The organism is Halalkalibacterium halodurans, from assembly GCF_004376175.1.
In the GTDB taxonomy this organism is placed as follows: Bacteria; Bacillota; Bacilli; order Bacillales; family Bacillaceae_D; genus Halalkalibacterium; species Halalkalibacterium halodurans.
In genome coordinates, this window is the sequence record NZ_SNUY01000012.1 from 1 (window position 1) to 57671 (window position 57671).

The following is a 57671-nucleotide window of genomic DNA, read 5'->3' on the forward strand; positions in this document are numbered from 1 at the left end:
AATCACCAAGCCATGTAGTTACCGAAGAGAGATCAGTTATCCAAAGCTTTTTAATTACTGGCCAATCCTTATTAACAAGGGTAAGAATGCCGCCAGAATAATGGGCATTTAACTGATTTAGAACGAAGTTTTGATAAGTTTCGTGTGCAATAAACGTTGGTTTCATTTTGGCACCTCAATCACAAGTAGTAAGGGAAAATAATCCCTTCACCGGCGATTATTGTGGTGTTTTTGAAAAGTCAAGTGTTTCTTGTCGAATTCGAGAAAATATTTTGATAATTAATTTCCAGTTTTAAAAAATGAACATTAAAAAATCCCACCTAAAATAGGAGGGATGAAATAAATTGGTTTGAGGAAAATCCTTGAACCACAAAGCTCGGCGAATGCCGAGAGTCTATTAATGATATAGGAGGGTTTGCAACGATCGCCTTGTGATCTCCTTTGCCTCACTATTGAGCACAACAAAATGATCAGGGTGAAAGTCGATCCGCATCTGGTGCTCAGAGGCAAATTCTCCTACGGCTTGAAGCTCTTCCGCAATGGCTAACTCGTACTTCCATCCTTCTGTTAAAGGGTGATTCACGAGTGGTACAAGCTTTGAAGAAAGGCGGAAAAATGAAATCTGGTAGGCAAGGTTGTGTTTGAGCAACCTAAGGCAATTGTGCAAGTTCGTTTTGGCAATCCGTTCGAGTTTTCGCAAACCTGCCTCGTGATCTTCGATTTTTTCAAACTGAGCAGCTGTCATCGTTTTTGATGGTGAGGCATTGGCAAGTTCCATACTCATGGCGACATAGCCGAATTGAATGCGCATTCGACCTTCTCCTTCCAATTGACATTTTAAAGTAGGACATCTATAATTTTTTCCGACTTAACTGAATATAGCTTGTCTATCAAGAAAGGGGATAGCTCCTTGAAGTTTGTCACATTTAATCCATTTCGCACGATCGGAATGGCCAACATTCAATATGTAAAGCCTGAACACATGTTTCAGGAAAGGGAAAAAATCATCGCAGCCGACGTTTGTTTGTTCCCTGAAAATTGGCAAGTGAACGCACTCGTATACGGGATGAAGAAGCCTATTTTCCCAAGCATTCAATCTATACAAATGGGCCATAACAAAATAGAAGTTACTCGAGCACTGTGGAGTGTCTGTCCTGAACATGTCCCTTTTACGCTCATCTTAGGGCGAAACCCAGAAAACATTGAAAAGGTGCTAAGTACCTTCACGTTTCCTTTTGTGGCAAAAGAATATCGAAGCTCAATGGGTCGAGGCGTTTTTCTCATTCAATCGGCCGAGGAGTTTTATGAATATGCGGAGCAAAACCCTTACTTTTACGTTCAAGAATACTTACCGATCGAACGCGACCTCCGTATTTGTGTCATCGGTGATGATGTGGTAGCCGCTTACTGGCGCCAAAGTGATCATCAATTTAAAAACAATGTGGCTCAAGGTGGGGAGATTTTTTTTAATGACGTGCCAGAGGAAGCGATCACCCTCGTCAAAAAGGTAGCGGCAGACCTAGGAATTGATCATGCAGGATTTGACATTGCCCTAGTCAACGATCACTTTTATTTTCTCGAGTTTAATACATTATTTGGAAATCAAGGCTTGCACATGCTCGATGTCCCAATCGTGAAACGAATCGAAGCGTACGTTAAGAAGCGTTATCATCAGGAATCGTAAACGTGATCGTTTCCTCAAGTCCGTAGGGCGCTTGGTCATTTTGTAAGACTTCAACCGTTAATTCATGCTTCCCGGGGTTCAGTCCCCGGACAACGAATCCTTTATGAAAAAGAGCACCGACAAATTCTCCATCCACATAGACTCGTAAATGCCCTTCGCCCTCGTGGTGAGGGGTGCCTACGTGTTCCTGCGATAGTTTAAACCCATCCAACATGCATTCCACATACACCTCGTCCCCCTTCACTTCATAGCGTACTTCCAATTCATATTCCTCTTGTCCTGATGTGACAGAGATAACGCCAAGACTCTGCATCGGTTCAATTGATATGGTGCTTGTCCCATCAGCTATTCCAGAAAAGGATAAGTATCCAACAAGAAAGAAAAGTAAAACACGCATCCAAATCACTCCCGAAAAATTCCTTTGATTGCCTATAGTATTAGTCTGATTGCGAGAATTATGTATAACGGGCGACGGAAAGGCCTTGAGCTACCCCCTTGTCGCCCGAAGCATTTCGATTAACATCATGATCATACCTAGGTTTTTCTGAACGCGATCAACACGTTGGCCAAAGGTTCGACCAAAAAAGTAGTTAGCTTCTTTTTGTAATTCGGCTAGCTGTTGGGGATCTCTGCTTAATCGCCGATACCAAATCGGATGCTGGCGGCAAAAACGTTTTAACTCAGGGTTTGTTTCCATAACGTGTATTACTTCACGTCTCATACGACACTCTCCTTCATACCGTTAATCCCGGCGAAACGAAAAAGGATGGTCCTGATCTGACGCCCTACCTTGCCCTCCTGGCTGCTGGAACGATTGGATCAGTTTTTGTACATTACCAATGACTTCGCTAAATTGCGCAAGATGCCCTTGCAATTCATTCATATTGATGTTTTTCACAAGTTGAAGCAGCTGTCCGGTGGATTCTTGTTTTTCACCCGTCTTTTCAGCTGGCTGCTCTTCAACCTCTGAATCGGTAGCAACCTCCTCTTGCTTCTTATACGCCTTCCACTTCTCATGATCTTCTCCGAGAATCATCCACTCCTCATACACTTCTTGTAGCGGCCTGTTTGATTGTTTTATTTCTCGGATAAGCAATGGATGCTCCTGAACAAACTTTTTGAACTCCGCGACACTTGGATGGAGACGAGATTCTTTACTCATAAGACATCTACCTTTCCTTTCCAACCCTCTTATTTATAGAATAGGGAAATGCCTAGTCCAATGTGCGCCCAATTCTCGTTGGCCTGTCCATCAATCCTTGGTAAAATAAAGAGGAAAAATGATCAATAAGGGAAAAATGAGGCGATTTTATGGACAAACGACTGCAGCAAGATCGAATCGTGGACAAAATGGAGCGTTTTTTGTCCACCGCGAATGAAGAGGAAAAGGACGTTTTATCGTCTATCGTTGATGGGCTTCTCGCCAAGCAAGAAAGGCGGTACGCGACATACCTTGCAAGCCTTACACAGATAGAAAGTCAAGAGCGAGAAGATGGTCGATTTGAAGTGAGGTTACCTATCGGACCGCTCGTAAACAACCCGCTAAATATGGTTCATGGGGGAATCACAGCGACATTATTAGATACGGCGATGGGACAAATGGTCAACAGGCAACTTCCAGACGGCCAATCGGCTGTTACGAGTGAGTTAAACATTCATTACGTGAAACCAGGGATGGGCACCTATTTACAAGCTGTTGCATCGATCGTTCACCAAGGAAAACAGCGAATCGTCGTAGAGGGAAAAGTATACACCGACCAGGGGGAAACCGTCGCCATGGGTACAGGATCTTTTTTTGTTCTGCGGAGCCGTGGATGAGTTATAACGCAAAAAAAAGCGGGATTTCCCGCTTTTTTTACGCTTGACTCGCCTCAATCGCCTGTTTGAGATCGGTGATAATATCATGAATCGATTCGGTTCCTACCGAAAGTCTGATCATCCCAGGTGTCACTCCTGCGTCTCGCTGTTCTGCTTCCGAGAGCTGTTGGTGGGTCGTGCTTGCAGGATGGATGATCAACGATTTTGAATCACCTACGTTGGCAAGGTGGGAGAATAGCTGGACCGAATGAATGAGTTTCTTTCCTGCTTCAACGCCGCCCTTTACCTCGAACGTTAAGATAGCCCCTTGGCCTTTAGGCAAGTATTTTTTCGCTAATGGGTAGGATGGATGGGATGGCAGTCCAGAGTAGCTCACCGATTCGACCGCTTGATGTTGCTCAAGGAACTCTGCTACTTTGTAGGCATTTTCACTATGTCTCTCCATCCGTAAATGCAACGTTTCCAACCCTTGCAACAGTAAAAACGAGTTAAATGGCGATATGGCTGCCCCCATGTCACGCAATAGCTGAACACGCGCTTTAATAATATAAGCAATTGGACCGACCGCATCTGTATATACAACACCGTGGTAACTCGGATCAGGTGTTGTTAGCCCTGGATATCGATCCGTTTTCGCCCAATCAAACGTCCCTCCATCGACAATGATCCCTCCTATCGACGTCCCATGACCACCGATAAATTTTGTTGCTGAATGCACAACAATGTCTGCGCCGTGCTTTATCGGTTGAAGCAAATATGGGCTTGGAAACGTGTTATCGACAATGAGGGGAAGGTGATGATCGTGTGCAACTTTCGCCACCGCTTCAATATCTAACACGTCTCCCTTAGGGTTTCCAATCGACTCAGCGAAAATGGCTTTCGTCTTTTCAGTAATCGCTGCTTTGAAGTTTTCTGGGTCCGATGGATCAACGAAACGGACGTTTACCCCTAGCTTTGGCAACGTAATCGAAAATAAATTATACGTTCCGCCGTAAAGGCTACTAGCGGACACGATTTCATCTCCAGCCTCCGCAATATTTAAAATCGAATACGTAATGGCCGCCTGCCCTGAGGCCGTCGCTAAAGCTGCCGCTCCTCCTTCTAACGCAGCCACACGTTTTTCAAACACATCTGTCGTTGGGTTCATCAATCGGGTATAGATATTGCCAAATTCACTTAGTGAAAATAAATTCGCCGCATGGTCTGTATCTTTAAATCCGTAGGACGTCGTTTGGTACAATGGGACGGCTCGCGACAACGTTGTCGGATCGATCTCCTGTCCTGAATGAACGGCCTTTGTTTCTAACTGCCATTGGTTTTCATGATTCATCAAATTTTCCCCCAAACTGTTAAGATATGCCTCCATCGTAGTCATACAATTCTGACTTGTCAAGAAATCTAACGAACATTATTGACTAAAATCGTCAAAAAGGAAACTCGCCGATCGGCAAGTTTCCTTTTCATGTACTTCTTTTTTTAATGGCGCAAATGTTCATCCCATGGGACTAAAAAATTTTGTGTATAATATTTTTCAAACACACCGACACCTAGATGGGTAAATTCATCACTTAATAAAGGAACACGGTGTCCTTCACTATTGAGCCATCCCTCTACTGCAGCTGCTCCGTCTACATAATGAGCAGCAATGTTTTCTCCTAACATCCGAAAGAGAATACTTTCGTCCTCAAACCGGTCTCTTAACTCTCCAGTTGTCGGTGAAGTATGGGAAAAGTACTCATTTTCCGCCATATCACGGCTATGCATGTACGCAACATTCGCAGCAGCCTCATCCCATTCATAGGCTGGTAAATCATGACGATGGCGAATGACATTTGTAATATCAAAGATTTGCTGGGCGTTCCCTTGTTCGATTCTTTCTTGAATCTCTGGTGAGGGCACTTCATACTCTGGGAGCTCGCCGCGATAAATAATTGAATATGGCCGTTCAAGCAAGAGCGTTTCACCATCTAAAAATCGAATACTCGATAATGTATCTTCAAACGTATCGAAATAGAGCACCGCATATCCATTACTATATTCGACCAATGGTCTCATCTTGACATCAGAATCGGATAACTCAAACTGATAAGATTGGCCATTCGCTTCAAAGTTCACGCGGTTTTCAAATGTGAACTGATGGCCTAAATCATCATATGATGCTCCTAACTCCAATTTCTCCAACCCTAAATCAGAGCCCGTTAAAAGCAAGGTGACGACAGCTTCATCCTCCACACCCACTTGCATATATTGACCTTCTTGCATAGGATAAATCCACCAATCATACCCGTATGCCGAAGGGTCTCTTCGCGTTGGCTCTCCAACGAGGTCAACTAACTCTTCACTGGTCATCCCGAGATAAATTCCATCAATCGTTCCTTCAGGCACAAGCATCGGTTCTTCTTCCTCTGCTTCATCTGCCTCTCCATCCCATGCAATCGTCTCTTGCGCTTCTGTTTCTTCTTTTGTCTTTTCTTCCAATACTTCGTCTTGTTCCGTGTAAATCATCGCTTCTATATAATAAATAGTCCCTGCTAGTACGATAAATAAAAGAAAGACTAGTTTTTTCATTTTCGTTCCCCCTCTCCCTTTACATTTTCTTGATGTGACTCTCTTTTCCTTTGTAATAGCTTGCCACATTTTTACCCATTCTGTCGATGAAGAACACTTGCCAATCGGCGAGTCCCACCGTTTGATCCCATATAAGATAAAAAAAGCACCTGAACAGTTCAGATGCTTTTATAACAACGTTTTCTTAATGATAGACGTTTGACGGCTCCGAAATTTCAGAAAGGGCAATTCCTGCCTGATGATCAGAAGAATCGCGAACAGCCAAATCACCGAGAGAACAAATGCCGACAAGACGATTGTTTTCAACGACTGGAAGACGGCGAATTTGCTTTGTCGCCATTAGTTTGGCCGCTTCTTGAACAGTCATATCTGGAGTCGCTGTCACGAGGTGCTCACTCATTACCTCTTTGACCGGTGTGGAATTTGGTTTTTTCTTCGCAACACTTCGGATCACAATGTCACGATCCGTAACCATTCCTAAAAGTTGCTCTTCTTCACAAATGGGAACCGCCCCTACGTTATCTCGCTCCATTTTTACCGCAACTTCGAAAATATTGTCATCAGGTGAACAGTAATCAACATCTGTCGTCATGACATCGCGAATATGTTCCATACGATTTCCTCCTTTTGATTGGTTCAATGTTACTGTTTGCACAACGATTGTTTTTCATACATACTTTTTCCTTTGTCCATAAAACATTCATGAATCATCCGTTGCATCTTAAGCGTATTCATACTATCATTAGATGAGGAAATCTGGTCATGTTGTTAAAAAGGAGGACTTTACGTGAAATTTGAACAGTTTCAGTTTGAAGGACGCGAAGTACGATTTGAAAGCTTGCGTCATGCTGCTGAATCAGCGGGCTTTATACATGCTGGTCAATGGGATTATGAACGAGTGACATTTGATTTAAAAATTGTCCATCAAGAGGACATTTATTATCTTCGTGTCCCAGCCTATGCGATCAAAGGAGACATCCCTCATGATGATTGCGTTGTACGAATGCTCACCCCGATTCTCGGCAAACATTATTACCCTCACGGTGTAGAATACGATGGCGAGGACTTTCCTGAACCAATCGTCAATCGCTGTACAAAAAAGCTCGAACAAATCAAAGCGAATCTTGACAGTGAATAGGAACGATACATAGTCCTGTCTAAACGTAAAGAGACGTGTCATCCTCAGGGATGCTCGTCTTTTTTCAATCATCTTCATTTTCGTTGGGATCTCTTTCATCTCCTAGTTCTTTTACCCATGTTATAGTGCATAGGTTCTAGAAATAACGATCTTTAATGGGGGCCATTTCGGACTTTAAATACGGTAACAGGCAATCTACGTTCCACCGCTCACCCCTCACATGAATCGTCTGACAATCCCTTAAGATTCAATGAAAAACGAATCGTCCTACTGTTCAATCAACGTGTCCCATACTATAATAAAAGGTAGTTGTTTTTTTCAGAGAGGAGCTTGAAATTGTCTGCCATCTTTACGAAACGTAATGTGCTTATCGCGTTAACCATTCTCATCCTAGTGATTGCTGCCTACTTCATTTTACCTGTTTCTCTTCCACTTGTTGCAGCATTAATCACAGCTATGATTCTCTCACCTGCAGTTCATTATCTTCATGTGAAGACGAAGCTCAAACGAAATTTCTCTGTCATGGTCGTGTTCACGCTCTTCGTCTGCCTCATTGGTTTATGTGGCTATTATGTTGTCACAACAGTTATTACGCAAGGGGTTACGATTGTTGAAAATATTCCCCAATATATTAATGACCTGAATCCGTGATAAAAAGCAGTGGTTCCATCGATTTTGATAAATCCTAATTTTCTTTCATTTCATTGCTTTTTAAGTTAAATACGTTCGTTTTTGAGTACACCAAATAAAACCTGCTCAGACATTTTTTTACAGGTCTTATTATCTATTCAGTTTCCTAGACTTATGTCGAAAATGAAAGATACAGACGCTTAAAAGTGGAAAACCAAGGACTATAGTTCCCGAATTTTAAGTAAACTTTCCGAGAGTGCTTAACAACTTTTGATGCCAGTGTAATTAAGTTCTGGATTACTGTTTTTACACGGCGACGAAAAACCTTTCTTTTAAGTGGTGCATCTCCTGATTTTAGGCTTTCTTGGCCAATAACCCGAAGGAGATTGTAGGTTAAACACCCAAGATGTAAGATCAATTCATTGGTGGCAAATTTACCCGAAGGAAAACGTTCTAGGTCTAAATCTGTTTTTAATTCACTGTGGAATTGTTCACAAGTGCCATGTTCGTGATATAGGCCAATTATTTCCTCTGTTTCATTAGGTAGGCTAGTCCAATAGCTCTCAAACTCAACATCTGGGACTAAGAGGATTTGTCCGTTTTTATCGATTGTCCTTTCCGTTACCTTATAAACTTGGCGAATGGCTTTTTTCATTCCCTTTGGAGTTGTTTCTAAAGCACCATAGAATACACGTTTTCCTTCTCGCTCCTGAACGCATTTGCCGAATTGTTCGGCTACCATGAGCCAGTTTTCGGGCTTTTCACGGCGAGGGTTTCGTTTAATTATAAAATCGGCCTTTTCATTGACACAAACTTTTAGATTTTCGACACTATCGTTTCCTGCGTCCATACGGACTAGTAACGATAGGTCCGTAATCATCCGAGAATAGTTAATACTGTTCTCAAGAAATTTCTCAGTATCCTTTTGAACGTGTGTGCTTCCTTCCCGAAGTTCCATATTTACAACGTAGCCTTCTAGACCTAAATAGGAAAAGTTAGGGGAATATCCATCACATCCTTTGTATGTGCGACTAACCCCTTCTTTCTTGGTATTTGAGTTATCAAATGGCGATACATCAATATCTAAAGGCACGTATGTTTTTTTATCACTAGTTACTGTTGGAGTGACAGGAGAATCAAATTGCCGTATTAGTTTAGCCGATTCTTCTAGAACAATGGATTTCCATCCAGTCACCTTGGCAATTTGATCGAGACGTTGCCGTAGTGTGGGACTTGATGGAACCAATTTAATATCCAATGCACGATAAAAGAAGGGATCGTCTCGAAATTGTTCGATATGGTCGAAATCATTCTTACCTTGACACAATAGACCCACATAAGAAGTGGTAACATCACCATTAAGAATCTTCGGAGATGACTTAATTTCTGGAACCTTCAAGGATGAAAAACGTTTGTGAAACTTTGTCTTTGATAAAAGCAAACCTATTAAACCAAGACCTGAATGGGTCGTCAATGTATCATCGGAATTTTCTAATATAAACTTAACCAATTTCTACACCTGCCTGGTGAAATAAAATTATCAACATAAATCAGCTGATAACATTATTATAACAGGCTTTGGAGGCAATGTTGGAAATGATTTCATCACGGATTCAGGAATGATATTAACAGAGCTTGGCTCCTGTTTCAGCGAGATTTGGAACACCGGTATGAAGATTTACCACCAGAATTTGTTTATGAAATTAACCTACAAGTGACCGATACGTTAAACAAACTGCGGCAAGACTTAGCAGACCGTGATTGGATCGGTGATATCACATCGCTCGTTACAAGTGTCCCAGGCTATCTAGTCACCATTATCGTCTATTTAATCGCGTTATTTTTGTTTATGTTGGAACTGCCACGACTAAAAGAAAAAGTCTATTCCTACCTTTCTGAAAAAACACAGGATAAAGTGTCGTTTATGTCCTCACGTCTATCCTATGTGGTTTCAGGGTTTATCAAGGCGCAGTTTCTCGTGAGTATTATCATTTTTGTCGTTTCGTTAGTCGGCCTGCTTCTTATCGTTCCTGAATATGCACTACTCATGGCATTCGTCATCTGGATCATCGATTTTATTCCGATTATCGGTTCGATTGCGATTTTAGGTCCGTGGGCCTTGTTTCAGCTAATCGCCGGAAATGTCGCAGTCGGAACACAACTTCTTATCTTAGCAGCGATTCTTTTAATCATCCGCCGTACAGTCGAGCCTAAAGTGATGGGGCAGCATATTGGTTTGTCCCCCCTTGCGACGCTTATTGCCATGTACATCGGTCTCATGCTGTTTGGCGTTGTCGGTTTTATTGTCGGTCCATTAATTGTCATTGCCTTTCAATCAGCCAAAGAAGCTGGCATCATTAAGTTGAATTTTAAATTATAAGGAGCATTCCTGTAATGAAGAAATTTGAGGATTGAACAAAAAAGAGCCCTCTTGGTATGATACGAGGTGTCCAAAGCTTCGAAGCAAAAATGGACCCTTAAATTAGTAACCAAGGAGGACTCGTAATGAATTATACTCAAAATCACAAAATCTCGCAAATCACACCATCAACACTCATTATTGGCATTGATATTGCCAAAGACAAACATGTCGCACGTGCTCAAGATGATCGTGGATTAGACTTTGGAAAGCGTTTGATCTTTGAAAATCGAATCTTTGGCTTTGAAGCCCTCGTTGAGTGGGTAAAGCAACACCAAGAAAAACACAAGAAGAATCACGTCATTTTTGGCGTAGAACCAACAGGACATTATTGGAAGAGTCTTGCTTACTATCTAACGGCAAAAGGTTACGACTTTGTCGTCGTGAACCCAATGCACGTTAAGAAAAGTAAAGAACTTGATGACAATTCTCCAACGAAAAACGATACGAAAGACGCAAAAGTGATCGCCCAGTTAATCAAAGATGGGCGATACTCTGTACCAAACCTCTTAGATGGCATATATGCGGAACTAAGAGAATGCGTAAAAATTCGAGATCAGCTTACTGAACAATTAATGATCACAGAAGGTCGCATTCAAAATGTGATTCAACGCTACTTTCCAGAGTTTTTCGATGTGTTTGGAGATTGGGAAGGCAAAGCCGCTCTCTGTACCCTAAAGCTGTTTCCGTTCCCCTCTGATATTCATAAAAAGACACCAGAGAGGGTTCTTCAAGAATGGAAACCGTATGTCCAACGAGGAGTTGGCATTAAGCGCGCAACGAAGCTTGTAGAAACAGCCAAAAAGAGCATTGGAATTGAAGTAGGCTTGAAATTTGCCAAGTGTGAACTGAAGAATCTTATTGAGCAGTATGAGCTTTTTAAGCGGCAATTAGAAGAGTTGGATCAGGAATTAGAAGCCATCGTTGAAACATTACCTGGTGCCCAACAAATGATGAAAATTCCAGGCTTAGGGGCGGTGACTGTTGGATTATTCTTTGCGGAAGTTGGGGACATTTCAAAGTACTCTCATCCTCAACAATTAGTGAACTTAGCAGGGCTATCATTACGTGAGCACAGTTCAGGTAAATTTAAAGGGCAAACAAGGATTACAAAGCGAGGAAGGAAACGATTACGCCGAGCCTTATATTTAGCGATTCGTCCCCTTGTCGCCCATAATTCAACATTTAAAGCCCTGCATCACTATTACACCAAACGCCCTGAACGCCCTTTGAAAAAGCAACAATCTTTGATTGCCTTGTGTTGTAAGTTACTACGTGTGTTGTTTGTCATTGGTCAAAAACAGTGTGAATTTGATGGTTCAAGATTAATAAAAGATATTCCTCAAATGGATGGATTACAGGCAGTGTAACCTTAGAAAGCAGATCACCCAAAGTGGCTTGACACGGAGCCTCTGCGGGCATGGCTCCTTGGCGAAGCGGCGAGTCATCCAATGATTCGCCCATGGCTAAGGAAGCCTACCATGCCCGCCACTCCATGTAAAGCCGTGCATCATCTGTATACTTACAAATAACAAACACCAATAGTGCAGAGTCGGAGTTTATTTTCACCATACGGGCTTATGACCCAGCAAAGGAGCTTATCCGACCTCCACCTCATGGATACGCAGGACGAAGGAAGGTATGGATACCAATCCGGAGAGACATGGGAGGGTTAGCGACCGTGAGTAGCGTGGAGATTTATAGGCACGGTCATACTACTCAATTACCAAACTATACCAGTTTGGACGTTAGGATGGATTATCCCCTGTAAGAAATTTTAATTCGTTCTACTTCTATCCAGTAGTACTGGTGAGATTACTATTTGGTGTTAGTGAAATTTGGAGAATACACGAGTATTAGCGAGAAAATTAAACTTTATTGAGGGAGGAAGAATTGGGGATGATTCGCCCTGCCACATTAGAGGATACAGAAAGCCTCATACCCTTAATGAAAGACTTAGGCTATCCGACAAAAAGAGAGCATCTGTATAAGCGACTAGAGAAGCTCCTTTCCCATCGTGATTATCATTTATGGCTCTATGTGAGAAAAGATTCATCTCCTATCGGGTTTTTCGGCTTCATCCATCAGCTCGCCTTCGAAAAAATGAATCATACGTTCGAATCGCAGCCTTGGCGGTCAATGCCAGTGAGCGAGGAAAAGGGACTGGTTCTAAACTTCTTCAAGCGGTAGAAGATAGGGCGATCAAGCATGACATTAGCACCATCGTCCTGAATAGCGGAAATCGCCAGGAACGTCAAATAGCCAATCGGTTTTATGAAGCTGCGGGCTTCGTCCCGAAAGCAACGGGCTTTTATAAGCAGCTTTAATGACTTAAGCGCCGCCCATTACGGAACGGCGCTTATTATCGTATCGTTCTTTTCAGATTCAAAACCTCTTGTTCTAATAGTAAGGAGAGATCATCAAATAAACTAATACACCTGTTAAACTTACGTATAGCCATAAAGGCATGGTCCAGCGGACGATTTTCCGATGTCGCTCATGCTCTTGGTTCCATGCTCGCGCCACGGCAGTTAACGCCAATGGGACAATCAAAGCGGCAAGGACGATGTGCGTAAACAAAATGAAGTAATAAATCCCCGCCATGATTCCTTCCCCACCATATGGGGTGGAAGGAGAAAGGTAATGATAGGTCACATACGTGATTAAAAATAGCGATGTTGTAATAAACGCACTGTAAATGAACCGTTTATGAACAACAGCATTTCCTTTCTTAATGGCAATTAATGCAGCTAGTAAAAAAAGAAACGTAAAACTATTAAAGATAGCATTCATCATTGGTAAAATATGCACATTAAATGCATCGAAATCTTCCACTCCTGGCAGTCCAGCCAATACGGCGACAAGTCCGTTGATCACGATCGTTAAAATAATAATCATCGGCCGGTAATTTCGCTTTTTCACTGGTGCCTCGGACAGAACTTGTCCACTTTGCTTCATGGAGCTTTCCTCCTTTGCTCTCTCGTCATTCTCCACCGTTCATTATACTACAAATGAAGGAATAGAGCTTAGCTGACCGTTTACAATCTAATGAACGAAAAACGGATCTCTCCCCTTTTTTCCTGCTGGTGGGAAACTCCACTGTTTCATAATTAAAAACAACCATCCCTTGCAGAGCAAGAGATGGTTGAAACAACAAATTACCATTTCGTTACGCCTAATAAGAGCATGAGCGCAGCAATTGTTGGCACCGTAACAAAAATGCCGGTAATCATAAAGACGTTAGCCCAGCCATGATCTTTATCCTTCATGTGCATGAAGAATAACAATTGCAACGTGAATTGAATCAAAGCTAATAACAAGACGAACGGAATTGCAAATGTTCTTGGAACGACATCAGCGGCAACTGTTAGAAACGCAATGATCGTTAGGAAGATCATTAACGCAAAAACAATGAACTGTCTACGGATTTCCTTGCTCGCTTGACGTTTCTCTTGTTGTGTCATTGCACTTTTCTCAAATGGTTGACTTAGATTATCTGCCATATGATCAACCTCCTAGCCTAGTACTCCCATGAGATAGACGACCGTAAAGATGAATACCCAGACGACGTCGATGAAATGCCAGTACAAGCTTGCTACGTAAAATTTCGGTGCATTGGTTAGTGTAATGCCGGAACGGTTATAACGGATCAACAACGTGATGATCCACGAAAGACCGAACGCAACGTGGGCTCCGTGCAAACCTACAAGAGAGTAGAAAGAAGATGCAAATGCACTTGTAGAGAAGCCAAGCTCATAATGGTGCACATACTCATAGAATTCATAAATCTCAAAGCCAAGGAATCCAAGGCCAAGTAATACTGTAATCCACATCCATAGTTTCATGGCACCGAATTTATTTTTCTTCATGGCAGCCATCGCAATAACACTTGTCAAACTACTTGTTAAAAGTAGCATCGTCATAATGAAGACAAGAGGTAGTGCAAAGATATCCTGTGGTAATGGGCCATCCGCTGTTCCGCTACGAAGACCTAAATAGGTTCCGAAAAACGTGGCAAAAAGGATTGTCTCCCCACCGAGGAAGAACCAAAAGCCGAGAAACTTATTTTTTCCTTCAAGGGTTGCTCGCTCCGGATGAGAAGGTAGTCCTTTGGATGTATCAACATGTCCAGCCATCTTAGTCTACCTCCTTTTTAATGTCTTCAACAGGAATGTAGTAGCCGTGATCTTCTTTCACTGAACGTGCAAGCATACTACCAAACGTAATGATGAAACCACCGATACAGACAATCCACGGATTAATAATCGGGTTTTCCATTTCAAGCATGATCAAACCAAAAGCAGCAAAGAACAATCCGACAGAGATGAGTAACGGTAAAATTGAACCGTTCGGCATATGGATCGGTTGGATTGGTTCTGCTGGCTTCATCTTTCCATCCCCATGCACCTTCTCATAGAACCAAGGATCGAGAGAACGGACTTGCGGTGTTTGGGCAAAGTTGTACTCAGGTACAGGTGTTGGCGTTGCCCACTCAAGGGTACGAGCATCCCATGGATCGGCTACCGTTACACGCTCTCCTTTATACGCAGAGTAGATGACATTAATGACAAGAATAATCACCCCTGCTGCCATTAAGAACGTTCCGAGCGTACTCACAAAGTTAAATTCATTTAAGCCTTGTCCGTCAAGGTATGTGTATACCCGGCGCGGCATTCCCATGAGTCCGAGTAAATGTTGAACGAAGAACGTCAAATGGAATCCGATGTAGAAAAGCCAGAAAAAGATTTTTCCTAAAGTTTCGTTCAGCTTGTGGCCAAACATTTTCGGATACCAATAGAACAGTCCTGCAAATAGGGACGATACGATACCACCGACAATAATGTAGTGGAAGTGGGCCACGACGAAATACGTATCGTGGTACAAATGGTCAACAGGCGCCATCGCAAGCATAACCCCAGTAACCCCACCAAGAACGAACGTTGGGACAAAGGAAGATGCAAACAGCATCGCTGTATTAAACGTAATCTTACCGCCCCACATCGTAAATAACCAGTTAAAGATTTTAATACCTGTCGGAACAGCAATCGTCATCGTTGCAATCGCAAAGATTGAGTTTGCTACCGGACCTAATCCAACCGTAAACATATGGTGGGCCCATACCATAAACCCGAGGAATGCGATAATCATTGTAGCAAAGACCATCGCTGTGTAACCGAACAAACGTTTACGAGAGAATGCCGGAATAACCTCAGAAATAATTCCGAATGCTGGTAATACGAGAATGTATACTTCAGGGTGACCAAAAATCCAGAAAATATGCTGCCACAGGATGACGTTACCGCCCATCTCTGGGATGAAAAACTGTCCATCAAAAAGACGGTCTAACATTAGTAACGCAAGTCCAGCGGCAAGTGGTGTAAACGCGAATAAAATAAGCGTTGACGAAATGAACGACGTCCATACGAATAAAGGCAAGCGCATCATCGTCATACCAGGTGCACGCATGTTGACGATCGTTACCAAAAAGTTAATCGCTGAAATAAGTGTTCCAATCCCGCTCACCTGTAAGCCAAGGACATAGAAGTCTAAGCCAAGTCCAGCATAATCACGACTGGAGAGAGGAACATACGCGGTCCACCCTGCATCAGGTGCTCCGCCAAAAAACCAACTCAAGCTTAAAAGCAGTCCGCCTGAGAAGAAAATCCAAAACCCGAGGGCGTTAACGAACGGAAACGCCACATCACGAGCTCCAATTTGGAGTGGAATGACAAAGTTCATAAACGCAAACAATAACGGTGTGGCCGCTAAAAAGAGCATGATCGTTCCATGCATCGTAATGAATTCGTTAAAGGTTTGACCGCTAATAAAATTCATTTGTGGATACATGAGCTGAATCCGCATAAATAGCGCCATAATCCCAGCTTTAACGAAGAATAGCGCGCCAGCGATCAAATACATGATGCCTAGCTTTTTATGGTCAACGGTTGTTAGCCAATCCCATAATACGCTTTTTTCTTTCTTTTGCGTAGCCGTAGCCAATTAGGTCTACCTCCTTTAGTCCGGTTTACTCATCAAGCTCTCGAACAGATAGTGATCGCAAGTATGCGATTAATGCTTCCATTTCTTCATCAGTGACATCCGGGAATTCAGGCATGTCATTTCCTTGCTTTAATGCCTTCGGATTACGAATCCATTCCTCTAGATTTTCGTCGTTGTTTTCAAGGAAATTGGCTATCGTTGTTCGATCTCCAAAGTTCGTTAGAGTTGGACCAGCTGCTGTTCCTGACCCGCCAACGGCGTGACAGCCGATACATCCTAGTCCGTCTGCTCCGAATAGTTCATAACCTTGCTGAACAAGGATATCGTCTGTATCCGGCTCTGCATCCGCTTCCATCATTCCCTCTACCCACGCATCGTAGTCATCTCGTTCAAGGGCGATCACTTTAAAATCCATCAATCCGTGAGACGCTCCACAGAGCTCGGCACATTTCCCTTTATAAACGCCTGGTTCTGAAGCTTCCAGCCATAGATGATTTGTAATGCCTGGAATGTTATCGACCTTACCACCTAGAGCCGGTACCCAGAATGAGTGCATCACATCGGAAGCATGCAATTCGAAAATGACTTTCTCACCGACAGGTATGTACACATCGTTACCTGCAGTAAATCCATCTTCATAATCAAATTGCCACCAGAATTGGTGTCCTGTAACCGTAATCGTCACCGTTTCTTCCTCAACTTCCGGATCTGGTTCTACATCCGCAAGCATGAACGTACCTATAATCGTCGGTACGGCCAAAATCGTTAATAAAATAATCGGAATTACGGTCCAAGTAATCTCCAAAGCTGTGTTTCCATGCACTTGCTTCGGAAGTTCATCATCCCCTGGTTTGCGACGAAACCTAGCTAAGATGATAAAAAAGATTGCAAAGACAACAATGCTGACAAACGCCATCACATAAAGTGATAGAAGCATGTTATCAAATAGCCATTCTGCCTGCGGTCCTTGTGGATCGAGCGCAGTCAGGTTTGTTTCTCCCATACACCCTGCTAAAAACAGGACCACGAGTGATAAAGGAAGAAAGCGCAACGCTGTTTTCCAAAGTTTCATCTAACCATCAAACCTCACTTTCTCCTTGTAGCTAAGCACTACAATTGTGAAATTTTATATTATAGCCGTCATCCATTTATAAATGGACAACGACCATAAGAACAAAAAGAATCGTTAAATAATTTAACGAATACACGAACATGAGACGTGCCCATTTCACGTCATCCTTCATCTTAAATCCAGCGATACCGAGTGCTAACCAGCCAACCCCTAAGATGGCAGCAACCGTAGTATAAATGATGCCGAATGGATAGAGCATCAATGAAACGATGGTCAGTGCCACGACGTAGATCACCATTTGTCGCTTTGTCATCTCAAAGCCAGCAACAACAGGTAACATCGGGATTCCTGCTCTTCGATATTCCTCCACACGTTTCATGGCAAGCGCTAAAAAATGAGGTGGCTGCCAAAAAAACATAATGAAAAACATCAACCATGCATAGGAATGCAAGCTCCCATCTATGGCTGACCAACCAATTAATGGAGGCACTGCTCCAGAAATACTACCGACAATGGTGTTGAGCGTCGTTGTTCGCTTCGTCCACATGGAATAGAGCACAACATAAACGAACAAACCGATGAATCCGATCACAGCAGCGACAGGCGTCGTTAACAGCAAGAAAAAGATCCCAGCTGCCGATTGCACAAATCCCGTCCATAAAATGTGCTGTCCGCTAAACCGTCCTGTTACAGACGGACGATCCTTCGTTCGTTCCATTAAATGATCGATGTCCCGATCAATGTAATTGTTTAACGTACAACCACCAGCCATCACTAGGGCTGCCCCGACCATTGTCCATACGATCGTCAAGAAATAGTCAGATAAGCTGACACCAATGTATGTTGCAGCCAGAAACAATCCAGCAAAGGTTGTGATAAGATTCGATGTCACAATCCCCGTTTTAGCCAATGTCAAATAATCTTTCCAAGACTTTTGCTGCACTACCGTCGATGATGCATTCGCTTCAGCTTCTATTACATCCGCAGCCTCAATGGCCGTATCCGGCTTATTCATCAAACTTTCACCCCCTTTTAACCGTCACCCCAACAAACGAAAAAAGCCAAAACAAGCAGGCGAACTTTTTCCACCTTATTATGACACAAACACATTATATCTCAAAATCTATCTCGTTTCATCAAAATCCTAAGGTTCACAGGATCTTCACATTTAGAAACCTCCATTATTTGTTCACTGTTACGAAATTGACTTTTTTTCTTCTACTCCATAAGATCGTTATAGAGTCATTTACTGTTTTTTCTCTATTTTAACTTTTAGAAAGGTGAGATCCATGCATAGATCATTGAAGATTTTTGGCACGCTCACGTCGATTGGGATGGTGATTGTCCTAATGCAAGGAGCGCTCGTCACCAAGACAGAGTCCGGTGAAGGCTGTGGCGCCACTTGGCCACTCTGTTTTGGTGAAGTGATTCCTACCAATCCTGCAATCGAAACGATTATTGAATATAGTCATCGAATTGTCTCAGGCCTTTTAGGAGCGATGGTCATCATTCTCGCCATTTGGGCATGGCGCAAACTTTCACACATCCGTGAAACGAAAGTCATGGCAATCTTAGCGGTCTTATTTATTATTTTCCAAGGCTTATTAGGGGCCGGAGCCGTCGTTTTCGGACAGTCCCACGCGATTCTAGCGCTTCACTTTGGGATATCTGCCATTTCACTTGCTACCGTTGTCTTACTCACAACCTTAGCGTTCGAGGACGGAAAACCAAATCCACCAGCTCCGATTGTCAAAAAAGGGTACAAAGGCTACATTCTCGCTGTGTTTGCCTATTGTTACGCTGTCATTTACACCGGTGCCTATGTAAAGCATACACAAGCAACGCTTGCCTGCGGGGATTTCCCACTTTGTAACGGACAATGGATTCCCATGCTATCAGGTCCGGTCGGAGCCCATTTCTTCCATCGCGTGGCAGGAACACTTCTTCTCATTTTGCTCGTGGTTGCGCTCATCTGGACATTGCGAAAATACAGCCATTATCGCTCGCTCGTCTGGACCCATATTCTCTGTGTCATTCTTGTCCTTACCCAATACGCTACAGGCATCTCGATCGTGCTTACAGGGAACGAGCTCTTCGTCGCCATGATGCACGCTCTCATTGTTTCTATTCTTTTTACAACCCTTTGTTACATCGTCATGATTTTATCAAGGAACAAAGCGGTTTAACCTATTGCGAGAAAAAGTGGCAGCTGCTTTAACTGCCACTTTTTATTATGGGAGTTCTACTAGGTCTTTAAACATGCACAGCGTGCTTACCATACTGAAAAGACGAGATGTTCCTCATGACACCCCGCCTTCCCTTAATCTATTTACGTAAGTACACTTTTATCCCAATTAACTAGCGCTAAGACTTCTACTTCAAGACTTTGAGGCAACAAGAAGACGAGGTAAGCGTGAATCAACACAGACTGCATTCGCCACATCGTGTGGGCTTAGGCTAACATTCAACGAGAGGATGAAAGTCTCCACTGAATGAAGCTTCTTATTGTTTGATTGTTGTTGTCACTTGATGAAGCGCATTGGTCACCGTTCCGTGCTCACTCGCATGTGGGCGATCCCCATCATCCTCATATCCGTAATCAAACATCCGATTTCGGTTCAACGTTAGCTTCGTGAATTCCGGTCTCAACAAGTCAAACAACTCAAACCGCTCAGCTAATTGAGGAAATCTCTGTTGATAGGTGAGAATCGTCTCCCGAACAATCTTCCAAAAATCATACTCTGAAAAGCCCAACTGGTCTTCTAAAATGTTACTTAAATAGCGGAAGTGACAAATAAACAAGCCGGTCAGAATAAATTGTGTTAATCCTTCGGGCGGCTCGCTCCGCAGCACTTTCTTTAACTCGGGGGAGAGTGCCTGTAACTCCTGAATCGGCTGATCACTAATATTCACATCATCGACAAAATCTTTCATGATGATTCTCTCTGGCTGATAATCTTTCAACACTAAAACGGTATTTTGACCATGAGGAGAAAAGACCGTACCATACTGATATAAATAATGAAGCAATGGATTTAAAATGGCCGACGATAACTTTTTCACCCACTGCTCGACGGTAAGCTCAGATTTTTCAATGTACGTTTGGACGAGTGATGTCCCTTCACTGTCTTCATGGAGCAAGGCAGCTAAAGTAATCGGCTGTTCACCATCTTCCAATTCTTGATAAATACTTTCTCGCCAAATGACACCGAGCATTTCTAAGTATTGATAGGGAGCTCCTTTTAGCTTTGTAAACGTTCGATGATCGACATTCATTGTAGCTACTTCCCCTAGTAAACCGAGACGGCATTCGTCCTTCAAAAAATTATCCTGTTCGTGAATTCCTTTCATAAATGCCGTTACCTCAGGCGCAATCACGGTTCGTTCACTCGGCAATCCCCGGTATACAAGAGTGTTCAAAATGCTCATCGGTAGCTTCACATGATATTTTTTCTTATTAGATACATTCACAAACGTGCGAATCGATTGTTGTGGAAGGTATTGATCATCACCTTCTCCTAGAGGGATGATCTCTTTTCCCGCTATTTCCGCAGCAAATAGAGAGACGATCACATGATCCCATTGCCACAAGTGAATCGGCAAGAAATAATAATTTGAAGGTTCAACGCCCGCCCGCTCAAGCTCGTTGACAAATTGGGCCCGCGTCTTTTCATTCAATTCTCCTGTGATGACATTATCATAGGAGAGCCCTTCAATGGAGTGAAATGAGCTGATTTGCCGATGCACGGCAATCCAAGATAATTTCACTTTCTTTTGCTGTTCTGGCGCATAGCTAACATAATCATCGTAGCTAAAGCCTATTCGTCCTTTGTTATAGGTGATCCAAGGATGACCGGTCATTTCTCCTTCAAGCTCTGCGTAATCCAATGACGCCAGCTCCCCAGCCCGCTTTGATTTTTCTCGTAAATGAGTGTCAGCGACCAACGTATGTAAATATTCTTTAACTAAATGCCCGGCTGTTGAGCTTGTCATTTGTCCCTCTTGTTGGATGCTTACTAGCAATAACAGCGATTTAGGAATGTCAATCTCACTAGCTGAAACAACTTCAATACGATCAGCTACCACCATATAACTATCAAATAATCGTTTCTTTGCTTCAAATCGGTAAACCGTCCCCTGTTTATCTGTCCATTCATACGTATGAATATCTCCCGATTGATATACCACTGTCGGGGAAATGATGTTTTCATACATAAATTCTTGCAACATTTTCGCGAGCAGCTTTTGATCTACTATTTCCCAATGGTTATTCGTTAACATATGGATTGGTGTGTTACATATTGTCACGCTGTTCCACTCCCTTTTTCAGATGATAAATTTCCGCTTTATTGAATTGAACCGCTAACAGGGCGACGCATAATGCCGAGCTGAACAACAGCATACCGCTTAGAATAAATGGCCCTGCGATTCCTTGACGTTCCACCATTAAAACGGCTGCCATTGGCGCGAAAAGTAAGGCGATATTTTGCACCGACGTGACAAGGCTAAACGACAAGGGAGAGGACCTCCCAATTCTCGTTTGAAAAAAAAGAAGGTCGATCGCCGCGAGGCTAATAAAGAAACAGATACCGTAAAGGATGCGTATGACGGTAAACCACCCGATGCTTTCAACGACCACTTGTAGAAGGAGGAGAATACCCGTAACCGCTGTGAGGCAAAGAAGGCTCATATGAAGACGGGCCTTAAGTGATTCCTTCGGTAAAAAAGGCTGAAGGCCAATCGCCACGAGACTTGGCATCACATAAAGCACACTCATTACTTGTTCCGACGTGTCATAGCTATATTCAACAAAAATGGTGAAGTAGGGGCGAATCATATGGTGGCCAGTATAAAACAGAAAGACGAGCAAGGAATATAGGGCAAAACCCAATTTCCACACACTTTCCTTTCCTCCCATTTCCGTTCGTTCACTTGAAAACTCAGCACCTTTTGTTGAAAAGATGAACCAGCAAATGACGATCAGGATGAGATCCACTAGGCCGAACAAGTAATAGACATGTAACGGGAACGGTTGGGTGATGATATAGCTTCCAGCAATGCCCGACACGATGACACTCCCATGAAACATAAACAAATAGCGAGTTGTCGCCGATATTTTTCCCGCTCCTTGTTTGCTAGCTGCAACGACCATCGGATAAAGGACATACATGCTACTTTGAAACACGAGCAAAGCAAGGGAAATCGTCAAAAACTGTTGAAAGCTAGCACTTGTCGGTAAAAGCACCTTGCCTACCGCCATACCTGATAAACCTACAACAACGAACGTCCGGATGGACCAACGTTTTGCTAATAATGCCCACAGCGGCGTTAATAAAATGACGACGAGACGACAACAGCTAATGAATAAGCTCGTTGCTTGCACCCCGTCCACTTGAAAAAAACGAGAAAACAACTGGGGATAAAAGGGCGATAGCAACATTTCTGATATGAAGGTTAATAGTAGACAGCTATAGATGAACCCTTTTTCCTGCTTGGTCATACCGTTCCTCTATAGGCCAAACTGCTGAAATACGTTGTAAGCTGGCGTCCGATATCGTTCTTCCCCGATCAGCTGATTTACAATCGCTGCATTTCGCTGCGCCCCGAGCCCCAAGTCAGGGGCACCGACACCGTGAGTATGGAGCTCCCCATTTTGGACGAAAAGATGGTGCTCCCCTTCCTTTTGCTGTTTGACTCGATAATGTTCTTCAATTACTAATTGGCCCTCCTCATCCCATATTAGTTGGTCTCTGATGCCGTCTAAACAACTTGGAATCGCTGGACGATAACCAGTCGCCAAAATCACGACCTCACTTTTCACCTGCTTCTCCTTGTTTTGTTCCGTTTGATGTAACAATAGGTCAAAGGCACCGCCCGCTGCTTCCAGCGATACAAGCTCAGTCAATGCCTGCAAATGAACCTTCGGCTTCACGCCTCCGACTGTTCGTTCATACAACAGATCATAAATATCGGCAATCGTTTGAAAGCTAATTCCTTTGTAAAGTAAGTCTTGTTTTTGTAAAACCGCTTTTTTCTTCTCTTTCGGTAGCTGATAAAAATAGCGCGTATAGTCTGGTGAAAAATGCTCTAACCCGAGCTTGGAATATTCCATCGGATAAAAGCCTTTAGAGCGTGTGAACCATGACAACTCGTATCCTTGTTCTTGCTGACCCTTCAAGAGGTCATAAAAAATCTCAGCTGCGCTCTGCCCCGAACCAATTACTGTGACGGAGCCGGCATTAAGTACTTCTTCTTTTCTATTTAAATAGTCGCCAGAATGAAAGATTCGCTCACCTAAAATCGGACGAAAATCAGCCGGAACGTACGGTTTCGTACCAACGCCAAGTACGATATGATTCGCCTCATATGTTGATCGCCTGTTTTGTTCACGCTCAAACACGGTCACAACATAGCGCCCATTTGCTGACTGCTCAATATTTTCCACTTCGGCCCCAAATTGGAGAGTAGGAAGCTGTCCGGCTACCCATTGGCAATAATGATTGTACTCCGTCCGTGGGATATGGAATTTTTCATAAAAATAGAAATGATACAAACGTCTGTGCTCATGTAGGTAATTTAAATAAGTATATGGGCTCGTCGGATCTACCATAGTCACTAAATCAGCTAGAAACGGAACTTGTAATGTGGTTCCTTCTAAAAGCATACCTGGATGCCAGTCAAACTGAGATTTTAGATCGAAAAACAGGGACTTACATTTTGTCTGATCGAGTAAGGCTGCCAATCCTAAATTAAAAGGACCAATTCCGACCCCAAACACATCTAAAACTTGTTCATTTTCCAATCGGACCACCTCTTCTCAAATACATTCTGTTCACATTTCATAAGCAACCCTATTTTGTCAGGAAGCTCTACTTCTTTTACAGGCTGAAAACCACATTTTTTAAAGACATGAATCATTTTTTTATTTCTTCGGTCAGGCTCGGCCACAATTGTGTTCGTATCAGGCTCTTGAAACTTTTGCTGCATAATGGCAAGCAGCAGCGGATAGATCAGGCCTTGTCCAAGATATTCCTGCGGTCCTATGAGCAAATGGATCCCTTGATCGTGTTCCTCAAACGGATAATAATTGGCAATGATGTCTTCTTTTACCCAATACGACTCCCAATAGCTCATTGGGACACCATTTATTGCCCCAACCATTAATGTTTGGTGGTCATCGTTAAGAAACGTTTGTAAGTGCTTTTTATAGTCGACCAGAGGTATATTTAGCTTCCAGTATGGAATGACGTGTTCTTCGTGCATCCAGCTATGGAGCATGTCCACATCGTCCATGGTCACATGACGAAAGGAAAGCTTCTTATTGACTACATGATCGAACACTTCAAACGGTACAAGCTTATCGTTACATTTCATGAAGCTCACCGGCCATAACAACGAGTGGATTCGGCACAGGAACATATACCGATTGGGTAGCCAACGATCCTTCTAACTCATCCATATCGTGAATTCTTGTGAGCAAATTGGCTTTGCACGGGAGCATTTCTTCGTGCAATAATGAATTTACGAGATTCGTCGGGTCTCCAAACTGCTGGCGTAAGAGGGTAAGCTCCTCTCTCAAGATGTGAAGCAGCTGCTCTTCATCGATCAAACGATTCGTACCGAAAGCATTAACCAAACCGAACAAATGGTTAAAGAACACATAGTAACGGAAGCGCTCTTCTGCTACTGCATCGGAACATATCGTATCACTTTGCTCATTTAATGTAGGAACAAATTGTTTCAACGTCTCAGCCTTTGATTGCATAAAGTAGTAGCCTTGATTGTCCCGATAATAGAAAAGAGATGGTAGCCCTTTGGCGTCTAGCTTAATAATGGAATTTTGCTGGTGTGCCTCTAATGCGATACCATGTGTAGCATATAACCAATACAACGGTCGCAAGCTTACGTTTAAATAGCGGGAAAACCACCATTTGCTTGCCTCTGTAACGGAAATCTTCTTCTGCTTCGCTAGCTCTACCATTAGATTCGTTAAGTGGGAATTTCCTTGGATCGAATCTTGACAAAGCGCGGCTAGTAAGGTAGTACGCTCTTCTCCTCCTTGGCGAAAGGGGTTTTCTCTAATGACCGTTTCAAGCCCAGATTCTTCTGAGTCTAGCGACAACGTGATGTACGCAGGATCTTGCACGATGTTGAAGGCTGGGTGCTCAGCTTTAAGCTGATCATACAGTCCATTTTTCAACAGTTCACTTACCTCCACCCCGCGCGCCAACTCTTTTCGCTTGTTCACCCGAAGCGAGTTTGTAATTTTCACAGGGATGGAAAACTTGTACATATACTCAGCCTCTGGATGATAGACAGTTCTTAGAGAAGACGTAGGATAAAACGCCCTTCCTTGTGGACCAAGGTAAGAAAGCTTTCCTGCTTGAATGAGGTCGGCTATCTCTTTTTTCCCTAGCAGCTTTCTTGCTTGTAGCGGATGAACCGGGAGCAAGACATAATCGTCCGCTTGACAATAGGATGCTTTAAATGAATCTTGCACGTTCGGATCATGCAATAGATCGTGTTTAATTAGCTCGGAGGCACTGTCTGCCAAAGCAGACTTCTCATCTACAAGCTCGCAAGCCACCCGGAAGTAATGTAATTGAAAGCTTCCTTTCCGCTCTGGAGTAAACAACAGTTCTTCATCTTCATCGATCCCTTGCCGGCTTTTCGGCGTCGGATGGAGTTGATGCCCGATAAGCAGCGATTGTTCCGATTGGAGAAACGTTTTTTCCACTTGATAGCACTCTGTCATACTGTCTGTTCGATGAGTGAAAATTCGCTTTAAGGCTTGATTGCTAAGCACCGTTCGAACCAATAATTCATCCCCATCCACCGGGTGTTCAGATGTTTCAGAAAGCTCCTTTTGCATGAACGATAAAAATGTAACGTAATCGAGGGTTTTTACTCTACCATCCACTTGATAAAACATCTCAGACGAAAACAAGTGTCGTCCAGTTGGCGATTGGTAGCGGGCTGGTATGTAAAGCGTAATTCCTTGCTGACGAAAGGAAATAACTAACACTTGCGAGAGATCCTTCTCCTTCAAAGGAAACGGGAGGTGATCAATGCCTTTCCACTCCCCTTCCCCCGTTTCCTTCACATAGCAATTGATTAAGTTTTGCAGTGTTACGTGATTAGCTATGGATGACATGTTCATGGCGAATCGCTCCTTGTGTTTTCTCAAATTCGATTCCTGCTTTCTTCACTTTTTGGATCTGCGTCTTCATGTTCTCAATCGTGTTTAACGGATTCAGCATTGTAAATTTTAAGTACACATGGCCTCTCTGTTTCGTTTTCGCCATAATGAGATCTCCCCGCTCATAAAAATGGCGTTGAAGAGTAAGGTTGAGCTGATCAACATAGCTCTGATCGTCACGATGGCACTCTGGTACATAACGAAACACGACAGCATTTAATTCTGGGTCATTTAATACGTCAAATCCGTATCGTCTAAGCAGCTCGCCTGTCTCCTTGGCAAGCTGGATCGTGTAATCGATCATTTGCCCAAACTGTTCGGTCCCCATCCATTTAAAGGTCACCAATAACTTCAAAGCATCGAAGCGTTTCGTCGTTTGCACACTTTTCTCGACCAAATTAATAATGTCCGCTTCTTTGTCCTCTTCCGGATTTAAGTAGTCGGCGTGAAAACGAATCCGTTCAAACTCGTGCCTGTCTTTGACAAAGAAAGCACCACAACTAATCGATTGATAATAAAATTTGTGAAAATCGATCGTAATCGAGTCAGCCAAATGTAGACCGTTTAGCAAGTGGCCATATTGCCGGGAAAACAACAATGCCCCACCATATGCGGCATCCACATGTAGCCAAAGCTCTTGCTCTCTCGCAAGTTCAGCGATCTCTCTAAGCTTATCGGTGCTACCAAAATCGGTCGTTCCGGCTGTCGCAACGATCATAAATGGGATAAGCCCTTTCAGCCTCAGCTCATTGATTGTCTGCCTTGTTTCATTCACGCAAAGTTGCTGCCGCTCATTTGTCGCTACTTGGACGACAGCGTTAGCCCCTAAGCCGAGTTGGGCAGCAGATTTTTGTACAGAGAAATGAGCTTCTTGCGAACAAAGAATCCGCAATTTTCGCGCGTCAACTGGGAGTCCTTCCTCTTGCACGTTTGTAGCAAAGGCTGACTCGCATATTTTGTTTCGTGCGAGGAGCATGCCCATGTAGTTGGACTGTGTACCACCACTCGTAAACACGCCATCTCCTAAGTCAGAATAACCGATCGACCTCGTAAAGAAGCGGAGCAATTCTGTTTCCACATAGGTGGCGGATGGACTTTGATCCCAAGAATCCATCGATTGATTTAGCGCATTGATTACGACTTCTGCTACTAGCGATGGTAAGAGCGGTGGACAATGTAAATGCGCCATTGCGGAAGGATGGGAAATCCATAGAGAATGCTTCATGACCCCTTCTTGAATCGCTCGGATCACTCCGTCAATTGGTTCGCCAGAATAGGATATAAATGCAGCGTCCTTCACCGCTTGTTGGATCGAGTGACGATCAGCCCCAGAAAAAGGATTTGCCGCTTCCTTCATATGCTCTACGACTAGTGTGAGTGCTCGTTGCATGACCGTCTCATACATTTGCGCACTTTCTTTACTCGGCTGGAGAAACCATTTTGAAAAGTTCGTATCGATTGTCATCACCTTCTATCTTATTCCGAACTCTATTTCTGCTTGAACCGTAGCATCATAGAAACGCTCCAGGACATCGTCGAGTTGTTCTCTCGTAATGATCAATGGCGGTAAGAAACGAATAACGCTACTAAACCGTCCACCTACTTCTAAAATTAGTCCCCGTTCAAAGCAATGACGCTGGATCGCCTTTGCTAACTCGCCATAAGCAGGATAACTCCCAATTGCATTTGGTTGTATTCGTGGATCAATGATTTCAACACCGATCATAAGACCACGCCCTCTCACATCACCAATAGAGCGCATGCTTGATTGGATCGACGAAAGCTGATCCTTCACATATTGCCCCAACTCATGCACATGCTTTGGTACTTGGTTCTCTTTGATATATTGTAGTGTCGCCCGTCCTGTTGCCATTGCCATTTGGTTGCCTCTAAAGGTTCCAATATGGGCACCTGGCTCCCATTGATCAAGCTTGCGATCATAAAGGACCACGGAAAGAGGAAGACTTCCGCCAATGGCTTTCGATAAAACTAAAACATCTGGCTCAATTCCAGCATGTTCAAAGGCAAACATTTTCCCAGTACGGCCGATACCAGTCTGGACTTCATCAATAATAAGTGGAATGTTGCGCTCTGATGTCATCCGGCGTAATTCCTTTAACCATTCAACTGGTGCTGGGATCGATCCCCCTTCCCCTTGTACAACTTCCACAATGATGCCAGCTGGTTTGACCAGTCCACTTTCTGGGTCATCGAGAAGGGATTCGAGATATGTACTGTTGACACGATGTCCGTCCTTCCCGATTCCAAACGGGCAGCGGTATTCATATGGATAAGGAAGAAAATGCGTATCTGGAATTAGAGCATGGATGCGCTTTTTCGGATCAGTCGTCCCGGTCAAGCTAAGGGCACCGTGTGTAGAGCCGTGGTAGCCGCCTTGAAATGACAGCATCGCTCTATTCCCTGTCGCTGTCTTTACGAGCTTAACGGCCGCTTCAACAGCGTCTGCCCCCGTTGGTCCACAAAAATGAATCTTTGCTTTTTTCGCAAATGACTCAGGCAACGAAGCGAATACTTCATCGACGAAAGCTTCCTTCACTGGTGTCGTTAGATCAAGTGAATGTAAAGGGACATATGATGCTAACACTCCTTCAATCGCTTGGCGAATCACCGGATGATTATGACCAAGCGCAAGCGTTCCTGCACCTGCTAAGCAATCGATGAATTGCTTGCCGTTCATATCGGTTACGCAAATCCCTTCCGCTTTTTGAATCGCAAGTGGTAACCGTCTTGGATAAGACCTTGCACTTGACTCCCGTTTCTCTTGTTGCGATAAGAATTGTTGATTTGTAGCTGTTACTTGAGCGATTACATCCATTTGCGTACACCCCTTTATATCATGCTATGTTGATAAACCTAGTGATAATGATTATCATTACCAACTCACATACATACTTTAATTGATAATGATAATCATCGTCAATGATGTTCCCAATAAATATGAAAATAAACCTATATTTCTTTATAGAATAGGGAGCAATAGTTTCAGAAAACCTCCTAGTTATTTGCAACTCTCCCTACTTCGACACTTAAAAAATTCTCAGCATTTGGAGAAAAAACAGATCCCCCTGACAATTGTCACATTTCCTTTCATAATTAGGCTACACGTCAGGACAGTCCCAAATCCGTTTTCCTAGCATGTAAACGCATCAGTTCATCCTAAAGGTGCGAAATACAACCTTTCTTATAAATCGTTTTACCTATCGCTTGCCATCCTTTATCCAAACCTTTATGCGAGAAGCACGTTCTTCTCCTTTGTCCCCTTTTAAAGAAAGGGAACACAAACAGCCCCCTTATCCTAACGAATGCTAGGATAAGGGGGCTGTTCTTTTATAAAGCTTATAGCTCTTTCACTTCGATTAGTAAATCACCTGTTTGAATCGCATCTCCGTCTTTCACATGCAAGGCAACAACTTCTCCATCAAATGGGGCTTGTACAGTCGTTTCCATCTTCATAGCTTCCGTGATCATGAGATGATCTCCTTGCTTCACTTTGTCACCCTTTTCAACAAGAGCCTTCACAACCGTTCCTGGCATGGACGCTCCGATATGATTAGGATTTGATTTATCGGCCTTTGGACGAGAAATAATGCTCGTCTTCACGCTTTGGTCTTTAATCAACACTTCCCGTGGTTGACCGTTCAATTCAAAGTAAACGATCCGGTTTCCATCATCCTGTGGCTTGGAAAGGGAAATAAATTTTACAATTAATGTTTTCCCTTGTTCGATTTCCACTTCAATTTCCTCACCTGGACGTAAACCATAGAAGAAGGTAGGTGTATCAAGAACCGAGACATCTCCGAATGTTTGACGGAACCGTTCAAATTCCATAAAGACTTTTGGATAAAGAGCATATGATAGAATGTCATGGCTCGTCACTTGACGATCCAACTTGTTATATAGCTCTTCTTTAATCGCCTCAAATTGGATTGGCTCCATATTTTCACCAGGGCGATTCGTAATTGGTTTCCGTCCTTTCAGGATGATTTCCTGCAATTTCTTTGGAAACCCTTGGTACGGTTGACCTAGCTGTCCTTCAAAAAACTCAACAACTGAATCAGGGAAGTCAAGCTTATGACCATTCTCATAAACCTCTTCCTCGGTCAGGTCGTTTTGCACCATGTACAAGGCCATATCACCGACTACTTTAGATGATGGCGTTACTTTGACGACATCTCCAAACATGTCGTTCACCGTCCGGTACATTTTCTTCACTTCGTTCCAACGATGACCGAGACCTACTGCTTTCGCTTGCTGCTGTAGGTTACTATACTGTCCACCTGGCATTTCATGCTCGTATACCTCAGTGTGTGGTGCGTTCATACCACTTTCGAATCCAGCATAAAACTTCCGCGTCTCTTCCCAGAATTCAGCTAATTGCTCTAGTGCGGTAATGTTCACATTCGGTTGACGTTCAGAGTCCGCTAGTGCATAGTATAAGCTATTCGCGCTCGGCTGTGATGTGAGACCTGCCATTGAACTTACAGCCACGTCAACGATATCGACGCCCGCTTCAATGGCCCGAGCATACGTAAAGATACCATTACCGCTCGTATCATGTGTATGAAGGTGAACGGGGATCGTCACCGTATCCTTTAATTCTGCCACTAGTTGGTAAGCAGCTTCTGGCTTTAAGAGTCCTGCCATATCTTTAATTCCAAGAATGTGTGCACCTGCTGCTTCTAGTTCTTTCGCTAATTTTTTATAGTACGCCAAATCGTACTTCGGTCTGCTCGAATCTAAAATGTCACCCGTATAACAAATCGTAGCTTCAGCAATTTTATTTGCTTCCCCAACCGCTTCAATGGCTAACTTCATACCTTCAACCCAGTTTAAACTATCGAAGATACGGAACACATCAATCCCAGCATTCGCTGACTTATCGACAAATTCACGGATCAAATTGTCTGGATAATTTTTGTATCCGACTGCGTTGGAGGCGCGAAGCAACATTTGAAACAAAACATTAGGTGCTTTTTTCCTCAAGATTAACAGACGCTCCCACGGATCTTCATGAAGGAAACGCATGGCCACATCAAACGTCGCGCCTCCCCACATTTCCATGGAAAACAAGTTTGGCAGTAGCCTTGCTGTCGGTTCTGCAATTTGTTTTAAATCATAAGTCCGAACGCGCGTTGCTAAGAGCGACTGATGGGCGTCGCGGAACGTCGTATCCGTCAACAGAACATGCTTTTGTTCCTTGACCCACTTCGCCAATCCTTCTGGCCCGTGCTGATCAAGTATTTGCTTCGTTCCGTCTGGTATCGGTTCAGATAGCTTTAACTTTGGAACCGGAGGCTTGTCAAACACCGGTTTTTTCGTTTTTTCAAGCCCAGGATACCCGTTGACAATCGTCTCACCAATAAATGAAAGCATCTTCGTCCCCCGGTCTTTCCGTTTAGGGAACACAAACAGTTCAGGAGTTTGGTCAATAAAGGACGTATTGTATTCACCGGATAAAAACTGGCGATGCTGAACGACATTTTCAAGAAACGCAATGTTTGTTTTAATTCCACGAATTCGGAACTCGCGAAGGTTTCGCAGCATTTTTGCAGCAGCCCCTTCAAACGTCAGCGCCCATGTTGACACTTTTACGAGCAACGAATCATAGTACGGTGTAATAACAGCTCCTTGGAATCCGTTCCCTGCGTCAAGACGTACACCGAATCCACCACCGGAACGATAGGCGTTAATACGGCCAGTGTCAGGCAAAAACCCGTTGCTTGGATCTTCTGTCGTCACGCGAGATTGAATCGCGTATCCATGGCAAACGATCTCTTCCTGCTTCGGAATCCCAAGCCTGTCCCCATGCAAATGCTCTCCGTCAGCAATAAAGAGCTGGGATTGCACGATATCGATTCCTGTAACCATTTCCGTAATCGTATGCTCTACCTGAATCCGTGGGTTCACTTCGATGAAGTAAAAATTTCCTTCTCGGTCAACAAGAAACTCAACCGTACCAGCATTTACATAATTAACGTTTTCTGCTAGCTGAACGGCCGCTTGACAGATGCGCTCACGGACATCTTCAGATAATGATACACTTGGGGCAACTTCCACAACTTTTTGATGGCGCCGTTGGACAGAGCAATCGCGCTCATACAAGTGCAAGGTGTTGCCGTGTTTATCGGCAAGAATTTGTACTTCAATATGTTTTGGGTTTTCGATAAATTTCTCCACATATACTTCGTCGTTCCCAAAAGCAGCTTTCGCTTCTGACTTTGCCCGCTCATATGATTCCTGAACATCATTTTCAGAACGAACGATTCGCATGCCACGTCCCCCACCACCAAGAGCAGCTTTAATGATGAACGGATAGCCATGCTTGTCCGCAAAAGCTTTCACATCCTCTAGGCTAGAAACGGGACCATCACTTCCAGGAATGACTGGCAAATTGGCCTTAATCGCTTGCTCACGGGCTTGAACTTTATCCCCAAACATGACCAAGTGTTCAAGCTCAGGTCCGATGAAGATAATGCCTTCCTCATGGCAACGTTTCGCGAATTCGATATTTTCAGATAAAAATCCATAACCAGGGTGAATGGCATCCACATCATGACGTTTGGCAATTTCGATAATGCCTTCGATATCGAGATAAGCCTCGATTGGTTTTTTCCCTTCCCCTACTAAGTAAGCTTCATCTGCCTTATAGCGATGGTAAGCGCCTGTGTCCTCTTTTGAGTAAATAGCTACTGTACGAATATGTAACTCCGTACACGCGCGAAAAATACGGATGGCAATTTCGCCTCGGTTTGCAACTAACACTTTCTTTATGTTCTTTAATCCGTCCATGCTTACCTCCTCCACTACTCTCCATACGTTTTTGTCTATTTTAAGTGGAAACTCACACAAATTCAAACATTGACTGTTTGAAATGTAGCAAGTCTATCTTTCTTATTATAAAAAAAAACGAAAGAATAGCAAAACTTTTTTTGATTGTTCAAACAAATCTAAATTTTTATAAATTAAAAACGGAAAAAGTCTTGCGGTTTTCTTCTATTTATTAAGGTGACTTGTTTAGTGTTAGAAACCTCGGCGATTACCGAGCCTTTAAAGGGGAGCAGACCGCAGTTGCGCTTATACCTTAACACTTAAATTTGATACTTTTTTAACGTGTAAAACAAAAACCAAGCTAACAAATTAGCTCGGCTTTTGTTATTTACGAACCGTTGCCTCATGTAAATCTGCCAACTTCCGCTCCAACTCGGAAAGGAGCTGTTTTCCCTGTTCCTCATCAATTAGCTCAAGGCGGATGGCAAAATCGATTTCTCTGGAAAGGCCGAACATCTGTGTATCAAGAACCTCTTCGTAAAGAGGGCATTGAGGCATGGTTAAGTTTTCTAACTGTACTTCTATAAGTTTGCGAATTTTTTCCGCATCGGACTTAAGAAGGGCGTAAGCTTTTTCATTATGTCCTGTAACGGTCTCAGCAGACATGTAGTCCCCTCCTAACAAAAGATCTCCTTACGTTTATACTATCTTTTTAATGTCCAAATTGCAATGATTTTCATTTGCTATCTTCCTATAAGGCAGTCTCTATTCAAAAAATACTCCATTCTTCACGGCAAGAGAGCGTTTCTAGTAATTTAATTCCAGCTAGACTATTTCCTTTTTCGTCTAGTGCAGGACTGTAAACGGCAATTCCATACTTATTCGGGACCAATGCAAGTATTGCACCAGATACTCCGCTTTTTGCTGGAATGCCCACACGGATGGCGAATTCGCCTGAGGCATTGTACATTCCACATGTGACCATGAACGTTTTAATGATTCGGGCAACATGAAGAGGAACAATCCGCTGCCCAGTATCAGGGTCTCTCCCTTCATTGGCAAATACATAGCCTATGCGCGCCAAATCGGAGCAACACATTTCAATCGCACACTGCTTCGTGTATAAATCCAGAAGCTGTTCCACATCCGCTTGAATCACACCATGCTGTTTCAAAAAATAGCTTAATGAACGGTTTAAAAAAGCCGTATCAAATTCAGATTGAGCCACTTCAAGGTTGTACGTAATCGTTGGATTTTTGGTTAGTTCGTGAATAAACGAGAGCAGCCTGCCTAGCGATTGCTCCGTCGTTTCACCGATGATCATATTTGTAACGGCTAACGCACCCGCGTTGATCATCGGGTTTAACGGTTTTGAGGGGACGCTCGTTTCCAGCTTTGAAATCGAATTAAAAGGGTCCCCTGTTGGTTCCATCCCTACTTTGGAAAATACCGCTTCTTCTCCTACATCCAATAAAGCTAACGCTAAGGCAATGACCTTCGATATGCTTTGCAAAGTAAATTTCTCGTCCGCATCTCCAGCTATTACTTGCTCGTCTCCACCGCGATAAATCGCAATGCCTAATGTTGAGACATCAGCTTTTGCTAGCGCTGGAATATAAGAAGCAACGGTACCCTCTTCCGTATATTTTTTGCATTCTAATACAATTTGCTCCAGCGTCTCATCCTGCTTCCACATGGGCTACACTCCTTTTCGTCGTCCTTTTTCTAGGATGACCGAAACGAGCGCAATCCACTAACAAACGTTCATTTTTCAAAGGACGTCACATGACAAAAAGAAAGAAAGCGCTTATACTAAAAGGCGACAGAAAGGAGACCGATTCATGGAAGAGTTTGTATTTTTTATTGAAGGAAACGTGAACCATCCACTAACCATTGACCCAACCGTTTGGATTTTTGACGAACGAAAAGTCGATTTAACCACTTATTTTCAAGAGCTCGCGACGAAAGAAGACGAAATGACAGCTTACAAAAAAGCGATTTCTAAGCAGTGGGATAAGGAAATTACGGAAGGATCTGAGCCTCCTCGTCCTGATACGAATGGGAATGTCATTAGATACGAAAAACAAAAGCTAATCCACGGCTCGTTCGGTATGCCGTTCATGCCGTTTTTAAAAAATTCGGAGCCTGATTCAGATGCAAAAACGGTTACTGTTGTCTGTGCGGACGGAAATGAACATTCTTTTCCAATTGACGAAGCTGCACAGTTTATTTTAGGCTTTGCTAAGAATGGGAGTCCGCTACGCGAGGATGGCCCTGTCCATGTATATTTCGGCGATGGCTCTAATGAATCCACTCCGATCACAAATGTCATTCGATTTAGCGTAAGTTAAAGATATTTTGATCTTATAGAATCGAAAAACGAAAAGCGAATGCCCCTGACCATTTGTGAGATGTCAGGGGTATTCTTCGCTAGAGAAGATCGGCTGCAAGCTGTGCTAGCCCTGAACGTTCCCCTTTCACGAGCTTGACATGGGCGCTGATGGCCTGAGATTTAAATGATTCGACGACATACGTTAGTCCATTGTTCGATTCGTCCAGATAAGGATGGTCAATTTGCGCTGGATCACCCATTAGCACTATTTTACTTCCTTCCCCCACACGGGTTAAAATTGTTTTGACTTCGTGTTTTGTTAAATTTTGCGCTTCATCAATAATTATGAATTGATCTGGTATGCTTCGACCGCGAATGTACGTGAGCGCCTCCACTTGGATCGAACCCATTCCTGCTAAAATTTGATCGATTTCTCCCGGCTTTTTCGTATTGAATAAATATTCAAGATTGTCATAGATCGGCTGCATCCATGGCCGAAGTTTCTCTTCCTTTTCACCAGGTAAAAACCCGATATCTTTTCCTAATGGGACGACGGGCCGAGCGACAACGAGCTTGTTATAATAGCCGAAATCTTCCGTTTGGAGAAGTCCTGCGGCAAGGGAGAGGAGCGTTTTGCCTGTTCCCGCCTTCCCAATCATTGTCACTAATTTAATGTCTTCATGCAGGAGCATTTCTAACGCCATACGTTGCTGAACATTTCGCGGGCGAATCCCCCACACCTCTTGTAATTCTGAGACGAAGGGCTTAATTTTTTCTCCGTTTGGCGATACTTTTCCAATCGCTGAACTGGAACCTCCAAGCGCATCTTTCATAATAATAAATTGGTGAGGATAAAACGGGTGATTTGACACATCACGAGTAGCAACTTCCCCTTGATCATAATAATGCTTAATGACGTTGGAATCGACGTATAATTCTGCGTAACCGGTATACCCTCGATCGTACTGGATCACTCGATCATTTAGAAAATCTTCAGCCTTAAGCCTAAGAGCATCTGCTTTCACGCGAACAAGAGCATCCTTGCTTACGAGGATCACTTGATTGCCATTCGGTTTGTCCGTTTCTTCGAGGGACAAATTGAGAGCAACTGCGATGATTCGATTATCATTTGTCATCTCAGCAAAGGAATCCTTCACTTTTTCGTATGATTTATGGTTTAGCTCAATGCGAAGCTTACCTCCATTTTCGAGCGGAACTCCTTCATGGAGCTTACCTAACCCCCTCAACTGATCAATTAACTTTGAGAAATGGCGTGCATTCCTGCCAATTTCGTCCATATAGCGTTTTTTTGAATCAACCTCCTCAAGGACCACTGCAGGTATGACCACTTCATTGTCTTGAAAAGCAAAGATGGCATGAGGATCTTGTAACAACACATTCGTATCAAGGACATAAGTTTTTTTCAACGTTCCGCCTCCTGACTGGAGTATCATTTATGACAACTCTATACTAGTAACATATGCATAGGTCTAAGATGTGGTTAGCTGTTAGTACTAGTTGTATGTGCAAAAACAGCAAGTTAGACGAAAGATCTGAAACCAATAGAAAAAGCCCAGTTTTCTTCACTAGGCTTGTTGTAAAGCAGCCATCACTTGACCATCTAACTTGGCTGCTGCTTCTTCATCATACGTTTTGTCATACATTGGTTCACTTACGATTTTTGCACCATAAAACATCACATCACGCACTTCATGAATGTTCATTTCAATGAGTGCTAATTTTAGCGGAACATTGTCCAAGCTTTCCTCCACAATTGTCGCATGACCAGAAATGGAATAGGCTGAGCCATTCCCTACTAATAACAAGGTAACAGCAGGTGTCTTTTTCACATTAGCTACAATTCTCGAACGGTTATCCACCGCCATGCGTACCCGATCATTTGCTGGCGCAAATACCCAGGAGATGGCACGAACAATGGGGGCTCCCGTTTCCCAGTCAACAGTCGAAAGCGTGACAAAGCGTTCTCCTTTCAATAGTGGTAACAGTTCATCGGTTAAACATCGTTCCACTCGGTTCGCCATGACCCAACCTCCTATCGTTTCAGAAACGCTTTTCATTTATACTATACCCATTTTTTTAAGAAGATGAAATAGATTTTGCTGATGCATTTATTTTTTTTGCAAATGCTCGTACAATAGAAAGAGGAGAATTTGAGGTGATAACCGTGCGTGTCAAATGTGTACTATGTGAACGAATTGATTTACTGGACGACGACCTGCCGTTAGCGAAAAAGCTCCGAAATCGTCCGATTCACACGTATATGTGTGACGAATGTAAAGAGCGTATTACGAAAAAAACGAACAAAAACCGAAAACAAACAACCTATGACTGCGAATCATGAGTAAAAGCCTTGGCTATAGCCAAGGCTTTCATAGTTAGAAGTACATTTTTGCCTGGAGGCTACCGACTAGCACCCTCTGCTGTTCTTACGACGGTCCGTTCGATTGCTCCTTCTTCCGATGCTTGTGCAGCCGAAAACGATATGCACCAAGGACGAGACTTGAGATGATCAGGACGAGCGTCATAGGTGCGGAAAAGAAAAATTCCAAAAACCATAAGACGAAACAGCCAATGATAAGGAGGGTATAAACGATCACCGTTTTTAGGGGGGATAGCTTTCGTGCAAACCCTAAGTTAAACACGAGGATCGCTAGCACGATGATCAACAAATACCCTAAGAACCCAAACCACGGATTCTCCACTGTCGCCCGCATCATCCACGACATTGTTTCCAAGTCTGCTTCCGTAATTCCTCTGTTTTCTGCCATTAAGCGTCAACCTTTCTTCCCCTACGATTGATTTTGAGCTGCCAACTTCCGTCTCTTTTCAGCTCGCTCCCGCTCCGTTTTTACTAAAATCTTCTTGCGAAGGCGGATCGCTTCAGGAGTGATTTCACAATACTCATCGTCATTCAAATATTCCAAAGCTTCCTCAAGCGTCATAATACGTGGCTTTTTCATCGTCACTGTATGTTCTTTTGTAGCCGAACGAACGTTAGTTTGCTGTTTCATTTTCGTAATATTAACGGTAAGGTCGTTCTCACGCGTATGTTCACCAACAATCATTCCTTCATAAATGTCAGTCCCAGGCTCAACAAAAATCGTCCCCCGGTCCTCCACTTGGATGATGCCGTACTGGGTCGCTTTTCCTGTCTCCATTGACACGAGAACCCCTTGTCTTCGTCCACCTACTTGACCTGGGGTCACAGGCTGATAACTGTCAAATGAGTGGTTAATAATTCCATACCCACGCGTTTGCGATAAAAATTCAGTCGTATACCCGATTAACCCACGTGCGGGAACCATGAATTCAAGCCGAACTGGACCAGAGCCCGTGTTTGTCATGTTCAGCATTTCCCCTTTTCGCTCCCCAAGAGATTCCATGACCGCTCCAGTGTATTCCTCAGGCACATCAATCTGCACCCGTTCAACTGGCTCACATTGGACACCATCGATTTCACGGATAATGACTTCCGGCTTTGATACTTGAAGCTCGTAGCCTTCACGGCGCATATTTTCGATAAGTATCGAAAGGTGAAGCTCACCGCGTCCTGAAACAACCCACATATCTGGAGAATCTGTGTTTTCTACTCGGAGACTTACATCCGTTTCCAGCTCAGCTCGGAGACGTTCTTCAAGCTTACGGCTCGTCACATGTTTTCCTTCCCTCCCAGCAAACGGACTGTTGTTCACAAGGAATGTCATTTGCAACGTCGGCTCATCAATACGTAAAATTGGGAGCGGGTCTTGATGATCGACAGGGCAGACAGTTTCACCTACGTTGATCTCTTCCATCCCCGAAACAGCGATAAGGTCCCCTGCCTTCGCTTCTTCAATTTCAATACGTTTTAAGCCGATAAATCCAAACATTTTTGTTACCCGGAATTGTTTCACTGAGCCGTCCAGCTTCATTAAAGCGACCTGCTCGCCAACTTTGATCGCACCACGGAATACGCGCCCAATTCCAATACGACCTAAGTAATCGTTGTAATCTAGCATCGTCACTTGGAATTGCAATGGTTCCCCACTGTTACCTACTGGTGCTGGAATGTTGTCAATGATCGCCTTAAATAAACTCGTCATATCCTCATCCTGCTTCTCGGCAGTTGTGCTTGCAGTCCCATTAATAGCTGAGGCATAAATGACTGGGAAATCAAGCTGATCTTCATCCGCACCAAGGTCGATAAATAAATCAAGTACTTCGTCAACAACCTCTGCAGGTCGCGCGAAATCTCGATCAATTTTATTGACGACGACTAAAGGGGTAAGCTTTTGCTCCAATGCTTTCTTTAAGACAAAGCGCGTTTGTGGCATACAGCCTTCATAAGCATCAACAACTAAAAGAACGCCATCCACCATTTTCATGATTCGTTCTACTTCACCGCCAAAATCCGCATGTCCAGGAGTATCCAATATATTAATACGCACATCATTGTAATTAATCGCCGTATTTTTCGCTAGTATCGTAATACCACGTTCCTTTTCAAGTGCGTTCGAGTCCATCGCTCGTTCATCCACTTGTTCGTTTTCTCGGAACGTTCCTGATTGTTTTAGCAATTGGTCAACCAATGTCGTTTTTCCATGGTCAACGTGGGCGATGATCGCAATGTTGCGTAAATCGTTACGTACGGTCATGTTCTTCTCTCCTCGTAAAATGGTCATTAACTGTCTCATTATAACATAGTGTTATCCTTTTCGCTTTTTATTCAAAAATCAACAGCAATCTTTAACGTTTTTGTCACATTGACAGGCTTTATTCTCCTGAGAAAAAAAGGTACACTATGGGTAGTGATTGTCGGTATTTTTTGGGGGGATGCTTCATGAAAAAGGAAAATGTACTGTTTTTATTACTTGCCATTATTACAGTTATCGGCATTATGGCCATCGGGATCGCCATCGCAGAGCGGAGCATCCTCATTGCCATCCTAGCGTTTGTAAGTATTTTTGTTGCGACAGGATTAGGATTTACGTTACGCAAAAAGCTTCGAGAATCAGAGGATATGTAAAAAGCTAGAACGGATCCCGTTCTAGCTTTTTTTTAAGATGACGACTTCCTTCTTAACTCTAAGCCCAGCTTCTCTTCAAGTGGACGAATGATCGCCGAAACATCTTCGTGACCATACTGTTCCTTCGCGGCTCTCACCCGTTCTTCTCCTTTTTCTACCATTTCAAGAGGGATTCCGAGCTGCTCTCCTAATTTAAGGGCCAACCCTATATCTTTATGGAGCAGATTAATGGAAAACCGCGGGTCAAATGCACGATCTAAAATCGCATCAACAGACCATTCCATACTTTTTGAAAATCCTGCACTGCGCTTAATGATCTCATATGCAATGGCTGGATCAACGCCTGCCTTCTCCACAAATAGATAACATTCTCCCAGAACAGCCTGATGGACGCCAATCACCATGTTGTTGGCAAGCTTCACCACCGTGCCACTTCCGATAGGGCCAACATGGACGATATAGTCACCGTAAGCGCCCAGTACTTCCTTACTACGCTCAAACGAATCAGCTTCGCCACCGCACATAATTGTCAGCGTTCCAGCCTTAGCCCCCATCGGACCTCCACTAACTGGGGCATCAAGGAATGCGCCACCTTTTTCTTTAATTTGCTCGGCAACTCGTACGTTTGTTTCCCGGTCAACGGTCGAATGGTCAATCAAGATTTTCCCTTGAGACAGCCCTGCAATGAGCCCGTCCTCCCCTTCATAGACGTCGATGACCGTCTCAGGAAGGGGTAAGCACGTCATAACAATATCAGCAGTCTCCATTAATTCCTTGTAGGACTCTACTTCTATCGCTCCATATTGGATCGCTTCTTCAATCGGACCACGGCTCCGACTTTTCACATACGTTTCAAACCCTTTGTCCACAAGGTGTTTCGTCATTGGTAATCCCATCGTCCCTAAGCCCACAAATCCAACCTTTTGACTCACGTTTATTCCCCCTTAATATACTGATCCACAATGGCACTATGTAAGGATGAATTCGCAGCTAACAAAGTGCTCGGCTCTAATAACGAGAGCTCCTCCCCTTGAAGAGTGGTTATCGTCCCCCCAACTTCTGCTAATAGCACTTTACCGGCCGCATAATCCCATGGTGACAGCTTAAGGCTCACATATCCGTCCAATCGACCAGCGGCTACATACGCCAATTCCAATGCGGCTGAACCGAACGAGCGAACACCCCGCACATCCCTGACAAGACGTTCCAGTTCACCTCTGAAAGGTGCCCTCTGTTCGACAAGCCATCGGGCATTAACTCCAACGACGCTCTCATTCACCGAGCTAGTTGTGATCGTTTTCAATTTTGTATCACGAACGTAGGCCCCTTCTCCTTGGACGGCATAAAACATTTCATCGTTCATAACATCGTAAATAATTCCGACCTTACCAACTCCGTCATGAAAGACTCCGACTGAGATCGCAAAATGATATTGGGAATGAACAAAGTTCATCGTTCCATCTATCGGATCAATAATCCACACTGTCCCATCTAGACGATCTAACTTCTCCGCTGTCCCCTCTTCCCCTAAAAAATGATGTTTTGGAAAGTGTGAGGTAACCTTTTCGTAAAAAAACCGCTCCGTAGACCGATCCACATCCGTTACTAAGTCATCTGGATTGGACTTCGCTTCCACGTTAAACGTCCCTTCCAATGCTTGTTTAATATGTTGAGCTGCTTCAACAACCCACGCCTTTGCAATCTCTCCAATATCTATCCATTTGTTTTCACGCGTCATGTACCGTTCCCTCCAAGCTCACTATGAAAAGTTAGTTCCATTATGACACAAACGAGCGAAAAAATTAAAGTGCATGCACTTTAATGAGGATATCTAACATACAAGAAAAACTAAGTTGGTGCCGAGCCCAAGGTATTAATAGCAGAAACGTCGGTTTTCTTTTACTTTTATGAAGTGAAACTTTATGAAAGTGAAAACGAAAAAAGCGCAAAATCAATTTGCGCTTTTTCCTAACCTATTTGTTATGCTTCCAGCTGTAACAGTTCAAGTCGAAGCTTTTCAAGGCGACGCTTTGTTTTTCTCATCGCATTAATGTCTTCGGCAAGCATGGCGTCATGTAATGTCATAAGCTCGTAATCAATCTCAAGGCGCAAGACAGGAATTCTCTTTTCTCCGTCTCTTCGTTTAAACGTTTGAATGACCTGTTCCATGATCGTCACACTCCTTCACAAGAGGATGTCAAAGGGTAGGGTTAACCTTTTCATGCACGTTTCGCGACAGAAGCAACTACTAAAACAGGAATATTTGACAAAAAATTCAGATAGTTTTCTTTACTCTATCTTATGAAAAAAATTAAGAAAATGCAACCTTTTTGCTTTTTTTCTTAGGAATTAATCGCAAAGTCACAATAAGCATATGATTGTGTGAAAAACGCCCCTCTGTGGTACCCTATTTGTACACATGGTCTTTTTTGAAAGGAGTTTTTTCGATTATGAGTATACTTGGATTCGTACAAGCTGATTTTGATGTCTTTACAATCGATGGGCTTGAACCTCGAATGGAAAAAATAAAAAATCAAATCCGCCCTAAGTTGGAAGCTTTCGGGACTGAACTGGCCCCTACGCTTTCGAGCTTAACCGGAGATGAAATGTTCGTTCATACAGCCAAACATGCGCGCAGAACGGTAAACCCTCCGAATGACACTTGGGCCGCTTTTGCAAACAGTAAGCGAGGCTACAAAAAGCTTCCTCATTTTCAAGTAGGCTTGTGGGAAAGCCACCTTTTTGTATGGTTCGCTATCATTTACGAATCTCCTGTGAAAGGTGCATTTGCGGAAGAGCTTCTAAAAGCTCCTACCGCGATTCGAGAGAACATTCCCGATTCGTTCAAATGGTCTGTGGATCATACAAAACCTGACACCGTTTCCGAAAGCGAACTATCCGATGACGCTTTTATAAAAATGGTTGAGCGACTTCGTGATGTGAAAAAAGCAGAGCTGTTGTGCGGCATTACCCTTGATCGTAAAGATCCACTTGTTCAAGATGGAGACAAGCTTTTGCACACAATTGAAGATACCTTTAAAACGCTAGTTCCATTATATCAACTTGCACAACAGTCAACGGTTCAAATGTAAAAAAGAGAAAGGCACGTGCCTTTCTCTTTTTTACATTTTAATATGCTCTTCCATTTTTTCTCGCGCTTTTTTTATCGTTTGGTAGCAGGACACATCGTTTTCCTGCTCATATGCGCGGAACAATTGTTTCTCTTCACTTTTGGTGGGAACGATTTCTTTAAACCTACGATATTTACCGAGTAAATCCTCTCGGGCAATCCCTTGATCGTATGCTTGTTCGATCGCTTGGAAAAAGTGAACCACATCGATCACTTCCTCGGTTGACCAATCAAGCGATATTGGCAACGTTGTTTTCATGATTCATTTGTCATCCTTTCGTTCAGATAGTTCCCAACGTTTTCGAACATCAATGGCTTCCTCAATCATCCGAGTAAACAACTGCTGGACCGTAGGAATGTCACGGATCCTTCCCATGACCTGCCCGGCCCAACCGAATCCTTTATCCTCCTGTCCATCATAGATAAAGTTTTTGTTCGCCTCCCCGCTAATATACTCTTTGAGTGCGTCATAGGAAGGATTCGTTTGTTCAATTGTTAAAATATGCTCCGTCCAATCATTTCGGATCACCCGAGCAGGGCTCCCGAGCGAACGCTTAATGACGACCGTATCCAGTTCACTTCCTTGGACGAGCCTTTCTTTATACTTAGCATGAGCGTGTATACACTCGACTGTGGCAATAAAGCGCGTCCCCATTTCAATTCCTTCAGCACCAAGAGCATGAGCAGCCATCCATGCCCTTCCATCACCGATACCACCAGAAGCAATGACAGGAATCGAAACAGCGTCCACGACTTGCGGGACAAGTACCATCGTTCCGACATCATTACGTCCTAGGTGTCCCCCTCCTTCGTGGCCGACTACCATCACGGCATCCGCCCCAAGCTCTTCCGCTTTTACCGCTTGTCTTCGTGATGCAACCAACACAAGCTTTCGGATCGATGTATGTTCCAACATGGTTAAAATGGGAGCTGGGTTTCCCCCTGTCATTGATACGACTGGAACGTCTTCCTCGATGGCAACCTGCACCATATCTTCAAATGGACGTCCATGTTGACCGATCGCAAAGTTCACACCGAATGGATGCTCTGTTTTCTCTCGCACTCGTTCGATTTCTTTGCGCAAATGCTCAGGACCTTGTAACGACATGGCCGTAATTTGACCGAGTCCCCCAGCATTTGACACGGCAGCAGCAAGCTCAGAATAAGCTAAATAAGCTAAGCCTCCTTGAATGATTGGGTATTGTATGTTTAGTAAACTCGTGACTCTTGTTTCCCACACAGTAAATCCCTCCTTGATTTCCCCCTTATGGCTCATTTTACCACATAAAAAGTTTTCCTAGAGTCTTATTCATTCCTCCACTAGGCATACGGGCTTGAATTTGTTATACTCATTCTTGTTTTGTAAAATCACGTAAAGTTTATCAGCTAAAGAGGTGACTGAGTTGTCTCGTCAAGAACAGACCCCCCTCTTCTCGGGAGTCGTTGCTCACGCTAAACATAACCCTGTACAATTTCATATTCCCGGTCATAAAAAAGGAGCTGGTATGGACCCAGCGTTCCGTTCATTTATCGGTGACAATGCTCTATCGATCGATTTAATCAATATAGGCCCGCTTGACGATCTACATCATCCCCATGGGATCATTAAAGAAGCACAAGAGTTAGCCGCCGAAGCATTTGGGGCAGACCATACGTTTTTTTCTGTCCAAGGGACAAGCGGTGCCATCATGACGATGATTATGTCCGTTGTCGGGCCTGGTGAAAAGATCATCGTGCCACGAAATGTTCACAAGTCGATCATGTCTGCGATCGTTTTTTCAGGAGCGACACCTGTGTTCATCCATCCAGAAATCGATCCCCTTCTAGGGATTTCCCATGGAATCACGATTGAAGCGGTGGAAAAGGCGCTTGACGCTCACCCTGATGCCAAAGGACTTCTTGTTATTAACCCGACATACTTTGGCATTGCTGCAAACTTAAAAAAAATTGTAGAGTTTTGCCATAGCAGGGACGTTCCTGTTCTTGTCGATGAAGCGCATGGGGTGCACATTCATTTCCATGAAGCCCTTCCCTTATCGGCAATGCAGGCCGGAGCTGATATGGCGGCAACGAGTGTTCATAAGCTTGGAGGTTCCTTGACACAGAGCTCCATTTTAAATGTTCGCGAAGGCCTCGTCTCTGCGAAGCGTGTGCAAACCATTATAAGTATGCTAACAACAACCTCCACGTCCTATTTGCTCCTCGCCTCCCTTGATGCGGCGAGAAAGCATTTAGCGACAAACGGTAGAGATCTTATTGGCTATACCATTCAGTTGGCTGATCAGGCAAGAGATCAAATTAACGCCATTGATGGCTTGTACTGTGTTGGCAAGGAGATTCTTGGAACGATTGCTACCTATGATTACGATCCAACGAAACTGATCATTTCTGTGAAGAATCTTGGAATTACTGGCTACGATGCAGAAGTATGGTTAAGGGAACATTATCAGATCGAGGTTGAGCTGTCAGATCTATATAATATTCTTTGCATCGTTTCATTTGGTGACACTGAGCGGGAGATGGATCTGCTTGTCAAAGCTCTCTCTGAGCTGGCTGACCTGCACAAACATGGGATTTGTGAACGGAGTCCAGTCTCTGTCTACGTTCCAAATATCCCTACACTCGCCATGTCTCCGCGAGATGCCTTTTATGCTGAAACTGAGGTCGTTCCATTCGAAGATTCTGTCGGACGTACCATTGCAGAATTTATTATGGTTTACCCCCCAGGAATTCCAATCCTAATTCCTGGTGAAAATATAACCGAAAGCAATCTCGCCTACATTCGTGAAAACAACCGTGCCGGTCTTCCTGTGCAAGGTCCAGAAGACGACACCTTTCGAACGTTGCGTGTCATAAAAGAGCACGAAGCCATCCGTTAATATTTAACATAAAAAAAGACTCATCTCCCCCATAGATGAGTCTTTTTTAGTTATCTCTCGTTTTTTGTTTCTTTTTTATCATTACAACTAGGGCACTTCGCATATAATGTTGTGACTTTTTCAACTTCAAAATGTTCAATGGTCTGGTTGCAGGTCTGACACACGATTGTTCCCATATACTCATCCCCTTTTCAATAGTTGAAAACGCTTAACATTTGATTTATTTACATAATAGTATATATCATTTATCTCGTCAAGACTAAATTGTATGTCATATTTAAATCCATTATATCATACTAAAAAAACCAACCGCTTCACTAATGATGCTGGTTGGTTCAAAACATGGTTTCGTATTTGATATGCTGATTCTCAATAAAACGACTAACCTCCCTCACAAAGATGAGATCTTCTTCTGTCACCTTATAGCGACTGGCCTGGACGACAATCACCAACTGACCAATTAAATGATGGCCGTTATAAAATGGAGAAATAATCGTTTGATCTTGACTTGTAAAGAAGCATTGAAGCTTTCCTCGAATAGCAACGACGCTAAGAAGGGATTCACCGAATCTCACTTGATCAGTGAACGGGACTCCCCCTTCAGACACTATTTTATGAAAAGCGTTAGCGGACGTTAAAAAAATCGCCGCACATAAATCATCAAGTGGATCGGTAAGTACTTGAACAATTCCTGCATAGAAATCAGTTAATGTCGACGCTGAATCAGGAACGCAGCCTATTTGCAATCTCAATTCATCCAATATTTGTGATTTATCCATGAATTGTGTAATACCTCCATTCCCCTTCTATGATACCATAAAATAGACTAAAAACGGATGACGACTTTACACGAATACTGTCGAATACAACTGTAAAACAACTTGTTTAATTGACAGTCAATGGCCTTACCTCGTCTATAAGTTTATCCGAAGTCTTTCTCGCTTCTGTAGATATTTTTTCCCATATTTTAATCGATAAACTTCGTCCCCCACTTTTCTTCAAATACTCAATACATCTATTATTCATACTATATTGGCTTAAACAGCCAAGCCTTAATGGTTGAAACGTCGTTTTCTTCTCCGTTTCATCTCCTTTAATAGCAAGAAAACTAAAAAAACGAAAGTCGTCATTAGACTCTCGTTTCTTCTTATATCACGGCCAAATTTTTTGCAAGACTTCTTTTGTTTCTTCAAGGGTTAACGGTTTCCAGAATAGCTCACCGTAAATGAGTAGATCTTGGTGTAAATGAAGATCGTCATCTAAATTTCCATTCACCGCACTGCTTGTCCCAGAATTTCCAACATAACCGATGACCGTTTCTGCATTGACGCGATCACCTACCTGAAGATCTTCTGGAATTCCACTTAAATGGGCAAACCGATTCATGACACCATTTGGATATTGTACCCACACTTGTTGACCGCGAAGACGATCAAAGATATATTCTGGTGTTTCACCTAACTCCGCTGTTAGGGCTAAATCAGCATTTCGCACCTCTGGTGATTCATAGTCTTCGAAATCATGATCTGCTCGTACGACAATTCCTTCAGCCATGGCGTATACCGGGGTTTCTCGTGAAATGTTCCCACCAGTGGCAAAATCATACCAGTCAATGCCTTCATGAAAGCCATTTCGATACTCGCGAGGTGCTCCAGGTAAATGACTATCAATTGTGCTCACTTGCGCCCCTTGAATCGGTCGCTCTAAAAATGACAAATAGTCAACCATCGTGTCAACATCCCACTCATCAAAATCAAACCCTTCTGGCGGTCCACCAACTCGTTCGGCAGGTCCAAACCATTGGAACGCCACTTCTTTTTCTTGGAACGTTACTTCAAGTCCTAAGCCTACCTCTAAAAAGGCGACCGGTAAATAAAGCTCCCCTTCTTCTTCAATTAGATAGATTTCATCAGTAGCTAAGTATTCACCATTTCGTTCAAGTACAGTTACACCATCAATCAACTTATATTGATCCTCATGTATCGTCATTTCCAACGTGCGATGAAGCTCATCGAAAGTTAACTCCCCATCAAGGGTCTGAATAAGCTCGTCCACTGAAACCTTCGCATCATCCTCGCCTACTGTATAAGAGATTGTTCTCATATTTTCTTCTTGTTCGTTTTCAACTGCCTCCTGTTGTGGTTCGGATGGTTGTGGTTCATTGGCAGAGCCATTGCTTTGGCAAGCGCTAAGCACGACTCCCATAGCAAATAAAGAGCAACATAAGTGTCTTTTCTTCACGTTCATGTCCCTTTCTGTTATACTTTTATTTTGTGCATGGGTGCATTTTAACGTATTCGACTTTTTGTGACAAGGCACAAAGGTAGGAAATCATGGCAAGCTCTCATTCACAAAGACTATTTCTAGCATTTGCTTAAAGACAATTACATCGTATCCAAGGATTTTCACAATGAAGGTTTATCTAGATCATGAATAATTTTTGTTTCCTCTCACATACTAAAGACTATTAACTACTTAAGTGTGTGAAATGGAGATCAGCGGATTCATGAAACATCCTTGGATTGGCCGACGTGTGTTGAAAACGGGACTGGCCGTTTGTTTAACAACGGCGATTTGTATGGCATTCAACCTATCCCCTACTTTTGCTGTGATCTCGGCGATTGTTACAACGGAACCCACAGCTGCTGATTCGCTAAAAAAAGGATTGATTCGTTTGCCGGCAGCTGCATTAGGTGCTTTTTTTGCCGTGCTTTCAGCGTATTTCTTTGGACAGACCCCTATTACGTACGCAATTGTATCAATGATCACAATTGCGGTTTGTGCTCGCTTGAGGCTGGATGCTGGAACATTAGTAGCCACATTAACAGCTGTTGCCATGATCCCATCGACAACTGATCATTTATTTGCTGATTATGTTTCTAGAGTAGCTGGCACGTCTTTAGGAATCATGATTTCCACTTTTGTGAATTTCATGATCTTACCACCTAAATTTGGCCCAATTTTAATGAACAAAGTGGAAAAAATGTTTGCCATGTTATCATCTGAGCTTAAACTTGTCACAACGAAGGTGGTCGATTTTGAAAAGGAAGAGACGATGACCTCGTATCGTACGTTGCACCATCACTTATCCGAGACGTATAAGTTAACAACATTTCAACATGATGAATGGAAATATCGGAAATCGTCTTCCTCTGAAAAACGGTCTTTCACTTATTTACATCGAAAGCTAGATTATGTTTACAAAGCCCTTGCTCACTTGGGGAAGATCGGTCAAATTCGGTTGAAGAAACCACTATCTGTAAAGGAGAGGCAGCTCGTTCTTTCGTTTCTTGTTTCGTTGACAAACATTCTTCAAGACCCTTTACACCAAATTCACACGGAACATTATGCACTTGCCAGACAATTGGAGGACGCGATGCACAAAAAGAAAGATGCAACGGAGCCGATCCATCGCCTGCTCTCTGAATTGATCTCGCTCCATGATTTGACCGTTGAGCTTGAACAATGTACGGCTGATGAACGCCGTTTTTCATTGGAAGAACGCGCGTACCCTTCCTATATTTTTTTAGAAAGGCTACGCCCCTCGGATTAATGTGATTAGGAGAACTCAACTTAACAAGCAGAGAGGAGAATGACATGGGTAAATACAAAGTGTTTATTATTTCAGTAGCTATTGCCGCTATTTTTATTGCTTGGGGACTTATTGCTCCTAAAAATTTAGCGGCGGTCACAAAAGTGATCGATTCGTTTATTTTAAATGAACTTGGTTGGTTTTATTTGCTTTCCGCAACAGGGTTTCTCGCGTTCGCGATCTTTTTGATATTTAGTAAGTATGGGAACATTCGCTTAGGGAAGCAAGAGGAAAAACCAGAATACAGCTATCTTACATGGTTTGCTTTCTTATTTACGGCTGGAATGGGGATTGGTCTTGTATTTTGGGGTGTTGCGGAACCTGTATATCATTACTTTGACCCACCGATTGCCGTGCCAGAAACGGCGCAGGCGGCTGGTGAGGCAATGCGCTATTCCTTTTTCCACTGGGGCTTGCACCCTTGGGCAATCTATACGATTGTCGCTTTAGCCATCGCCTATTTCACTTTCCGCAAAGGGGAATCAGGCGTTCTTAGCTCCTCCTTTAGGCCATTGATTGGTGACCGGGTTGATGGCTGGATTGGAACGGTGATCAATGTCATCGTCGTGTTTGCTACCATTTTTGGTGTCGCCACATCCCTCGGATTTGGAGCGGCACAAATTTCCGGTGGGCTCAACCACTTAGTACCTGCTGTCGGAGATTATAGCCCTTATATGGTGCAACTGATCGTCATCTTTGTCGTCACTATTCTATTTATGGTGTCATCACAAACCGGCTTAAACCGAGGGATTCGTCATTTAAGCCGCATCAATATTGTTTTAGCAACCTTACTTATGCTGCTCGTACTAATCTTAGGACCAACAAGTTATTTATTAGGGGTTTTCACACAAACCCTCGGCTCGTATATTCAAAACTTGCCTGGGATGAGCTTTCGTCTTGATGTATACAACCCAGAAACAAACTGGGTGGAAGGCTGGACAATCTTCTATTGGGCTTGGTGGATTTCATGGGCACCATTTGTCGGCTCATTCATTGCTCGTGTTTCAAAAGGACGAACGATTCGTGAATTTGTCATTGGGGTTCTTGCAGTACCTGCTCTCTATGGCGCTCTATGGTTTAGCGTTTTTGGTGGAACGGGCATCTATTTCCAACGAGAGGGCATTGCGGATATTAACGGGTTGATGGCCGATCATGGAATGGAGATTGCTTTGTTTGGCTTATTAGAGCAATTTCCACTCGGAACGTTTTTATCTGTCATTGCGTTATTGTTAATTGCGTCGTTCTTTATTACATCTGCTGATTCAGCAACCGTCGTTCTCGGAATTCAATCAACCGACGGCGATTTAAACCCTTCAAATGTTGTCAAATTCGTATGGGGGCTCATCATCTCTGCAAGTGCGGCGATTTTGCTTTTAAACCAGGAAGGTTTGGGGGCTCTGCAAACCGCAGCGATAATAGCGGCCTTGCCGTTTACAGTTATTATGATTGTTCTCATTTTTTCCATGGTTAAATCATTTAGGCGGGAAATCATCCCTGCACGCCAACCAAAAAAGCGATAAACGTGAGAAAACATGCCCCTGTCATCATCTTTATAAGCTGATGACAGGGTCTTTTTTATCACTATCCTGTAAATAGATGTCTTTTAACGTAGAGAAAATAAAACAGATGTTTCTATTTCATTACAATTATGTTACTGATCACCGAACCTAGCCATCACATGATAAAATGATGACAAGAAGATGATAAAGTGAAATTTTATCAATTTCTTTTCCCTATTATATATTAGGTGTAGCCCACACAGGGCAAGTTACAAGCATTTCCATAGGACATTTATCGGCTTGAAGTGAGAGTTTCTACCAGTTAAATAGATAAAACAGTGGACAGGTTGGAGTGAAGGGGTGATCAATCGTATGAGGTTTCTTTTGTGGGTCGGATGTGTTATTTGTCTCACGGGATGTATCGCAACGAGCGATTCAACCTCTTCGCCACCATTCATCCAAAACGATGTAAAAACAACGATTTTATTTTCAGAGCCAGACCCTGTCGATCAAGAAAAGCCTTATTTAGACGCGCTGCTGGAATTGCAATCCCTTTATCCAAACGAAGTTCCTCACGTTTTAGTCACTTCTGGAGAACATGAGGATGTTATTCGCTATTTTCAAATCGAACAATTCCCAACGCTTATTGTCGTTCAAGGTGACAAAGTCTTTTTGCGTCTCGAAGGCGAGTACAGTACAGCGCAAATCATAAAAGAAATTGAACGAGTGTATCATCTATCATCAAAATCGCTATCAAAAAAAAGAATCGAGTTTTATCTATACGATTATATGTCAAGCTTCCTCTAATTTTCTGAGGAAGCTTTTCTAGTGTCTTCACTCCTCTTCTAAAAATATAATTCCTTTTTTTGTCTGATATCTATTGACAACTTACCTGTATGAACCATATAATACACTAGAGCTGTATTAAAGGATTAATACGCTTCGTGCGCCGATTATGTATTAAGTTGTTAATACACCAAGAATAGGAGCTGTTGCCATGAAAATGAATTTTAATAAGCGCGATCCTGTCTACCTACAAGTGATCCGACACTTTAAGGAACGTATTGCTACGGGAGCGCTCTTGCCAGGTGAAGAAATTCCATCACGTCGTGAATTAGCGAACAGTTTAAAAATTAATCCAAACACCGCACAGCGCGCGTATAAGGAAATGGAGGAACAAGGATTGATCAAGACGGAAGGAAATTTACCGAGTAAAATTACGAATGATCCGGACATATTAGCTTCTGTCCGCTCAGAGCTCATTCGAGACGCAGTGGATAACTTTATTGCAGCGATTAAACCCATTCATGTGCCGATCGATGAAGTTATTACGCTATTAAAAGAAAAATACGAGAAGGACGAGATTTGAGGGGGACACTTATGATTGAAGTAAAAAACGTGACGAAAAAATATGGACGGAAGCTCGTATTAGATGATGTCTCATTTACAGCGAAAAAAGGGGAAATCACTTGCCTTATTGGCATTAACGGTGTTGGGAAAACGACAATTCTCAAAGCAATGATGGCATTAACCCCGATACAATCAGGGGAAATTTTAATCAACGGTCAACCGATTGACAAACACACTTTTGAACAAGCGACTTTTATTCCAGATGCAATCACGATGATGCCTAATATGACCATCCGGCAGGCCATGGATTTTATGAACGAGTATTACCGCAATTGGAACGTGGAACGCGCCAAGGAATTACTCTCATTTTTTAAATTAAATGAACAAGACCTCATTTCAAGCTTATCGAAAGGCAATGCAGCGAAGGCCAATTTGTTGCTCGGGCTTGCGCTCGATGTTGATTTTTTACTAATGGATGAACCCTTTTCTGGGATCGATATCTTTAGCCGCGAACAAATTGCCGATTGTTTTACAAGCCATCTTATCGAAGATCGTGGCGTCATCATAACAACTCACGAAATCGGTGATATTGAACATTTAATTGATCACGTTGTCGTGCTAAACGATGGAAAAGTCTATAAACAATTTCAAACAGAAGCTCTGAGAGAAAACGAAGGAAAGTCTGTGATCGATGTATTGAGAGAGGTGTACAACCGATGAAAAATTACTTAAAACTAACACACTTTGAAGTCCATCGTTTCGCAAAGTTATATGCCGTTCTCCTAGTTGTCACACTCCTTTCCCAAATCATAGGTGTGTTTGTTATTTCGAAGCGATTTTTAAATCATGCAACAGAAATCATGGTTCAGAATCGAATGAACGAAGCACAGTTCATGGAGGAATATGGACCTATTAGCATGGCCAACATTACAAATAGTATGTGGTTTGTCAGTCCAATTGCATTCGGAGCTGTCACATTACTCCTTTATGTATTTCTTATTTGGTATCGTGATTGGTTCGGAAAAAATACTTTTATTTACCGGCTACTTATGTTACCTACGGAACGGATCAACATTTACTTAGCAAAAGCGACCGCCATCTTTCTAATGGTGCTAGGACTTGTGTCATGGCAACTTATTCTCCTGTCGCTTGAAACGAAGCTGTTGGCATGGCTTACACCTTCTGCTCTTCATGTAGAACTCCCATTGCGAGAAACATTGCAGAGCTTAGACTTTTTACATGTGATCATCCCCTATTCCATTATGGAATTTTTCATTCATTATGGACTGGGGCTCATGTTTGTGTTCGTTGTGTTCACAGCGATTCTTCTCGAAAGAAGCTTTAGGCTTAAAGGCATTATTTTCGGTGGCATCTATGTTGGAATTGTTTGGCTCATTTTTCTTTCACCGGAGCTGTCCTTCTCGAGAAGTTACTTCTTCCCAATCGAAATCTTTCTCATCCACCTGCTGCTCTCCGTTATTATTATAGGTGGCTCGATCTGGCTAAGTTATTACTTATTAAGAAAACGAATCATGGTGTAGGGGTGTGACTTATGGGACGATATTGGAAACTAGTTGTATTAGTAACAGGCATTGTGGTTGTTTTGGGCACTTTTTTTATTCAAACGACGCTAGCAAACCTTGCTTTACCTGAATTCGACATCAAGAAGGTGACTGGCGACCTGGCTGAGATCGATCCAGTCATCATCAATGGATATTACGAAGATCGTATAGTATGGAGTGACATGTGGATAACGAGTAAAGAAACAGTCCACTTAAATGAGCGTTCTTTTTTCGAGAGAATGAATGATTTACAATTCCACAGTCCACTCGTACAAGATCTATATAAAAATAATCGCTCCTTTCTTCGGGGAAAGAATTTTTATTCAGGCACGTTTATTGAAAATGACGAGCAAATCACTTATGTAAGCCTCTCTTGGGATCAGACCAACGATACTGCAGTACAAGTGGAAATAGCGATTTTAGATAAACAATCAAAGGAAGAAACGCTCTTTCAATTGGACATTCCAAATGGTGAGAAATATTTCTATCTTTACTTGGAGCAAGTGATTGTAAGAGATGATGAACTTCACATCGCAGCAAGCGTTTCACCTCATTTTGATGATGAAGAAATGCACGTTTATAGTATTGATTTAGCGAAGCAGACGGTCACCCACGATACGCTCATTTCGGATCAGGACAGCTATCTGCAAACATACGTAGATGACGATCAACCTACTTCCTGAATTATTCATACTTCTAAACGAAGAGTTAATTTGGTATCAAGTCCAGGGGCTTTTTGTTTTCAAACATATAAAAACAGATGATTTCGATAAATATGGCGGAATATAATAGTGAATGGCAGTAAAATCCTGATTTTGGGCATACTACCCCCTTGGTCTTACATCCATTTAAAAAAACAGCTATTCAATTGAATTATTCTATCCTTAGACGTTGAATTCGCTGAAGTACTTCCCAAAAGAATTTTTGGTACACAAAACTAGAGGACAATTTAAAGTAGAGGGATCGTCCCGATTTTACTAATTTACTCGCAACTTTAATAATTCTTGTACGAATGGTCTCGATTTGCATACTTGTCTGTTTTTCTGGAAAGCAAAGGGTACGTAGCCAATTCGTTAGGTTGTACGCTAATAGACTTAACATCATTTTTGCTTCATTCACTTGGAAGGAGTGGCTGTTCATTTTATCCATGTAAAAACCGTTTTTAGCTTCCTTAATATAATTCTCCATCGTGCCTCTTTTTTGGTAAGCACGAACGATATCTTTTGGAGAGAACGCATCTACTAGGTTGGTGACAAAAAATGAGTGTGTAAAAAACAATTCACCTGCAGGACGAACAGATTGTACGATGACTTTTCTTGACTTCGACCATGATTTTGCCTGGTATTCGATTTCCTCATAATAATATTCAGACATGGAAACATCTGATATCTCCGTTGCTGGATGTAATTCATCTGCTATTCGCTGTAAAATAGCGTTTGATTTTAGACGAATCACGTAATAGACAGACTCATCTTCGCATAAGTCATACAAAGCCGGGACAGCAAATCCACTATCTCCACGTAAAAACGGTGTGGTTTCTGGAAATTTTTCATTGTAGTGTTCAATAAGTGGTTTTACAAAATCAACGACACCATTGGAAGTATAAACATTTCCTGGTCGTAGCTTCGCTTTAAGGAAATCGCCAGTGATACCATCAAAAGCAACTAACGGATGAAAACCGACCGTTCCATAATGAGTATTGTACGATGCCGATTCTTGTTCACCATATGTGTCAGCATGTGTTGAATCCAAGTCAAAGATGATTGCTTTGGATCCCCTGAATGTATGTACTTTATCTAAAAGCTCTTGGTTCGCTTGATTTAATTGTTCCATGGATTCGTTATCAAATCTTGTGTAAAACCGAGATAAACTTGGTTGAGAAGCTAAGGCGTCGGTCCCGATAATTTGTGTGAAGACAGGATCATTCGTCAATTCGTCAGCACTGTCATCTTCAGCATAACCAGCAATGATTTGATAAATCTTTTGACGGAGTAAATTTTCATTCGAATGAACATAGTATTTTCTATCGTCTTTCAAATGTAGATGTCGAGCCAAGGTTTTAGAGAATCCGATTTTCTCATCGAATTCCCTAAAGATAAATTCACCTGTATCAGAAGAAAGAGAACCCCCATCATTTGACAATTTAATTTGACGATTGAAATCTAACGTTAATTGCGGTAAAGTATCCATTATAAGAATCCTTTCTGTGGTTATTTTGTCGTGATTTAACTTTAACAGAAATGGATTCTTTTTTCATTTATTTGATGCATGATCAAATCAGATGAAACGCTTGATAAATAAGCATTTAAAAGTAATCAAAAGTTTTCTATGAATAATTCAGGTACTTTTTTAGTTTTCGAAAAAAATCTGTATCAAGAAGTTGAGGAAAGTCATAGCGAATTTGTAGATAAACAGCTGATGTACATGGACTTAGCGACAAAGGAAGTCGTGAATCTCGACCTCCCGTTTGAACTAGATGAAGATAAAATCGTGCACCTTGAAAACGATACCCTTTACTTGCTCTCTTTAGCAGAGAAGCAATTGATGATCGAAGGATTCAATCTAGTGACAGAGGAGGTATTAGAAAAGACGATTGACATGCCACTTTTATCAAATGTGACGATCAACAATTACGTTATGGCACTCTCTGGCCAAAAGGTATACCTCACTCGGTCCAATCCTAATGAAAATAGAGGGGCTCCGATCACTGTTATCGACTTTTTAACAGAGAATATGCTGTTTGAAGGCACAATCGAGCCAAAGCAAGAGATAGGCAACCACTATAAGCTTACCTTTTACAACATGAATGTTCGAAATTAAAAAGATAAAAAAACACGGTGCTAAAATAGCAACCGTGTTTTTTACCGTTAGCGGTTATTTTACGATGTGAATCGGTGTTCCAAGTGCTACTTCTGCAGCTTCCATCGTAATTTCGCCTAAAGATGGATGGGCATGAATCGTAAGAGCAATATCCTCAGCCGTCA

Annotated in this window: 58 protein-coding genes and 1 pseudogene (1 of these 59 running past the window's edge); 21 read left to right on the plus strand and 38 right to left on the minus strand. The window is 42.8% G+C overall.

The annotated features are described in order from the left end of the window. Positions 1 to 397: 397 nt before the first annotated feature. Positions 398 to 811: a hypothetical protein gene (locus tag E2L07_RS05880; protein ID WP_412733938.1), complete on the minus strand. Its 414-nt coding sequence runs from the start codon at positions 809 to 811 to the stop codon at positions 398 to 400. Positions 812 to 910: 99 nt separating this feature from the next. Here E2L07_RS05880 and E2L07_RS05885 point away from each other — a divergent pair, with 99 nt between their 5' ends. After that, entirely contained in the window at positions 911 to 1684 is a 774-nt protein-coding gene (locus tag E2L07_RS05885) for an ATP-grasp domain-containing protein (RefSeq protein ID WP_053430887.1), read from the plus strand. Here E2L07_RS05885 and E2L07_RS05890 read toward each other — a convergent pair. The 3 genes from E2L07_RS05890 to E2L07_RS05900 form a co-directional block, all read right to left on the minus strand. Beyond that, entirely contained in the window at positions 1656 to 2081 is a 426-nt protein-coding gene (locus E2L07_RS05890) for a DUF2846 domain-containing protein (protein WP_233443833.1), read from the minus strand. The genes E2L07_RS05885 and E2L07_RS05890 overlap by 29 nt on opposite strands. Before the next feature lie 90 nt (positions 2082 to 2171). After that, positions 2172 to 2405: a YlbE-like family protein gene (locus tag E2L07_RS05895; protein ID WP_053430885.1), complete on the minus strand. Its 234-nt coding sequence runs from the start codon at positions 2403 to 2405 to the stop codon at positions 2172 to 2174. Between the two features lie 21 nt (positions 2406 to 2426). Next, positions 2427 to 2846 carry a YlbD family protein gene (locus E2L07_RS05900; RefSeq protein WP_010898752.1) on the minus strand — a complete coding sequence of 140 codons (420 nt, stop codon included), beginning with the start codon at positions 2844 to 2846 and terminating at the stop codon, positions 2427 to 2429. A 149-nt stretch (positions 2847 to 2995) separates the two neighbouring features. Here E2L07_RS05900 and E2L07_RS05905 point away from each other — a divergent pair, with 149 nt between their 5' ends. Further along, positions 2996 to 3502, plus strand: a complete 507-nt coding sequence (locus E2L07_RS05905) for a PaaI family thioesterase (RefSeq protein WP_134229114.1) — start codon at positions 2996 to 2998, stop codon at positions 3500 to 3502. A 37-nt stretch (positions 3503 to 3539) separates the two neighbouring features. Here E2L07_RS05905 and E2L07_RS05910 read toward each other — a convergent pair whose 3' ends face one another. The 3 genes from E2L07_RS05910 to E2L07_RS05920 all read right to left on the minus strand — a co-directional run bounded on the left by E2L07_RS05910 (position 3540) and on the right by E2L07_RS05920 (position 6683). Further along, positions 3540 to 4832, minus strand: coding sequence for a homocysteine synthase (locus E2L07_RS05910; RefSeq protein ID WP_010898754.1), 1293 nt, complete (start codon positions 4830 to 4832; stop codon positions 3540 to 3542). Between the two features lie 146 nt (positions 4833 to 4978). Beyond that, complete coding sequence (locus E2L07_RS05915; protein WP_134229115.1) at positions 4979 to 6070, minus strand: CAP domain-containing protein; 1092 nt, start codon at positions 6068 to 6070, stop codon at positions 4979 to 4981. 184 nt (positions 6071 to 6254) lie between these two features. Continuing rightward, complete coding sequence (locus E2L07_RS05920; protein ID WP_053430880.1) at positions 6255 to 6683, minus strand: CBS domain-containing protein; 429 nt, start codon at positions 6681 to 6683, stop codon at positions 6255 to 6257. A 174-nt stretch (positions 6684 to 6857) separates the two neighbouring features. On the opposite strand from E2L07_RS05920, the gene E2L07_RS05925 reads away from it, so the two are divergent. Together E2L07_RS05925 and E2L07_RS05930 are read left to right on the plus strand one after the other, a co-directional pair. Further along, the gene (locus E2L07_RS05925; RefSeq protein WP_010898757.1) at positions 6858 to 7208 is read left to right on the plus strand and encodes a YugN family protein; all 351 of its coding nucleotides are present in this window, start codon (positions 6858 to 6860) and stop codon (positions 7206 to 7208) included. Between the two features lie 336 nt (positions 7209 to 7544). Beyond that, a complete protein-coding gene (locus tag E2L07_RS05930; RefSeq protein ID WP_134229116.1) occupies positions 7545 to 7859 on the plus strand; it encodes an AI-2E family transporter in 315 nt (104 codons plus the stop codon). Between the two features lie 151 nt (positions 7860 to 8010). Here E2L07_RS05930 and E2L07_RS05935 read toward each other — a convergent pair whose 3' ends face one another. Beyond that, positions 8011 to 9348, minus strand: coding sequence for an IS1380 family transposase (locus E2L07_RS05935; protein ID WP_134229117.1), 1338 nt, complete (start codon positions 9346 to 9348; stop codon positions 8011 to 8013). 108 nt (positions 9349 to 9456) lie between these two features. Here E2L07_RS05935 and ytvI point away from each other — a divergent pair. From ytvI to E2L07_RS05950, 3 genes and pseudogenes are all read left to right on the plus strand, one after another. Then, positions 9457 to 10218, plus strand: a pseudogene (ytvI, locus tag E2L07_RS05940) (sporulation integral membrane protein YtvI); the annotation flags it as partial. A 125-nt stretch (positions 10219 to 10343) separates the two neighbouring features. Next, the gene (locus tag E2L07_RS05945) at positions 10344 to 11627 is read left to right on the plus strand and encodes an IS110 family RNA-guided transposase (RefSeq protein WP_003320755.1); all 1284 of its coding nucleotides are present in this window, start codon (positions 10344 to 10346) and stop codon (positions 11625 to 11627) included. Positions 11628 to 12287: 660 nt separating this feature from the next. Further along, a complete protein-coding gene (locus E2L07_RS05950) occupies positions 12288 to 12584 on the plus strand; it encodes a GNAT family N-acetyltransferase (RefSeq protein ID WP_134229119.1) in 297 nt (98 codons plus the stop codon). Between the two features lie 73 nt (positions 12585 to 12657). Here E2L07_RS05950 and E2L07_RS05955 read toward each other — a convergent pair whose 3' ends face one another. The 6 genes from E2L07_RS05955 to cyoE all read right to left on the minus strand — a co-directional run bounded on the left by E2L07_RS05955 (position 12658) and on the right by cyoE (position 18344). Then, on the minus strand, positions 12658 to 13215 hold the full coding sequence (locus E2L07_RS05955) for a DUF420 domain-containing protein (protein WP_053430878.1): 558 nt from the start codon (positions 13213 to 13215) through the stop codon (positions 12658 to 12660). A gap of 200 nt (positions 13216 to 13415) precedes the next feature. Continuing rightward, complete coding sequence (locus tag E2L07_RS05960) at positions 13416 to 13760, minus strand: cytochrome o ubiquinol oxidase subunit IV (RefSeq protein ID WP_010898763.1); 345 nt, start codon at positions 13758 to 13760, stop codon at positions 13416 to 13418. Between the two features lie 12 nt (positions 13761 to 13772). Continuing rightward, a complete protein-coding gene (locus E2L07_RS05965; RefSeq protein WP_010898764.1) occupies positions 13773 to 14393 on the minus strand; it encodes a cytochrome (ubi)quinol oxidase subunit III in 621 nt (206 codons plus the stop codon). Position 14394: 1 nt separating this feature from the next. Beyond that, on the minus strand, positions 14395 to 16257 hold the full coding sequence (gene ctaD / locus E2L07_RS05970) for a cytochrome c oxidase subunit I (RefSeq protein WP_134229120.1): 1863 nt from the start codon (positions 16255 to 16257) through the stop codon (positions 14395 to 14397). A 25-nt stretch (positions 16258 to 16282) separates the two neighbouring features. Then, positions 16283 to 17329 carry a cytochrome c oxidase subunit II gene (gene coxB, locus E2L07_RS05975; protein ID WP_134229121.1) on the minus strand — a complete coding sequence of 349 codons (1047 nt, stop codon included), beginning with the start codon at positions 17327 to 17329 and terminating at the stop codon, positions 16283 to 16285. A gap of 76 nt (positions 17330 to 17405) precedes the next feature. Beyond that, complete coding sequence (gene cyoE, locus E2L07_RS05980) at positions 17406 to 18344, minus strand: heme o synthase (RefSeq protein WP_010898767.1); 939 nt, start codon at positions 18342 to 18344, stop codon at positions 17406 to 17408. A 274-nt stretch (positions 18345 to 18618) separates the two neighbouring features. Between cyoE and E2L07_RS05985 the strand changes: the two genes are divergently transcribed. Then, positions 18619 to 19515 carry a COX15/CtaA family protein gene (locus tag E2L07_RS05985; RefSeq protein WP_053430876.1) on the plus strand — a complete coding sequence of 299 codons (897 nt, stop codon included), beginning with the start codon at positions 18619 to 18621 and terminating at the stop codon, positions 19513 to 19515. Positions 19516 to 19831: 316 nt separating this feature from the next. On the opposite strand, the gene E2L07_RS05990 is transcribed toward E2L07_RS05985, so the two are convergent. From E2L07_RS05990 to glsA, 10 genes are all read right to left on the minus strand, one after another. Beyond that, positions 19832 to 21610: an IucA/IucC family protein gene (locus E2L07_RS05990; RefSeq protein ID WP_134229149.1), complete on the minus strand. Its 1779-nt coding sequence runs from the start codon at positions 21608 to 21610 to the stop codon at positions 19832 to 19834. Positions 21611 to 21623: 13 nt separating this feature from the next. Continuing rightward, positions 21624 to 22829, minus strand: a complete 1206-nt coding sequence (locus tag E2L07_RS05995; RefSeq protein WP_134229122.1) for an MFS transporter — start codon at positions 22827 to 22829, stop codon at positions 21624 to 21626. A gap of 9 nt (positions 22830 to 22838) precedes the next feature. Continuing rightward, the gene (locus E2L07_RS06000; protein ID WP_010898771.1) at positions 22839 to 24131 is read right to left on the minus strand and encodes a lysine N(6)-hydroxylase/L-ornithine N(5)-oxygenase family protein; all 1293 of its coding nucleotides are present in this window, start codon (positions 24129 to 24131) and stop codon (positions 22839 to 22841) included. Continuing rightward, positions 24110 to 24703, minus strand: a complete 594-nt coding sequence (locus E2L07_RS06005; protein ID WP_134229123.1) for a GNAT family N-acetyltransferase — start codon at positions 24701 to 24703, stop codon at positions 24110 to 24112. The genes E2L07_RS06000 and E2L07_RS06005 overlap by 22 nt, the downstream gene beginning before the upstream one ends. Continuing rightward, positions 24693 to 26489: an IucA/IucC family protein gene (locus tag E2L07_RS06010; RefSeq protein WP_134229124.1), complete on the minus strand. Its 1797-nt coding sequence runs from the start codon at positions 26487 to 26489 to the stop codon at positions 24693 to 24695. The genes E2L07_RS06005 and E2L07_RS06010 overlap by 11 nt, the downstream gene beginning before the upstream one ends. Further along, positions 26467 to 27993, minus strand: a complete 1527-nt coding sequence (locus E2L07_RS06015; protein WP_134229125.1) for a pyridoxal phosphate-dependent decarboxylase family protein — start codon at positions 27991 to 27993, stop codon at positions 26467 to 26469. Before E2L07_RS06015 ends, E2L07_RS06010 begins: the two co-directional genes overlap by 23 nt. 6 nt (positions 27994 to 27999) lie before the next feature. Then, the gene (locus E2L07_RS06020; protein ID WP_134229126.1) at positions 28000 to 29364 is read right to left on the minus strand and encodes an aspartate aminotransferase family protein; all 1365 of its coding nucleotides are present in this window, start codon (positions 29362 to 29364) and stop codon (positions 28000 to 28002) included. 521 nt (positions 29365 to 29885) lie between these two features. Then, on the minus strand, positions 29886 to 33338 hold the full coding sequence (gene pyc / locus E2L07_RS06025; protein ID WP_134229127.1) for a pyruvate carboxylase: 3453 nt from the start codon (positions 33336 to 33338) through the stop codon (positions 29886 to 29888). Positions 33339 to 33701: 363 nt separating this feature from the next. Continuing rightward, the gene (locus E2L07_RS06030) at positions 33702 to 33983 is read right to left on the minus strand and encodes an Fpa/YlaN family protein (RefSeq protein ID WP_010898777.1); all 282 of its coding nucleotides are present in this window, start codon (positions 33981 to 33983) and stop codon (positions 33702 to 33704) included. A 103-nt stretch (positions 33984 to 34086) separates the two neighbouring features. After that, positions 34087 to 35013: a glutaminase A gene (gene glsA, locus E2L07_RS06035; protein WP_010898778.1), complete on the minus strand. Its 927-nt coding sequence runs from the start codon at positions 35011 to 35013 to the stop codon at positions 34087 to 34089. A gap of 145 nt (positions 35014 to 35158) precedes the next feature. Between glsA and E2L07_RS06040 the strand changes: the two genes are divergently transcribed. Next, entirely contained in the window at positions 35159 to 35668 is a 510-nt protein-coding gene (locus E2L07_RS06040; protein WP_053430868.1) for a hypothetical protein, read from the plus strand. A 79-nt stretch (positions 35669 to 35747) separates the two neighbouring features. Here E2L07_RS06040 and E2L07_RS06045 read toward each other — a convergent pair whose 3' ends face one another. Both E2L07_RS06045 and E2L07_RS06050 read right to left on the minus strand, forming a co-directional pair. Beyond that, positions 35748 to 37076 carry a PhoH family protein gene (locus tag E2L07_RS06045; protein ID WP_175414329.1) on the minus strand — a complete coding sequence of 443 codons (1329 nt, stop codon included), beginning with the start codon at positions 37074 to 37076 and terminating at the stop codon, positions 35748 to 35750. Between the two features lie 159 nt (positions 37077 to 37235). After that, positions 37236 to 37691, minus strand: a complete 456-nt coding sequence (locus tag E2L07_RS06050; RefSeq protein WP_010898781.1) for a pyridoxamine 5'-phosphate oxidase family protein — start codon at positions 37689 to 37691, stop codon at positions 37236 to 37238. 143 nt (positions 37692 to 37834) lie between these two features. Here E2L07_RS06050 and E2L07_RS06055 point away from each other — a divergent pair, with 143 nt between their 5' ends. Then, complete coding sequence (locus E2L07_RS06055; RefSeq protein WP_083445615.1) at positions 37835 to 38011, plus strand: YlaI family protein; 177 nt, start codon at positions 37835 to 37837, stop codon at positions 38009 to 38011. An 85-nt stretch (positions 38012 to 38096) separates the two neighbouring features. On the opposite strand, the gene E2L07_RS06060 is transcribed toward E2L07_RS06055, so the two are convergent. Both E2L07_RS06060 and typA read right to left on the minus strand, forming a co-directional pair. Beyond that, positions 38097 to 38438: a YlaH-like family protein gene (locus tag E2L07_RS06060; RefSeq protein ID WP_010898782.1), complete on the minus strand. Its 342-nt coding sequence runs from the start codon at positions 38436 to 38438 to the stop codon at positions 38097 to 38099. A gap of 21 nt (positions 38439 to 38459) precedes the next feature. After that, positions 38460 to 40304: a translational GTPase TypA gene (typA, locus tag E2L07_RS06065; RefSeq protein WP_134229129.1), complete on the minus strand. Its 1845-nt coding sequence runs from the start codon at positions 40302 to 40304 to the stop codon at positions 38460 to 38462. A 185-nt stretch (positions 40305 to 40489) separates the two neighbouring features. Between typA and E2L07_RS06070 the strand changes: the two genes are divergently transcribed. Further along, the gene (locus E2L07_RS06070) at positions 40490 to 40675 is read left to right on the plus strand and encodes a DUF5325 family protein (protein ID WP_010898784.1); all 186 of its coding nucleotides are present in this window, start codon (positions 40490 to 40492) and stop codon (positions 40673 to 40675) included. A 32-nt stretch (positions 40676 to 40707) separates the two neighbouring features. On the opposite strand, the gene E2L07_RS06075 is transcribed toward E2L07_RS06070, so the two are convergent. The 3 genes from E2L07_RS06075 to E2L07_RS06085 form a co-directional block, all read right to left on the minus strand. Continuing rightward, positions 40708 to 41607 carry an NAD(P)-dependent oxidoreductase gene (locus E2L07_RS06075; protein ID WP_010898785.1) on the minus strand — a complete coding sequence of 300 codons (900 nt, stop codon included), beginning with the start codon at positions 41605 to 41607 and terminating at the stop codon, positions 40708 to 40710. A gap of 2 nt (positions 41608 to 41609) precedes the next feature. Continuing rightward, a complete protein-coding gene (locus E2L07_RS06080; protein ID WP_134229130.1) occupies positions 41610 to 42413 on the minus strand; it encodes an inositol monophosphatase family protein in 804 nt (267 codons plus the stop codon). A 242-nt stretch (positions 42414 to 42655) separates the two neighbouring features. Further along, positions 42656 to 42844 carry a hypothetical protein gene (locus tag E2L07_RS06085; protein ID WP_010898787.1) on the minus strand — a complete coding sequence of 63 codons (189 nt, stop codon included), beginning with the start codon at positions 42842 to 42844 and terminating at the stop codon, positions 42656 to 42658. Positions 42845 to 43125: 281 nt separating this feature from the next. Between E2L07_RS06085 and E2L07_RS06090 the strand changes: the two genes are divergently transcribed. Further along, positions 43126 to 43767 carry a YktB family protein gene (locus E2L07_RS06090; protein ID WP_134229131.1) on the plus strand — a complete coding sequence of 214 codons (642 nt, stop codon included), beginning with the start codon at positions 43126 to 43128 and terminating at the stop codon, positions 43765 to 43767. A gap of 30 nt (positions 43768 to 43797) precedes the next feature. Here E2L07_RS06090 and E2L07_RS06095 read toward each other — a convergent pair whose 3' ends face one another. Then, positions 43798 to 44064: a UPF0223 family protein gene (locus E2L07_RS06095; protein WP_134229132.1), complete on the minus strand. Its 267-nt coding sequence runs from the start codon at positions 44062 to 44064 to the stop codon at positions 43798 to 43800. Between the two features lie 3 nt (positions 44065 to 44067). Continuing rightward, on the minus strand, positions 44068 to 45045 hold the full coding sequence (locus tag E2L07_RS06100) for an NAD(P)H-dependent flavin oxidoreductase (RefSeq protein ID WP_134229133.1): 978 nt from the start codon (positions 45043 to 45045) through the stop codon (positions 44068 to 44070). Positions 45046 to 45208: 163 nt separating this feature from the next. On the opposite strand from E2L07_RS06100, the gene E2L07_RS06105 reads away from it, so the two are divergent. Then, the gene (locus E2L07_RS06105; protein WP_276399880.1) at positions 45209 to 46684 is read left to right on the plus strand and encodes an aminotransferase class I/II-fold pyridoxal phosphate-dependent enzyme; all 1476 of its coding nucleotides are present in this window, start codon (positions 45209 to 45211) and stop codon (positions 46682 to 46684) included. A gap of 50 nt (positions 46685 to 46734) precedes the next feature. Here E2L07_RS06105 and E2L07_RS06110 read toward each other — a convergent pair whose 3' ends face one another. The 3 genes from E2L07_RS06110 to E2L07_RS06120 all read right to left on the minus strand — a co-directional run bounded on the left by E2L07_RS06110 (position 46735) and on the right by E2L07_RS06120 (position 48925). Further along, the gene (locus E2L07_RS06110; protein WP_083445502.1) at positions 46735 to 46860 is read right to left on the minus strand and encodes a GapA-binding peptide SR1P; all 126 of its coding nucleotides are present in this window, start codon (positions 46858 to 46860) and stop codon (positions 46735 to 46737) included. Between the two features lie 159 nt (positions 46861 to 47019). Then, complete coding sequence (locus E2L07_RS06115; RefSeq protein WP_053430862.1) at positions 47020 to 47463, minus strand: hypothetical protein; 444 nt, start codon at positions 47461 to 47463, stop codon at positions 47020 to 47022. A 373-nt stretch (positions 47464 to 47836) separates the two neighbouring features. After that, positions 47837 to 48925 (minus strand): M23 family metallopeptidase, encoded by a 1089-nt coding sequence (locus tag E2L07_RS06120; protein ID WP_010898793.1) that lies wholly within the window; start codon positions 48923 to 48925, stop codon positions 47837 to 47839. 265 nt (positions 48926 to 49190) lie between these two features. Between E2L07_RS06120 and E2L07_RS06125 the strand changes: the two genes are divergently transcribed. The 7 genes from E2L07_RS06125 (at position 49191) to E2L07_RS06155 (ending at position 55370) form a co-directional block, all read left to right on the plus strand. Continuing rightward, positions 49191 to 50237: an FUSC family protein gene (locus tag E2L07_RS06125; RefSeq protein WP_233422054.1), complete on the plus strand. Its 1047-nt coding sequence runs from the start codon at positions 49191 to 49193 to the stop codon at positions 50235 to 50237. A 44-nt stretch (positions 50238 to 50281) separates the two neighbouring features. Then, entirely contained in the window at positions 50282 to 51796 is a 1515-nt protein-coding gene (locus E2L07_RS06130) for a BCCT family transporter (RefSeq protein ID WP_134229136.1), read from the plus strand. A gap of 351 nt (positions 51797 to 52147) precedes the next feature. Beyond that, a complete protein-coding gene (locus E2L07_RS06135) occupies positions 52148 to 52582 on the plus strand; it encodes a thioredoxin family protein (protein WP_134229137.1) in 435 nt (144 codons plus the stop codon). Between the two features lie 190 nt (positions 52583 to 52772). After that, positions 52773 to 53144, plus strand: a complete 372-nt coding sequence (locus tag E2L07_RS06140; RefSeq protein ID WP_134229138.1) for a GntR family transcriptional regulator — start codon at positions 52773 to 52775, stop codon at positions 53142 to 53144. An 11-nt stretch (positions 53145 to 53155) separates the two neighbouring features. Then, entirely contained in the window at positions 53156 to 53845 is a 690-nt protein-coding gene (locus tag E2L07_RS06145; protein ID WP_010898798.1) for an ABC transporter ATP-binding protein, read from the plus strand. Continuing rightward, positions 53842 to 54666, plus strand: coding sequence for a hypothetical protein (locus E2L07_RS06150; RefSeq protein WP_010898799.1), 825 nt, complete (start codon positions 53842 to 53844; stop codon positions 54664 to 54666). Before E2L07_RS06145 ends, E2L07_RS06150 begins: the two co-directional genes overlap by 4 nt. A gap of 11 nt (positions 54667 to 54677) precedes the next feature. Beyond that, complete coding sequence (locus E2L07_RS06155) at positions 54678 to 55370, plus strand: hypothetical protein (protein WP_134229139.1); 693 nt, start codon at positions 54678 to 54680, stop codon at positions 55368 to 55370. A 190-nt stretch (positions 55371 to 55560) separates the two neighbouring features. On the opposite strand, the gene E2L07_RS06160 is transcribed toward E2L07_RS06155, so the two are convergent. Then, positions 55561 to 56877, minus strand: coding sequence for an IS1380 family transposase (locus tag E2L07_RS06160; RefSeq protein ID WP_134229140.1), 1317 nt, complete (start codon positions 56875 to 56877; stop codon positions 55561 to 55563). A gap of 138 nt (positions 56878 to 57015) precedes the next feature. Here E2L07_RS06160 and E2L07_RS06165 point away from each other — a divergent pair, with 138 nt between their 5' ends. Then, positions 57016 to 57507 (plus strand): hypothetical protein, encoded by a 492-nt coding sequence (locus E2L07_RS06165; protein WP_134229141.1) that lies wholly within the window; start codon positions 57016 to 57018, stop codon positions 57505 to 57507. Between the two features lie 54 nt (positions 57508 to 57561). On the opposite strand, the gene lpdA is transcribed toward E2L07_RS06165, so the two are convergent. Continuing rightward, positions 57562 to 57671, minus strand: partial view of a dihydrolipoyl dehydrogenase gene (lpdA, locus tag E2L07_RS06170; protein WP_134229142.1) — the 3' end only. 1300 nt of this gene lie beyond the right edge of the window; 110 of the gene's 1410 nt are visible here — the last part of the coding sequence; the start codon falls outside the window, past its right edge; it ends in the stop codon at positions 57562 to 57564.

Excerpts from the sequence above, each read along its gene's own strand:
- E2L07_RS06150 (WP_010898799.1), top strand. The coding sequence starts at position 53,842 with ATGAAAAATTACTTAAAACTAACACACTTTGAAGTCCATCGTTTCGCA.
- E2L07_RS05915 (WP_134229115.1), bottom strand. The coding sequence starts at position 6,070 with ATGAAAAAACTAGTCTTTCTTTTATTTATCGTACTAGCAGGGACTATT.
- E2L07_RS06030 (WP_010898777.1), bottom strand. The coding sequence starts at position 33,983 with ATGTCTGCTGAGACCGTTACAGGACATAATGAAAAAGCTTACGCCCTT.
- E2L07_RS06145 (WP_010898798.1), top strand. The coding sequence starts at position 53,156 with ATGATTGAAGTAAAAAACGTGACGAAAAAATATGGACGGAAGCTCGTA.
- E2L07_RS05990 (WP_134229149.1), bottom strand. The coding sequence starts at position 21,610 with ATGTTAACGAATAACCATTGGGAAATAGTAGATCAAAAGCTGCTCGCG.
- E2L07_RS05920 (WP_053430880.1), bottom strand. The coding sequence starts at position 6,683 with ATGGAACATATTCGCGATGTCATGACGACAGATGTTGATTACTGTTCA.
- E2L07_RS06115 (WP_053430862.1), bottom strand. The coding sequence starts at position 47,463 with ATGGATAAATCACAAATATTGGATGAATTGAGATTGCAAATAGGCTGC.
- E2L07_RS05945 (WP_003320755.1), top strand. The coding sequence starts at position 10,344 with ATGAATTATACTCAAAATCACAAAATCTCGCAAATCACACCATCAACA.
- E2L07_RS05900 (WP_010898752.1), bottom strand. The coding sequence starts at position 2,846 with ATGAGTAAAGAATCTCGTCTCCATCCAAGTGTCGCGGAGTTCAAAAAG.
- E2L07_RS06130 (WP_134229136.1), top strand. The coding sequence starts at position 50,282 with ATGGGTAAATACAAAGTGTTTATTATTTCAGTAGCTATTGCCGCTATT.
- E2L07_RS05950 (WP_134229119.1), top strand. The coding sequence starts at position 12,288 with ATGGCTCTATGTGAGAAAAGATTCATCTCCTATCGGGTTTTTCGGCTT.
- E2L07_RS06020 (WP_134229126.1), bottom strand. The coding sequence starts at position 29,364 with ATGGATGTAATCGCTCAAGTAACAGCTACAAATCAACAATTCTTATCG.
- E2L07_RS06080 (WP_134229130.1), bottom strand. The coding sequence starts at position 42,413 with ATGACGCGTGAAAACAAATGGATAGATATTGGAGAGATTGCAAAGGCG.
- E2L07_RS05955 (WP_053430878.1), bottom strand. The coding sequence starts at position 13,215 with ATGAAGCAAAGTGGACAAGTTCTGTCCGAGGCACCAGTGAAAAAGCGA.
- E2L07_RS05965 (WP_010898764.1), bottom strand. The coding sequence starts at position 14,393 with ATGGCTGGACATGTTGATACATCCAAAGGACTACCTTCTCATCCGGAG.
- E2L07_RS05895 (WP_053430885.1), bottom strand. The coding sequence starts at position 2,405 with ATGAGACGTGAAGTAATACACGTTATGGAAACAAACCCTGAGTTAAAA.
- E2L07_RS06040 (WP_053430868.1), top strand. The coding sequence starts at position 35,159 with ATGGAAGAGTTTGTATTTTTTATTGAAGGAAACGTGAACCATCCACTA.
- coxB (WP_134229121.1), bottom strand. The coding sequence starts at position 17,329 with ATGAAACTTTGGAAAACAGCGTTGCGCTTTCTTCCTTTATCACTCGTG.
- E2L07_RS06015 (WP_134229125.1), bottom strand. The coding sequence starts at position 27,993 with ATGACAATCGATACGAACTTTTCAAAATGGTTTCTCCAGCCGAGTAAA.
- E2L07_RS06010 (WP_134229124.1), bottom strand. The coding sequence starts at position 26,489 with ATGAACATGTCATCCATAGCTAATCACGTAACACTGCAAAACTTAATC.
- E2L07_RS06090 (WP_134229131.1), top strand. The coding sequence starts at position 43,126 with ATGAGTATACTTGGATTCGTACAAGCTGATTTTGATGTCTTTACAATC.
- E2L07_RS05905 (WP_134229114.1), top strand. The coding sequence starts at position 2,996 with ATGGACAAACGACTGCAGCAAGATCGAATCGTGGACAAAATGGAGCGT.
- typA (WP_134229129.1), bottom strand. The coding sequence starts at position 40,304 with ATGACCGTACGTAACGATTTACGCAACATTGCGATCATCGCCCACGTT.
- E2L07_RS06060 (WP_010898782.1), bottom strand. The coding sequence starts at position 38,438 with ATGGCAGAAAACAGAGGAATTACGGAAGCAGACTTGGAAACAATGTCG.
- E2L07_RS05890 (WP_233443833.1), bottom strand. The coding sequence starts at position 2,081 with ATGCGTGTTTTACTTTTCTTTCTTGTTGGATACTTATCCTTTTCTGGA.
- E2L07_RS06165 (WP_134229141.1), top strand. The coding sequence starts at position 57,016 with ATGAATAATTCAGGTACTTTTTTAGTTTTCGAAAAAAATCTGTATCAA.
- E2L07_RS06160 (WP_134229140.1), bottom strand. The coding sequence starts at position 56,877 with ATGGATACTTTACCGCAATTAACGTTAGATTTCAATCGTCAAATTAAA.
- E2L07_RS06135 (WP_134229137.1), top strand. The coding sequence starts at position 52,148 with ATGAGGTTTCTTTTGTGGGTCGGATGTGTTATTTGTCTCACGGGATGT.
- E2L07_RS06125 (WP_233422054.1), top strand. The coding sequence starts at position 49,191 with ATGAAACATCCTTGGATTGGCCGACGTGTGTTGAAAACGGGACTGGCC.
- E2L07_RS06140 (WP_134229138.1), top strand. The coding sequence starts at position 52,773 with ATGAAAATGAATTTTAATAAGCGCGATCCTGTCTACCTACAAGTGATC.
- E2L07_RS06005 (WP_134229123.1), bottom strand. The coding sequence starts at position 24,703 with ATGAAATGTAACGATAAGCTTGTACCGTTTGAAGTGTTCGATCATGTA.
- E2L07_RS06155 (WP_134229139.1), top strand. The coding sequence starts at position 54,678 with ATGGGACGATATTGGAAACTAGTTGTATTAGTAACAGGCATTGTGGTT.
- E2L07_RS06085 (WP_010898787.1), bottom strand. The coding sequence starts at position 42,844 with ATGGAACAGGTCATTCAAACGTTTAAACGAAGAGACGGAGAAAAGAGA.
- E2L07_RS05995 (WP_134229122.1), bottom strand. The coding sequence starts at position 22,829 with ATGACCAAGCAGGAAAAAGGGTTCATCTATAGCTGTCTACTATTAACC.
- E2L07_RS05960 (WP_010898763.1), bottom strand. The coding sequence starts at position 13,760 with ATGGCAGATAATCTAAGTCAACCATTTGAGAAAAGTGCAATGACACAA.
- E2L07_RS06070 (WP_010898784.1), top strand. The coding sequence starts at position 40,490 with ATGAAAAAGGAAAATGTACTGTTTTTATTACTTGCCATTATTACAGTT.
- E2L07_RS05880 (WP_412733938.1), bottom strand. The coding sequence starts at position 811 with ATGCGCATTCAATTCGGCTATGTCGCCATGAGTATGGAACTTGCCAAT.
- pyc (WP_134229127.1), bottom strand. The coding sequence starts at position 33,338 with ATGGACGGATTAAAGAACATAAAGAAAGTGTTAGTTGCAAACCGAGGC.
- E2L07_RS06110 (WP_083445502.1), bottom strand. The coding sequence starts at position 46,860 with ATGGGAACAATCGTGTGTCAGACCTGCAACCAGACCATTGAACATTTT.
- glsA (WP_010898778.1), bottom strand. The coding sequence starts at position 35,013 with ATGTGGAAGCAGGATGAGACGCTGGAGCAAATTGTATTAGAATGCAAA.
- E2L07_RS06095 (WP_134229132.1), bottom strand. The coding sequence starts at position 44,064 with ATGAAAACAACGTTGCCAATATCGCTTGATTGGTCAACCGAGGAAGTG.
- E2L07_RS05910 (WP_010898754.1), bottom strand. The coding sequence starts at position 4,832 with ATGAATCATGAAAACCAATGGCAGTTAGAAACAAAGGCCGTTCATTCA.
- E2L07_RS05985 (WP_053430876.1), top strand. The coding sequence starts at position 18,619 with ATGCATAGATCATTGAAGATTTTTGGCACGCTCACGTCGATTGGGATG.
- E2L07_RS06050 (WP_010898781.1), bottom strand. The coding sequence starts at position 37,691 with ATGGCGAACCGAGTGGAACGATGTTTAACCGATGAACTGTTACCACTA.
- cyoE (WP_010898767.1), bottom strand. The coding sequence starts at position 18,344 with ATGAATAAGCCGGATACGGCCATTGAGGCTGCGGATGTAATAGAAGCT.